At 71.4% G+C, this 56,134-nt stretch carries 51 protein-coding genes and 1 pseudogene (1 of these 52 cut by a window edge); 21 read left to right on the top strand and 31 right to left on the bottom strand.

All coding sequences use genetic code 11. The features are described 5' to 3' along the window. From ACIBJG_RS34565 to ACIBJG_RS34550, 4 genes are all read right to left on the bottom strand, one after another. On the bottom strand, positions 1-367 hold the beginning of the coding sequence (locus ACIBJG_RS34565; RefSeq protein WP_399313712.1) for a catalase. The gene continues 1,103 nt to the left of window position 1, outside the view; 367 of the gene's 1,470 nt are visible here — the first part of the coding sequence; its start codon is at positions 365-367; the stop codon falls past the left edge of the window. 123 nt (positions 368-490) lie between these two features. Then, on the bottom strand, positions 491-2,407 hold the full coding sequence (locus ACIBJG_RS34560) for a SpoIIE family protein phosphatase (RefSeq protein WP_399313710.1): 1,917 nt from the start codon (positions 2,405-2,407) through the stop codon (positions 491-493). 395 nt (positions 2,408-2,802) lie between these two features. Then, positions 2,803-3,501, bottom strand: a complete 699-nt coding sequence (locus ACIBJG_RS34555; protein ID WP_399313709.1) for a DUF402 domain-containing protein — start codon at positions 3,499-3,501, stop codon at positions 2,803-2,805. Positions 3,502-3,784: 283 nt separating this feature from the next. Then, positions 3,785-5,185 (bottom strand): class II fumarate hydratase, encoded by a 1,401-nt coding sequence (locus ACIBJG_RS34550; protein WP_399313707.1) that lies wholly within the window; start codon positions 5,183-5,185, stop codon positions 3,785-3,787. Between the two features lie 107 nt (positions 5,186-5,292). On the opposite strand from ACIBJG_RS34550, the gene ACIBJG_RS34545 reads away from it, so the two are divergent. Beyond that, on the top strand, positions 5,293-6,819 hold the full coding sequence (locus tag ACIBJG_RS34545) for a ricin-type beta-trefoil lectin domain protein (protein ID WP_399313706.1): 1,527 nt from the start codon (positions 5,293-5,295) through the stop codon (positions 6,817-6,819). A gap of 46 nt (positions 6,820-6,865) precedes the next feature. On the opposite strand, the gene ACIBJG_RS34540 is transcribed toward ACIBJG_RS34545, so the two are convergent. Both ACIBJG_RS34540 and ACIBJG_RS34535 read right to left on the bottom strand, forming a co-directional pair. Beyond that, a complete protein-coding gene (locus ACIBJG_RS34540) occupies positions 6,866-8,167 on the bottom strand; it encodes a M18 family aminopeptidase (protein WP_399313705.1) in 1,302 nt (433 codons plus the stop codon). Positions 8,168-8,393: 226 nt separating this feature from the next. Next, complete coding sequence (locus ACIBJG_RS34535; protein ID WP_399313703.1) at positions 8,394-9,596, bottom strand: MFS transporter; 1,203 nt, start codon at positions 9,594-9,596, stop codon at positions 8,394-8,396. Positions 9,597-9,754: 158 nt separating this feature from the next. Between ACIBJG_RS34535 and ACIBJG_RS34530 the strand changes: the two genes are divergently transcribed. Beyond that, positions 9,755-10,768, top strand: a complete 1,014-nt coding sequence (locus ACIBJG_RS34530; protein WP_399313702.1) for a LuxR C-terminal-related transcriptional regulator — start codon at positions 9,755-9,757, stop codon at positions 10,766-10,768. A gap of 75 nt (positions 10,769-10,843) precedes the next feature. Here ACIBJG_RS34530 and ACIBJG_RS34525 read toward each other — a convergent pair whose 3' ends face one another. Next, positions 10,844-12,511 carry a fumarate hydratase gene (locus ACIBJG_RS34525; protein WP_399313700.1) on the bottom strand — a complete coding sequence of 556 codons (1,668 nt, stop codon included), beginning with the start codon at positions 12,509-12,511 and terminating at the stop codon, positions 10,844-10,846. A gap of 218 nt (positions 12,512-12,729) precedes the next feature. Here ACIBJG_RS34525 and ACIBJG_RS34520 point away from each other — a divergent pair, with 218 nt between their 5' ends. Together ACIBJG_RS34520 and ACIBJG_RS34515 are read left to right on the top strand one after the other, a co-directional pair. Continuing rightward, positions 12,730-13,395, top strand: coding sequence for a DUF1707 domain-containing protein (locus tag ACIBJG_RS34520; protein ID WP_399313698.1), 666 nt, complete (start codon positions 12,730-12,732; stop codon positions 13,393-13,395). Between the two features lie 218 nt (positions 13,396-13,613). After that, the gene (locus ACIBJG_RS34515; RefSeq protein ID WP_219571593.1) at positions 13,614-13,985 is read left to right on the top strand and encodes a WhiB family transcriptional regulator; all 372 of its coding nucleotides are present in this window, start codon (positions 13,614-13,616) and stop codon (positions 13,983-13,985) included. A 133-nt stretch (positions 13,986-14,118) separates the two neighbouring features. Here the strand turns inward: ACIBJG_RS34515 and glpX are convergent, their stop codons facing one another. Next, positions 14,119-15,150, bottom strand: coding sequence for a class II fructose-bisphosphatase (gene glpX, locus ACIBJG_RS34510; RefSeq protein WP_359085246.1), 1,032 nt, complete (start codon positions 15,148-15,150; stop codon positions 14,119-14,121). A 154-nt stretch (positions 15,151-15,304) separates the two neighbouring features. Here glpX and ACIBJG_RS34505 point away from each other — a divergent pair, with 154 nt between their 5' ends. Then, complete coding sequence (locus tag ACIBJG_RS34505) at positions 15,305-15,823, top strand: DUF4245 domain-containing protein (RefSeq protein WP_399313696.1); 519 nt, start codon at positions 15,305-15,307, stop codon at positions 15,821-15,823. Between the two features lie 109 nt (positions 15,824-15,932). Here the strand turns inward: ACIBJG_RS34505 and ACIBJG_RS34500 are convergent, their stop codons facing one another. The 4 genes from ACIBJG_RS34500 to ACIBJG_RS34485 all read right to left on the bottom strand — a co-directional run bounded on the left by ACIBJG_RS34500 (position 15,933) and on the right by ACIBJG_RS34485 (position 19,643). Next, complete coding sequence (locus ACIBJG_RS34500; RefSeq protein ID WP_399313695.1) at positions 15,933-16,523, bottom strand: malonic semialdehyde reductase; 591 nt, start codon at positions 16,521-16,523, stop codon at positions 15,933-15,935. Positions 16,524-16,680: 157 nt separating this feature from the next. Next, positions 16,681-16,944: an exodeoxyribonuclease VII small subunit gene (locus ACIBJG_RS34495; RefSeq protein ID WP_399313694.1), complete on the bottom strand. Its 264-nt coding sequence runs from the start codon at positions 16,942-16,944 to the stop codon at positions 16,681-16,683. Positions 16,945-17,000: 56 nt separating this feature from the next. Continuing rightward, positions 17,001-18,212, bottom strand: coding sequence for an exodeoxyribonuclease VII large subunit (gene xseA / locus ACIBJG_RS34490; protein WP_399313693.1), 1,212 nt, complete (start codon positions 18,210-18,212; stop codon positions 17,001-17,003). 60 nt (positions 18,213-18,272) lie between these two features. Continuing rightward, a complete protein-coding gene (locus ACIBJG_RS34485) occupies positions 18,273-19,643 on the bottom strand; it encodes an APC family permease (protein WP_399313744.1) in 1,371 nt (456 codons plus the stop codon). A 118-nt stretch (positions 19,644-19,761) separates the two neighbouring features. Between ACIBJG_RS34485 and ACIBJG_RS34480 the strand changes: the two genes are divergently transcribed. Together ACIBJG_RS34480 and ppgK are read left to right on the top strand one after the other, a co-directional pair. Next, positions 19,762-20,751 (top strand): 4-hydroxy-3-methylbut-2-enyl diphosphate reductase, encoded by a 990-nt coding sequence (locus ACIBJG_RS34480; RefSeq protein ID WP_399313691.1) that lies wholly within the window; start codon positions 19,762-19,764, stop codon positions 20,749-20,751. Positions 20,752-20,826: 75 nt separating this feature from the next. Beyond that, complete coding sequence (gene ppgK, locus ACIBJG_RS34475; RefSeq protein ID WP_399313689.1) at positions 20,827-21,564, top strand: polyphosphate--glucose phosphotransferase; 738 nt, start codon at positions 20,827-20,829, stop codon at positions 21,562-21,564. Positions 21,565-21,567: 3 nt separating this feature from the next. Here ppgK and ACIBJG_RS34470 read toward each other — a convergent pair whose 3' ends face one another. Then, complete coding sequence (locus ACIBJG_RS34470) at positions 21,568-22,086, bottom strand: DUF6542 domain-containing protein (protein ID WP_399313742.1); 519 nt, start codon at positions 22,084-22,086, stop codon at positions 21,568-21,570. A 394-nt stretch (positions 22,087-22,480) separates the two neighbouring features. On the opposite strand from ACIBJG_RS34470, the gene ychF reads away from it, so the two are divergent. Then, entirely contained in the window at positions 22,481-23,569 is a 1,089-nt protein-coding gene (ychF, locus tag ACIBJG_RS34465; RefSeq protein ID WP_399313687.1) for a redox-regulated ATPase YchF, read from the top strand. A 105-nt stretch (positions 23,570-23,674) separates the two neighbouring features. Here the strand turns inward: ychF and ACIBJG_RS34460 are convergent. The 3 genes and pseudogenes from ACIBJG_RS34460 to ACIBJG_RS34450 all read right to left on the bottom strand — a co-directional run. Continuing rightward, positions 23,675-23,860, bottom strand: a pseudogene (locus tag ACIBJG_RS34460) (Uma2 family endonuclease); the annotation flags it as partial. Between the two features lie 121 nt (positions 23,861-23,981). Further along, complete coding sequence (locus ACIBJG_RS34455) at positions 23,982-24,143, bottom strand: hypothetical protein (RefSeq protein ID WP_399313686.1); 162 nt, start codon at positions 24,141-24,143, stop codon at positions 23,982-23,984. 109 nt (positions 24,144-24,252) lie between these two features. Further along, positions 24,253-24,495: a hypothetical protein gene (locus ACIBJG_RS34450; RefSeq protein ID WP_399313684.1), complete on the bottom strand. Its 243-nt coding sequence runs from the start codon at positions 24,493-24,495 to the stop codon at positions 24,253-24,255. A gap of 286 nt (positions 24,496-24,781) precedes the next feature. Here ACIBJG_RS34450 and ACIBJG_RS34445 point away from each other — a divergent pair, with 286 nt between their 5' ends. Beyond that, positions 24,782-28,138 (top strand): NACHT domain-containing protein, encoded by a 3,357-nt coding sequence (locus tag ACIBJG_RS34445; RefSeq protein WP_399313682.1) that lies wholly within the window; start codon positions 24,782-24,784, stop codon positions 28,136-28,138. 195 nt (positions 28,139-28,333) lie between these two features. On the opposite strand, the gene ACIBJG_RS34440 is transcribed toward ACIBJG_RS34445, so the two are convergent. From ACIBJG_RS34440 to ACIBJG_RS34430, 3 genes are all read right to left on the bottom strand, one after another. Continuing rightward, positions 28,334-29,152 (bottom strand): SAM-dependent methyltransferase, encoded by an 819-nt coding sequence (locus ACIBJG_RS34440; RefSeq protein ID WP_399313680.1) that lies wholly within the window; start codon positions 29,150-29,152, stop codon positions 28,334-28,336. Positions 29,153-29,234: 82 nt separating this feature from the next. Beyond that, complete coding sequence (locus ACIBJG_RS34435) at positions 29,235-29,486, bottom strand: DUF397 domain-containing protein (protein WP_399313678.1); 252 nt, start codon at positions 29,484-29,486, stop codon at positions 29,235-29,237. Then, positions 29,483-30,349 (bottom strand): helix-turn-helix domain-containing protein, encoded by an 867-nt coding sequence (locus tag ACIBJG_RS34430; RefSeq protein ID WP_399313676.1) that lies wholly within the window; start codon positions 30,347-30,349, stop codon positions 29,483-29,485. The genes ACIBJG_RS34435 and ACIBJG_RS34430 overlap by 4 nt, the downstream gene beginning before the upstream one ends. Positions 30,350-30,747: 398 nt before the next feature. On the opposite strand from ACIBJG_RS34430, the gene ACIBJG_RS34425 reads away from it, so the two are divergent. Both ACIBJG_RS34425 and ACIBJG_RS34420 read left to right on the top strand, forming a co-directional pair. Beyond that, complete coding sequence (locus tag ACIBJG_RS34425; RefSeq protein WP_399313741.1) at positions 30,748-31,125, top strand: ATP-binding protein; 378 nt, start codon at positions 30,748-30,750, stop codon at positions 31,123-31,125. Between the two features lie 125 nt (positions 31,126-31,250). After that, positions 31,251-31,619, top strand: a complete 369-nt coding sequence (locus tag ACIBJG_RS34420; protein WP_399313674.1) for a hypothetical protein — start codon at positions 31,251-31,253, stop codon at positions 31,617-31,619. A gap of 117 nt (positions 31,620-31,736) precedes the next feature. Here the strand turns inward: ACIBJG_RS34420 and ACIBJG_RS34415 are convergent, their stop codons facing one another. Then, positions 31,737-32,261: a MarR family winged helix-turn-helix transcriptional regulator gene (locus ACIBJG_RS34415; RefSeq protein ID WP_399313672.1), complete on the bottom strand. Its 525-nt coding sequence runs from the start codon at positions 32,259-32,261 to the stop codon at positions 31,737-31,739. A gap of 49 nt (positions 32,262-32,310) precedes the next feature. Between ACIBJG_RS34415 and ACIBJG_RS34410 the strand changes: the two genes are divergently transcribed. After that, the gene (locus tag ACIBJG_RS34410; protein ID WP_399313670.1) at positions 32,311-33,201 is read left to right on the top strand and encodes a DMT family transporter; all 891 of its coding nucleotides are present in this window, start codon (positions 32,311-32,313) and stop codon (positions 33,199-33,201) included. Here ACIBJG_RS34410 and ACIBJG_RS34405 read toward each other — a convergent pair. From ACIBJG_RS34405 to ACIBJG_RS34395, 3 genes are all read right to left on the bottom strand, one after another. Continuing rightward, on the bottom strand, positions 33,188-35,782 hold the full coding sequence (locus ACIBJG_RS34405; RefSeq protein ID WP_399313668.1) for a discoidin domain-containing protein: 2,595 nt from the start codon (positions 35,780-35,782) through the stop codon (positions 33,188-33,190). The genes ACIBJG_RS34410 and ACIBJG_RS34405 overlap by 14 nt on opposite strands. An 80-nt stretch (positions 35,783-35,862) precedes the next feature. After that, positions 35,863-36,981 (bottom strand): pyridoxal-phosphate dependent enzyme, encoded by a 1,119-nt coding sequence (locus tag ACIBJG_RS34400; RefSeq protein ID WP_399313667.1) that lies wholly within the window; start codon positions 36,979-36,981, stop codon positions 35,863-35,865. 68 nt (positions 36,982-37,049) lie between these two features. Beyond that, complete coding sequence (locus tag ACIBJG_RS34395; protein ID WP_399313665.1) at positions 37,050-38,447, bottom strand: glycoside hydrolase family 18 protein; 1,398 nt, start codon at positions 38,445-38,447, stop codon at positions 37,050-37,052. A 298-nt stretch (positions 38,448-38,745) separates the two neighbouring features. On the opposite strand from ACIBJG_RS34395, the gene ACIBJG_RS34390 reads away from it, so the two are divergent. From ACIBJG_RS34390 to ACIBJG_RS34370, 5 genes are all read left to right on the top strand, one after another. Further along, positions 38,746-39,498, top strand: coding sequence for a GntR family transcriptional regulator (locus ACIBJG_RS34390; protein WP_352121936.1), 753 nt, complete (start codon positions 38,746-38,748; stop codon positions 39,496-39,498). A gap of 270 nt (positions 39,499-39,768) precedes the next feature. Next, positions 39,769-39,951, top strand: coding sequence for an SPOR domain-containing protein (locus ACIBJG_RS34385; RefSeq protein WP_399313663.1), 183 nt, complete (start codon positions 39,769-39,771; stop codon positions 39,949-39,951). Positions 39,952-40,014: 63 nt separating this feature from the next. Continuing rightward, entirely contained in the window at positions 40,015-40,419 is a 405-nt protein-coding gene (locus tag ACIBJG_RS34380) for a (deoxy)nucleoside triphosphate pyrophosphohydrolase (RefSeq protein ID WP_399313661.1), read from the top strand. Positions 40,420-40,595: 176 nt separating this feature from the next. After that, positions 40,596-41,024 carry an ATP-binding protein gene (locus tag ACIBJG_RS34375; protein WP_399313659.1) on the top strand — a complete coding sequence of 143 codons (429 nt, stop codon included), beginning with the start codon at positions 40,596-40,598 and terminating at the stop codon, positions 41,022-41,024. 208 nt (positions 41,025-41,232) lie between these two features. Continuing rightward, entirely contained in the window at positions 41,233-43,797 is a 2,565-nt protein-coding gene (locus tag ACIBJG_RS34370) for a SpoIIE family protein phosphatase (RefSeq protein ID WP_399313740.1), read from the top strand. An 18-nt stretch (positions 43,798-43,815) separates the two neighbouring features. Here the strand turns inward: ACIBJG_RS34370 and ACIBJG_RS34365 are convergent, their stop codons facing one another. The 7 genes from ACIBJG_RS34365 to ACIBJG_RS34335 form a co-directional block, all read right to left on the bottom strand. Next, positions 43,816-44,526 carry a PspA/IM30 family protein gene (locus ACIBJG_RS34365; protein WP_399313658.1) on the bottom strand — a complete coding sequence of 237 codons (711 nt, stop codon included), beginning with the start codon at positions 44,524-44,526 and terminating at the stop codon, positions 43,816-43,818. Between the two features lie 86 nt (positions 44,527-44,612). Then, a complete protein-coding gene (locus ACIBJG_RS34360) occupies positions 44,613-46,739 on the bottom strand; it encodes a TPM domain-containing protein (protein ID WP_399313656.1) in 2,127 nt (708 codons plus the stop codon). Between the two features lie 111 nt (positions 46,740-46,850). Continuing rightward, positions 46,851-47,279: a hypothetical protein gene (locus tag ACIBJG_RS34355; RefSeq protein WP_399313654.1), complete on the bottom strand. Its 429-nt coding sequence runs from the start codon at positions 47,277-47,279 to the stop codon at positions 46,851-46,853. Positions 47,280-47,525: 246 nt separating this feature from the next. Continuing rightward, positions 47,526-48,728, bottom strand: coding sequence for a glycoside hydrolase family 1 protein (locus ACIBJG_RS34350; protein ID WP_399313653.1), 1,203 nt, complete (start codon positions 48,726-48,728; stop codon positions 47,526-47,528). Between the two features lie 96 nt (positions 48,729-48,824). Next, on the bottom strand, positions 48,825-49,736 hold the full coding sequence (locus ACIBJG_RS34345) for a carbohydrate ABC transporter permease (RefSeq protein ID WP_399313651.1): 912 nt from the start codon (positions 49,734-49,736) through the stop codon (positions 48,825-48,827). After that, entirely contained in the window at positions 49,733-50,725 is a 993-nt protein-coding gene (locus ACIBJG_RS34340) for a carbohydrate ABC transporter permease (RefSeq protein ID WP_399313649.1), read from the bottom strand. Before ACIBJG_RS34340 ends, ACIBJG_RS34345 begins: the two co-directional genes overlap by 4 nt. Positions 50,726-50,730: 5 nt before the next feature. Next, positions 50,731-51,981 (bottom strand): sugar ABC transporter substrate-binding protein, encoded by a 1,251-nt coding sequence (locus ACIBJG_RS34335; RefSeq protein ID WP_399313647.1) that lies wholly within the window; start codon positions 51,979-51,981, stop codon positions 50,731-50,733. Positions 51,982-52,258: 277 nt separating this feature from the next. Between ACIBJG_RS34335 and ACIBJG_RS34330 the strand changes: the two genes are divergently transcribed. Then, entirely contained in the window at positions 52,259-53,245 is a 987-nt protein-coding gene (locus ACIBJG_RS34330) for an acetylxylan esterase (RefSeq protein ID WP_399313645.1), read from the top strand. 73 nt (positions 53,246-53,318) lie between these two features. After that, positions 53,319-53,681, top strand: a complete 363-nt coding sequence (locus tag ACIBJG_RS34325) for a hypothetical protein (protein WP_399313644.1) — start codon at positions 53,319-53,321, stop codon at positions 53,679-53,681. A gap of 21 nt (positions 53,682-53,702) precedes the next feature. Here ACIBJG_RS34325 and ACIBJG_RS34320 read toward each other — a convergent pair whose 3' ends face one another. After that, positions 53,703-54,758 (bottom strand): LacI family DNA-binding transcriptional regulator, encoded by a 1,056-nt coding sequence (locus ACIBJG_RS34320; protein WP_399313642.1) that lies wholly within the window; start codon positions 54,756-54,758, stop codon positions 53,703-53,705. Between the two features lie 170 nt (positions 54,759-54,928). Between ACIBJG_RS34320 and ACIBJG_RS34315 the strand changes: the two genes are divergently transcribed. Continuing rightward, positions 54,929-55,384: a MarR family winged helix-turn-helix transcriptional regulator gene (locus ACIBJG_RS34315; RefSeq protein WP_399313640.1), complete on the top strand. Its 456-nt coding sequence runs from the start codon at positions 54,929-54,931 to the stop codon at positions 55,382-55,384. 80 nt (positions 55,385-55,464) lie between these two features. Further along, entirely contained in the window at positions 55,465-56,016 is a 552-nt protein-coding gene (locus ACIBJG_RS34310; RefSeq protein ID WP_399313637.1) for an isochorismatase family protein, read from the top strand. The last annotated feature ends 118 nt before the right edge of the window (positions 56,017-56,134 follow it).

Genomic DNA, 56,134 nt, shown 5'->3' with positions numbered 1-56,134 from the left:
TGTAGAACTTCAGCGCGAAGCCGCGGGGGTCGCGCCAGGTGTCGGGGGAGCCCTGTTCACCGGCGACCGTGGAGAAGCGGGCGAGCATGGCGGTCTGCTTGCCGGGCTGGAAGAGGTCGGCCTTGGTGAACTGACTGACGTCGTTGGTCACCTGGAAGACGCCGTAGGCGCCCGAACCCTTGGCGTGGACCACGCGTTCGGGAACCCGTTCACGGTTGAACTGGGCCATCTTCTCGATGAGGTAGTGGTCCTGCAGCAGGATCGGCCCGTCGGTGCCGACGGTGAGCGAGTGTTCGTCGCTCTCCACCGGGATCCCGGCGTTGTTCGTGGTGTAGGGGGCGTTCTTGGTCCTGGATTCCTCGGTCACGAGCGTCCTCCCGTCGGTGGGGGTTTCGGTCAGGTCGCGTCACACACGACTGAAGTCAACTCCGCACCGGGAAGGTCGGCAACATTTGCACACCCTCGGTGACCAGGGCCTCGGCGGCCCCGGTCACTGCCCCCGGGTGGGCATCTCGAACCAGACCACCTTGCCGGTCGACAGACGCGTCGCGCCCCACCGCCGGGCCAGCCGGTTCACCAGGAACAGGCCGCGGCCGCCCTCGTCCATGTCCCGGGCGCGGCGCTGCCGGGGCAGCTGCGGGGCGTCGTCGCCGACCTCGCAGCGCAGGATGTCGGTCCGCAGCAGCCGCAGGGTCACCGGCCGCTCCGCGTACCGCACCGCGTTGGTCACCACCTCGCTGACCAGGAGCTCCACCGAGTCCGCGATGTCGTCGAGCCCCCACCGGCTGAGCGCGCGGCGGGCCAGCCTGCGGGCCTTGCCCGGGGCGGAGTCCTCCGGTTCCAGGGTCCAGTACGCCACGTCGCTCGGCGCGATCCCGTCGAAGCGGGCGGCGAGCAGCGCGATGTCGTCGTCCCGGTCGCCCGGGCCGAGCATGTCGAGCACGTCGTCGCAGAGGGCCTCCAGCGGCGGCGAGTGGTCGGGGCCGGTCAGCCGGGCGGTGGCGGCGAGCCGCTCGCGCAGCTGCTCGATGCCCGTCCAGACGTCGCGCAGCCGCGACTCGACCAGTCCGTCGGTGTAGAGGAGCAGGGTGGCGCCCGCGGGTGCGTCCAGCTCGACGGCCTCGAAGTCCACCCCGCCGACGCCGATCGGGGCGCCGGGCGGCACCTTCAGGACCTCGGCCCGGCCGCCGAGGTGGAGCAGGACGGGTGGCGGGTGGCCGGCGTTGGCGATGGTGATGCGGTGCGCGACCGGGTCGTACACCGCGTAGAGGCAGGTCGCCATCCGGTCGCTGCCGAGCCGCTGGGCCTGTTCGTCCAGGTGGTGCAGGACCTCCTGGGGCGGCAGGTCGAGGCCGGCCAGGGTCTGGGCGGTGGTGCGCAGCTGGCCCATGATCGCCGCGGAGGTCATGGAGTGGCCCATGACGTCGCCGACGACCAGGGCGACCCGGCTGCCGGGCAGCGGGATCGCGTCGTACCAGTCGCCGCCGACCCGGGCCGTCTCGGCGGCGGGGAGGTAGCGGGAGGCGAGCCGGACCCCGGTGGGCTGGGGGAGCGAGTCGGGCAGCATGGTGCGCTGGAGCTCGTCGGCGATGTACGCCTCGCGGCCGTACAGCACGGCCTTGTCGATGCCGAGCGCGGTGTGCGTCGCCAGCTGGGCCGCGACCAGCAGGTCGTTGGCCTCGAAGGACGGGCGCTCGGTGCCGCGCAGGAACACCGCCGCGCCGATCACCCGGCGCCGGCCGCGCAGCGGGGCGAGGATCGCCCGGTGGCCGGACGGCACGACGCGGTCCGCGCCGAGCAGTTCGGGCAGCGCGACCCGGGCCGCGGCGGAGTCGCCGAAGACCGGCCGCACCCCGCGCAGCACCTCGGCCAGCGCGCCGCCGGCCAGGACCTCGCACAGTTCGGAGGCGGGCGTCAGATCGGCCTGCGGGTCGATGGTGGGCAGTCGCAGCCGCTCGGTCTCCGAGAGGTTCTCGGTGTCCTCGTCGCTCAGCCGCAGCCGGTCGGAGCGGCGCAGCCGCAGCACGAACGGGTTGACGGGCCGCTCGTCGCCGACCGGGAGCGGGTCGCGGAGGTAGACGAGTATGGCGTCGGAGAACGTCGGCACACTGGCCCGGCACAGCCCGAGCACGATCTCGTCCAGGTCTATCCCGCGGGCGATCCGCCGGGTCGCGGCCCCCACGAAGCGCAGCCGGTCGCCCTCACGGCGGGATGCTGCCTGCGGGTCGGGGCCGGTCGCGGGGCCCGTACCGGCAGCCGCCGGGTTCGGGCCCTTGGCCGGGGCCGGGATCGCCGCGGTGGCAGGGGCCGACGCCGACGCGGCGTCGCGCTGCCGAGGCCGGGTGCGTTCCTGCGACCGGGCGGCGAGAGGCTGCCGGCCTTCGTGGGAGGTGGGGTGCTCCGTCACGCGTGGGGTTCCGTCCGTCCGGGCCGGTTGTATGAGGCAATCACCTCGTGGAGCGCTACTGTGCCCCGGCATGAGCGGCAATCACAACGGCTGACATCTCGTGCCCCGGAACACGGGGCCGAAACCGGATGCCCGCGCAGGATGTCCGTGACAACGTTTCCGGCGCAGGGGCGGCGGACAGCGAGCACGTCTCCACCCCCTCGTCGTGGCTCATGCGGTGCGGACAACTCGTGCGACTCGCACGACTCGTACGACTGATGCGGTTCATGAAGTGTGCAACGTGTGCGATGACTCGGTGACTTACGGTCAGGTCGTGCGCCGCGCCCGTCGGTTGGGGCGGAGCTGATCTCCTCGGGACGATCCTACGTTTGCCCCCCTGGGGTGCATCAAGGGTCTCACGACGGCATGGGGGAGGGGGTGCGGTCCCAGTCATCCGGCAACCGGTCCCAGTCGGCCGGCAGTGCGGGGACCCGCCACTGCGGATCGGGCCGCCAGTCCTCCCAGCCGTCCCGGAACGGCGCCCCCCAGTCGCGGATCACCCCGACGGCCGCCCGGCCCGCCGCGAGCACCTGCCGGGCGGTGGCCGAGGTCATCAGGCCGACCCGCTGGGCCTGGGCGAACTCGTCCTCGTCGCGCCAGAGCCAGCTGTGGTCCGGGTAGACCGAGATGTCGAGGAAGTGGTCCTCGGAGTCGATGCCGCCCGCCCAGCGGGTCCGCGGTTCCTCCAGGTTCACGTACCAGCTGCGGAACTGCCAGCCCCGCTCCCAGAACAGCCAGACGGACCACGGCTCGCCGGGCCTCGCCAGCTTCAGCACCCCGTTGCCCAGCCAGGGCGAGCGGGCGGTGGTGCGCGGGGCGGTGTACCGGGTGGCGAGCGGTTCGGCGTGTACGTCGGTGCCGTTCGCCAGGACCGGCTTCACGCACTCGGTGCCGGGCGCGACCCAGACGGCGAGCAGCGCGTCGGTGTCCTGGACGACCGTGACGGGACGGCAGATGTGCACGGGGTTCCGGGCCTGCCCGGAACCGTTGCCGCGGTAGCGCCACAGGATCTGATCACCCGGCGCCCAGCGCCCGGTCTCTCCGGTACCTGTCATGGAGGGATCTTAGAGGGGCCGGCAATCGGGGGGCGGCGTCGCGGGGCTGGGCACGCGCTTCCCCAACTCTCGGCTTCGCTCGAGCCGGGAGGGGCCCCCTCCGGCGTTGTCGTCAATCACCATGTTCCCCGAGCTCTCGGCTGCGCTCGAGCAGGGGGAGGCCCCGTTCGCCATGGCTCAATCCTCCGCCTTGCAGCTGCACGCACCCAGCCCCGCTCCTTCTTCCACCCCCCGATTGCCGGCCCCTCTTAGTGAGCGCGCCCCGGTACCGCAGCGATGCACGTCACGGACGCGTCATACGCAACACGTCCAGCGCCTCGTCGAGCTGTTCCACGGTGAGGTCGCCCCGCTCGACGTAGCCCGAGGCCAGCACCACCTCGCGGATCGTCCGGCGCTCGGCCAGGGACTTCTTGGCGACCTTCGCTGCCTCCTCGTAGCCGATGTACTTGTTCAGCGGGGTGACGACGGACGGTGAGGACTCCGCGTACTCCCTGGCACGCTCGACGTTCGCCGTGATCCCGTCGACCGTACGGCCCGCGAGCAGCCGGGTGACGTTGGCGAGCAGCCGGACCGACTCCAGCAGGTTCTTCGCGATGACCGGGAGCATGACGTTCAGCTCGAAGTTACCGGCGGCGCCCGCGACGGCAACCGTGGCGTCGTTCCCCATGACCTGGGCGGCGACCATCAGTACGGCCTCGGGAATGACCGGATTCACCTTGCCCGGCATGATCGAGGACCCCGGCTGGAGGTCGGGCAGGCTGATCTCGGCCAGTCCGGTGCGCGGGCCGGAGGCCATCCAGCGCAGATCGTTGGAGATCTTGGTGAGGGAGACCGCGATCGTACGGAGCTGGCCGGACGTCTCGACGAGGCCGTCCCGCGCCCCCTGCGCCTCGAAGTGGTCCCGGGCCTCGGTGAGTGGCAGCCCGGTGACGCGGGCGACCTCGGCGATGACGGCGGCGGAGAAGCCGGGCGGGGTGTTGATGCCGGTGCCGACGGCCGTACCGCCCAGCGGCAGTTCGGCGAGGCGGGGGAGAGACGCGCGCAGTCGCTCGATGCCGTAGCGGATCTGTGCGGCGTACCCCCCGAACTCCTGGCCGAGGGTGACCGGAGTGGCGTCCATCAGGTGTGTACGTCCCGACTTCACCACGTCCGCGAACTCGGCCGACTTGAGCTCCAGCGCCACCGCCAGGTGGGCCAGGGCCGGGATCAGCTCGCGTGTCACCGCGTCGGTCGCCGCGATGTGGATCGAGGAGGGGAAGACGTCGTTCGAGGACTGCGAGGCGTTGACGTGGTCGTTGGGGTGGACCTCGCGGCCGAGGCGCTCGGTGGCGAGCGTGGCCAGGACCTCGTTGGTGTTCATGTTCGACGAGGTACCGGACCCCGTCTGGAAGACGTCGACCGGGAAGTGCGCGTCCCAGCGCCCCTCGGCGACCTCCGCAGCGGCCGCCTGGATCGCCTCGGCGATCTCCGGGTCGAGCACCTTCAGCTCGGCGTTCACCTTGGCGGCGGCGGCCTTGACGTGGGCCAGGGCCGCGATGTGGGCCCGCTCCAGGTGCTGCCCGGAGATCGGGAAGTTCTCCACGGCCCGCTGGGTCTGGGCCCGCCATTTCGCGTCGGCGGGTACCCGCACCTCGCCCATCGAGTCGTGCTCGATGCGGTAGTCCTCGTCCGTCTGCTCGGCCATCGTCGTTCAACCTCCTGAAAAAGATGAGCACTTGTCTTGTTCCATGTATTCCCAAGTTGTCTACCGACCAGTAAATACCGGGGGTAACCACAATCTCGGGAGGCGCAATGAGACGCACCGGATACCGACTCCGATGTACGGTCGCGGCCGTCGCGGCCATGGCAGCGGCGTTGGGCGGGATGACCGTCGCCGCCGGACCGGCAGGCGCTGCCCAGCCCGGTACCACCAGTACCGCATCCACCCCGCTGTCGCCCGAACTGGAGGCCGTCCGCGCCGCAGAGGCCACCCGGCTGTACGGCGACCCGGCCGAGCGCCCGCTCGCGGAACGCAAGACCGGGCTCATCTCGCTCGGCGACAGTGAGATCTCGGGCGAGGGCGTCGGCACGTACGAGGCGGGCACCAACGGCCCCGACAACTGGTGCCACCGCTCACCCGACTCCGCCATCCACCGCACCGGGATCCCGGCCGACGTCACGTACAACGTCTCCTGCTCCGGCGCGTACACCGGAAACATCGTCATCGGCGGTTCGAAGCAGTACGCCGACGAACTGGTGCAGAGCGACAACCTCGCCATCAAGGCGCGCAACACCCGCATCAAGATGGTCGTGCTGGTCGCGGGTGCCAACGACGACCTCCAGTTCGGCCCGGTCATGACGGACTGCGTCACGCGCTGGGTCCTCCTCCAGGGGACCTGTCAGCCGAAGTACGAGGGCGGCTGGCAGGCCCGCGTCGACGGACTCGTGCCCAAGGTCGAGAAGACCGTGCGCGACCTGCGGACGGTGATGACCGGCGCCGGTTACGCCGACGGCGACTACAAGCTCGTCGTCATGGGCTACCCGAGCCCCATCGGCCCGGACTTCTACGACAACCCCGACTTCCCCGGCAAGCTTCCCGGCGGCTGCGCCGGATACGACTCCGACGCCGCCTGGGGCCGCAACGCCGCCGTGCCCGCCTTCGAGCGGGGCATGCGCAGGGTCGCCGCCGACACCGGAGCCGTCTACCTGGACAACTCCCGGCTCTTCCACGGCCACGAGGTGTGCAGTGAGTCCACCTGGGCCCGCGGCCTGTTCATCGACCTCTCGCACTTCCCGCCGGACTCCAACTCCGTCCGGCAGTCCTTCCACCCCAACGCCGCCGGCCACGGCGCCTTCGCCTCCTGCCTCACCCAGATCTACAACTCGGGCCTGCGTGAGGCGAGCTGCGCCGACCCGGCGAGCACCGGAAAGCCCGTGCTCCAGGCCGCCGCCTGGGACGACGTCTACAAGCCCCTGCGGGGCGAGGCGACGGGCAGCTGCCTGGACGTCCCCGCGTCGGTCACCCGCAACAACACCGGGGTCACCGGCTGGGAGTGCCACGGCGGGCGCAACCAGGGCTGGTGGTACGACTCCGGCACGAAGACCCTCCGTACCGAGCTGAGCCACGACCGCTGCCTGGACGTACCGGGCGCGAAGTACACGGCGGATACGGCCCTCATCCTCTACAACTGCTCCGGCGCGGCCAACCAGCAGTTCGTCCGGCAGTCGGGCACCCTGCGCCCGGCTGCCTCGACCGGGCTGTGCGCGACCCTGGCGGGGGCCCATGACCCGCTGAGGCTCCAGCCCTGCGACGGAAGCGCGCAGCAGCGCTTCGCGTAGTCCGGCCGGTACGGGGCGGGGCCGGCCGCCCCGCCCCGTACCGCGGTCAGTCCGAGGTCACGAACGCGCGCAGGATCGCCGCCAGGTGCCCCGGGTCGTCCGCCCCGCACAACTCGCGCGCCGAGTGCATCGACAGACCCGGCACGCCCACGTCGACGGTCTGCACACCCAGCCGCGCCGCGGTGAGCGGGCCGATGGACGTACCGCACGGCATCGCGTTGTTGGAGACGAACGGCTGCCACGGAGCACCCGCCCGCTCGCACGCCGACGCGAACACCGCGAGCCCCGTCGAGTCGGTGGCGTAGCGCTGATTGACGTTGACCTTGACCGTGGGGCCGCCGTTGGGCAGCGGGCGGTGGTCGGGGTCGTGGCGCTCCGCGTAGTTGGGGTGGACGGCGTGCGCCATGTCGGCCGAGACGCAGAACGCGCCGGCCAGCGCCCGCGCCCAGTCCTCCGCGCTTCCGCCGCGAGCGGTCACCGACCGGCTCAGTACGCGCTCCAGCAGCGGGCTCTGCGCACCCGTGTCGGAACCGCTGCCGACCTCCTCGTGATCGAAGGCCGCCAGGACCGGGATGTACGCGGGCTCCTCGGCCGCCGTCGCCGCGCCGGCCAGCGCCGTGACACCCGCGTGCACCGACACCAGGTTGTCCAGCCGGGAGGAGACCACGAACTCCCGCTCCGCGCCCAGGTATCCGGGCGGCTGGATGTCGTGGAGCATCAGGTCCCAGCCGAGCACCTCGTCGGGATCGGCCTCCGCCGCCGCCGCGACCCGGCGCAGCAGCGCCCCCTCCTCGGCGGCGCCGAGCGACCAGACCGGGGCGATGTGCCGCTGCCGGTCCAGGGTGAGGCCGTCGTTGACGGTGCGGTCCAGGTGGATCGCCAACTGGGGCACGCGCAGCAGCGGTTCGTCGATCTGGACGAGCCGCGAGTCGGTCGTGCCGCCGGGACCGCGCAGGGCGAGGCGCCCCGAGATGCCCAGGTCGCGGTCGAGCCAGGTGTTGAGCGGGACCCCGCCGTAGATCTCGACGGCGATCTGCCGCCAGCCGGCGGAACCGGTGTCGGGGGTGGGCTTGATCCGCAGGTTCGGAGAGTCGGTGTGCGTGCCGATGATCCGGAACGGTGTGTGGCAGGGCGTGCCCTCGGGGGCGTACCAGGCGATCAGGGCTCCGCCGCGGACGACGAAACTGCCGCCCGTGGTGCCCGTCCAGTCGTCGGTGCCCCGCAGCTCACGGAAACCGGCCTTCTCCAGGCGCTGGGCCGCGCTCGCCACGGCGTGGTACGGGGAGGGGCTGGCCCTGATGAAGGAGAGCAGGTCGTCGGCGTGGCTGCGGTGAGGGACCGGCGTCATGCGGTGTCCGCCTTTCCGGAGTGGGACGTGAGGGTGTGCGGTCGTATGGGTTCGGCGGCGGAGTGCTCAGGCGTGGGGGACCGTGAGCCGGGTGCGGATGAGGGGCGCAGTTCTCCGGCAACGCGGACAACTCACCGCATCGGCGCGGTCGCCCGCAAGCCGCGTGGACGGTCCGGTGCGCGAGAATGGCTGAATTCCGACGTGCGCGGGCGGACCCCGCGGCCCGTCACGGCGCCGGCCGACCCGACGCCGCCCCGCGCGGCCCCGTCACCCGGATCAGGAACACCACCGCGACCAGCAGGGCCACGCCGTGGGACCAGCCGACGACGGTCAGCGGGCTGAAGCGGTCGAGGGCGGAGGCGACGGCGATCATCCCGACGCCGAAGCCGAGGTTCTCCACCGTCGCGGAGAGACCGAAGGCACGGGCCCGCGGACCGGCCGGCAGGGTCTGCAGATGAGAGGTGTACGAGACCTCGGTGAGCCCGTCGGCAGCCCCCGCGACCAAGGCGATCACGGCGGTGGCAACCGGCGGGAAACCCGCGAACGCCAGGATGAACGCCCCCGACATCAGACAGGTGCCGTACCCGAAACCCAGCGCCCCGACGGACCGGCCGGTGCGTCGCCCGTACCGCTGGACCACCTGCTGCGCCAGGATGCTGCCGAGCGCCCAGAGGCACCAGAAGGCGCTGACGAACACGGCTGGGTGCGAGGCGTCGAGCTCGCTGGAGTGCACGGGAAGTGCGGCGTTGTGCGAGGACGAGCCGAGGGCGTCCACGCCGCGCAGCACCACCATCAGCCCGAGACCGGGCACGGCGGCCAGAGCGGCCGGAGCGAAGGACATCCGCCGCCGGACCTGCCGGGGGGCCTGCGCCGGCTCCACCTCCGGCGTGCCCCTTCCGCCACCGGCGATCGGCAGCAGTGCCACCGTCACCGCGCAGACGGCGAACGTGGCCATGTCCACCACGAAGGCGGCGGTGTACCCCACGAGCGAGACGACGACACCCGCCGAGGCGAAACCGGCCACCATCGCCATCGAACGCCCGCTGATCGACAGGGAGTTCGCCCACGAACGCCGGTCCTCGCCCACCATCTCCGGAATCGAGGTGCGCAGCGACACCATGAACAGCGTCCCGCAGGAACCGACCACCACGGAGACGGCGAGCAGTGCCGCCGTACGCAGTCCGTCCGGCGCGAGAATCAGCAGCAGCATCACAGCCGCCTGTGCGATATTCGTCCGGAGCATGATGCTTTTCGCGGTGAACCGGGTGAGCAGGCCGCCCGCGGCGAGCCCGGCCGCGAATCCGGCCGCCAGTCGGACCGCCATGAACGCGCCCATGGCCAGGGCCCGGCCCGTCGTCTCGTAGACGAACAGGTTGAGCGCCACCGTATTGAGGAACGTGCCGTACGAAGAGATGGCGTAGCCGGTCACCAGGAATCGATAACGTCGCTCCCCACCCGGGGAGTCGGCCGATTCGCCGAGTGACCTGGCGGGGGAGTCGTCGGCGGCGGGTATCACTTCTTCATGGTCGCCGAGGTGCCGCGACTCTCCCCTGTCGGCCCGTATGCACAAAGGTAATCTGCATACTTGTGAAGGCCGATCATTCCAGCCCACCGGCATGTGATTGCCGCGAATCGTCGGCGGACGGCGCGCGGGAGCGCCCCGCGCCGGAGCAGCCGTGCGAGGCGGCGCTCGCGGCCTACCGGCGCGCGCTGGTGGCGGGAAGCCTTCCGACGGAGGCCGTGGCCGGCTGCCTGGTGGACCTCCATCTGATGGTCGCGGACCGCGAGTCACCGGGCTTGATGATCCCCGTACCGCCGGAGACGGCCTCGTACGCCGCGCTTGCCCCGCTCCAGGAGGCCATCCTCGAACGGCGTCGCACGCTGCGTTCCACCCGCGCCACGCTCTCGGTCTTCGAGGCGCTGTACGCGGACGTGCACCGGACCCGGCAGCCCGCGCTCACCCGGCTCTCCGGGGCGGCCGTCATCAGCCGGGCGCTGGACGCCGGGGTGGCCGGCTGCCGTGAGGAGGTCCGCACCGCCCACCCCGGGGGCGGACGTCCCGCGGACGTGCTCCAGGAGGCGCTGACCCGGGACCTGGGCAACCTGGGGCGGGGCGTCCGGCAGCGGACGGTCTACCAGCACACCGTCCGCTCCGACCGCGCCACCCTCGCGTACATCGAGCAGGTCACCGCCGCGGGGGCGGAGGTCAGGACACTCGCCGAGGTCGTCGACCGGGTGATCGTCTTCGACCGGGACCTCGCCCTCGTCCCGTTCTCCGACGAACGGCACGAGGCGCTGCGCATCCGGCACCCGTCGCTGGTGCGCTTCCTGGCCCGCGGCTTCGACGAGGCATGGGCGCGCGCGGTGCCGGTCCGGCCCGAGCGGGCGCCCCTGCGCACCCCCGTCATCACGTCCGACCTGCAACGCGCCATCCTGCTGGCGGTGGTCAACGGCGAGACGGACGCCGCGATCGCCCGGCGGATCGGGATGAGCCGCCGCAGCGTCGCCGAACACATGCGGAAGGTCTCCGAGCAGCTGGGCAGCACCAGCCGCGCCCAACTCGGCTATCTGGTCGCGACGTCGGGGCTGCTGGACGGCTGACCCCGGGGCCGGAGGACCGGGGGGCGTACCGGCCGAAGCCGGTACGCCCCCTCGGTGGGTGTGCGGGTCCGCCCGTCAGGCGAGGCCGGGACCGCGCACCGGAATGCTGGTGAACGTCGGTGCGGGGGCGGGCTCGGTGAAGAAGTCGTTGCCCTTGTCGTCGACGACGACGAACGCCGGGAAGTCCTCGACCTCGATCCTCCAGACCGCCTCCATGCCGAGCTCCTCGTACTCGACGACCTCGACCTTCTTGATGCAGTCCTGCGCGAGGCGGGCCGCCGGGCCGCCGATCGAACCGAGGTAGAAGCCGCCGTGCGTGTCGCACGCGTCGGTGACCTGCCTGGAGCGGTTGCCCTTCGCCAGCATCACCTTGGAGCCGCCCGCCGCCTGGAACTGCGCGACATAGCTGTCCATGCGGCCGGCCGTCGTCGGGCCGAAGGAACCGGAGGCGTAACCCTCGGGCGTCTTCGCCGGTCCCGCGTAGTACACCGGGTGGTCCTTCAGGTACTGCGGCATCTCCTCGCCCCCGTCCAGCCGCTCCTTGATCTTGGCGTGCGCGATGTCGCGCGCCACGACCAGCGGGCCGGTCAGCGAGAGCCGGGTCTTGACCGGGTACTTGGTCAGCTCGGCGAGGATGTCGTCCATCGGCCGGTTCAGGTCGATCCTGACGACGTCACTCGCCTCGTCGAGGTGCTCGTCCGTCGTGTCGGGGAGGAAGCGGGCCGGGTCCTTCTCCAGCTGCTCCAGGAAGACGCCCTCGGCGGTGATCTTCGCGGTCGCCTGGCGGTCGGCCGAGCAGGACACGGCGATGGCGACGGGCAGCGAGGCACCGTGCCGGGGGAGACGGACCACGCGCACGTCGTGGCAGAAGTACTTGCCGCCGAACTGCGCCCCGATGCCGATCTTCTGCGTCAGCTCGAAGACCTTCTCCTCCAGCTCCTTGTCCCGGAAACCGTGACCGGTGGGGGAGCCCTCGGCGGGCAGCTCGTCCAGGTAGTGCGCGGAGGCGTACTTCGCGGTCTTCAGCGCGAACTCGGCCGACGTACCGCCGACGACGATCGCCAGGTGGTATGGCGGGCAGGCCGCCGTACCCAGCGAACGGATCTTCTCCTCCAGGAACTTCATCATGGAGGCCTCGTTGAGGACCGCCTTGGTCTCCTGGAAGAGGAACGACTTGTTGGCCGAGCCGCCGCCCTTGGCCATGAAGAGGAACTTGTACGCGCCGCCGTCGGTCGCGTACAGCTCGATCTGCGCCGGGAGGTTCGAGCCGGTGTTCTTCTCGTCCCACATGTTCAGCGGGGCCATCTGCGAGTAACGCAGGTTGAGCTTGGTGTACGCGTCGAAGATGCCGTGCGACAGCGCCTCCTCGTCACCGCCCTCGGTCAGCACGTTCTGCCCGCGCTTGCCCATGACGATCGCGGTGCCGGTGTCCTGGCACATCGGCAGCACGCCGGCGGCGGCGATGTTCGCGTTCTTCAGCAGGTCGAGCGCGACGAACTTGTCGTTGGACGACGCCTCGGGGTCGTCGACGATCCGCCGCAGCTGCGCCAGGTGCGCGGGCCGCAGGTAGTGCGAGATGTCGTGCATGGCCTCGGCGGCCAGGGTGCGCAGCGCCTCCGGATCGACCTTGAGGAACGTCCGTCCGTCGGCCTCGAAGGTGGACACACCCTCGGCGGTGACCAGGCGGTACGGCGTGGTGTCCTCTCCCAGGGGGAGCAGATCGGAGTACGCAAACTCTGGCATTACGGCCATTCCTCACTCGGCAGACAGCGGCTGACCTCCCTTGGGCAGCGCATCCACCAGGGTAGGACCCCGCGGGCGCGGTGAGTCTGTGAGGTAGGGCTCACCGGATCCGGCCGCTCGCCATGGCCTGTCGGTCGCCACGGGCTGTCGCTTGCCACGGCCTGTCGCTTGGCGCCAGGCCCTAGTCGCGATCTATCGCGTTTGGGTACGCTGGGCCGGTGGACCTCGAAAAGCACCCCCAGCAGCCCACCGCGCGGGCGGAACCCGACGTCATCCGCGCCTCCGACGCGGACCGTGACCGGATCGCGGACATCCTGCGGGAGGCGATGGCCGAGGGCCGGCTGACCGCCGACGAGCATGCCGAGCGGGTCGACGCGGTCTACCGCGCCAAGACCGTCGGGGAACTCGAACCGCTGGTACGGGACCTGCCGGCGCCGGGCGGCACCCCCAGGGCCGTCGGTGCCTCGTACGACCGCACCCCCGAGGTGCCGACGGGCCCCGCCGACAACCTGGTGGCGATCTTCAGCAGTGCCACCCGCAAGGGGCGCTGGCGGGTCGGTGGGCGCACGAACGCGTTCTCGCTGTTCGGCAGCGTCGAAATCGATCTGACCGAGGCTCTTTTCAGTCAGCGGCTCACCGTGATCAACGCGACCTCCATCTTCGGGAGCGTGGACATCAAGGTCCCCGAGAACATCTCGCTGCGCGGCAGCGGGACGGGAATCTTCGGCAGTTTCGAAGTCGCCACGCTGGAATCGGCGGATCCCGAGGCGCCCGTGGTGGCCGTCAACGGATATTCGGTGTTCGGCAGCGTCGACGCGAAGCCCAAGCGCGGGAAGTTCATCGCGGATCTGCAGGACCGGCTGCGTAAACATCTCGGTCACTGACAACTGACACGATGGCGTGATCGCGCGTAGTGGTGTGCGGGGGCGGATTGGTGTGAGGGGGAGCGGATTCGGGTGCGGGGCGCGGAATCGCACGGAAATCCGCTCGACCGCAATTCCGTGGTCCGGAACTGGGTGCCACTCAGTGCATAGGCGCGCGCACAGCGGGTAGGGAGTGCTGCATCGCCTCTTGCTCGCGAAGCCGTCGTCAGGAGTGGACCGTGCTGCAACTGCCGCATCAGCCCCTGCAGGTCGCCGCCATCCCTCCCCAGCGGACCCCCGCTCGGGAGGATCAGGCAGGCCCCTGGCACTCGGAGGCGGTGTGCCGCCGGGATGAAGCCGGGCTGTTCTTCGCCCCGTCGAAGGAGCCGACTGCTGCCCGACTGTCGCGCGAGGAGTCCGCGAAGCGGGTCTGCGCGCGTTGTCCTGTGATGATCGAATGCCGGGAACACGCCTTGGTGCAACCGGAGCCCTACGGGGTGTGGGGCGGCCTCACGGCTGCCGAACGCCGCGTGGCGCTCGCCCGCCGCAGGCGGCGCGAGGCGGAGCTCAAGGCGTCCGGCGCCACCGGCCACATCGCCGCGGCCGGCTGACGCCGGCCCGGGACGGTACCCGCCTGCGCGAAGAGGCGCCCCCACCGCACATGGGGGGCGCCTATTCGCGCGGACGGTGCCTACATCGCGTTGCGGGTACGTACCCGCAACGCGTCGCGCGGACGTACCCGCATCACTTCGCGCGGTCGAAGTCGATCGCGCTGTAGGCACGCAGCTTCGACAGCCGGTGGGTGGAGTCGATCTTCCGGATGGTGCCCGACTTGGACCGCATGACGATCGACTCGGTGGTCGCCGTCTCCGCGCGGTAGCGCACGCCGCGCATCAGTTCGCCGTCCGTGATGCCGGTCGCCACGAAGAACACGTTGTCCCCGCTGACCAGGTCGTCCGTGGACAGCACCCGGTCCAGGTCGTGTCCGGCGTCCAGGGCGCGCTGCCGTTCGGCGTCGTCCTTCGGCCAGAGCTTGCCCTGGATGACGCCGCCGAGGCACTTTATGGCGCAGGCCGAGATGATGCCCTCGGGCGTGCCGCCGATCCCCATGAGCAGGTCGACGCCGGTGCCCTCGCGGGCGGCCATGATCGAGCCCGCGACGTCGCCGTCGGAGATGAACTTGATCCGGGCGCCGGTCTCCCGGATCTCCTTGACGATGCCCTCGTGGCGCGGGCGGTCCAGGATGACGACGGTGACGTCCTCGGGCATGGAGTTCTTCGCCTTCGCGACCCGGCGGATGTTCACCGAGACGGGGGCGTTGATGTCGACGAAGTCGGCGGCCTCGGGGCCGGTGACCAGCTTGTCCATGTAGAAGACGGCGGACGGGTCGAACATCGCGCCCCGGTCCGCCGCGGCCAGCACGGCGATCGCGTTCGGCATGCCCTTGGCGTTCAGGGTGGTGCCGTCGATCGGGTCGACGGCGATGTCGACCTCGGGGCCGGTGCCGTCTCCGACGCGCTCGCCGTTGAACAGCATGGGGGCTTCGTCCTTCTCGCCCTCACCGATGACGACGATGCCGTTCATCGACACGGTGGAGACGAGGGTCCGCATGGCCTTCACGGCGGCGCCGTCGGCGCCGATCTTGTCCCCGCGGCCGACCCAGCGCCCGGCGGCCATGGCGGCGGCCTCGGTGACCCGGACGAGCTCCAGAGCGAGGTTGCGGTCGGGGGCCTCCGGGGAGACCTCCAGCTGGGACGGCAGATGATGCTCGGACATCGGAGCGCACCTTTCTGTACGACGACGACCGGATGAGGGTGATGTGACTCTATCGTCAGGTCGATAAAATGAGCAGACCGGGTCACGAATGAGCGGCCACCCGCGATCCGGTCCCGCGATTCGGTCCCGCCGGGGCTGATGCGACGATGGACACGTGGCAAGCAAGCGAGGCAAGCAGACAGTGCGGGACATGTTCCTGTCCTTGGCGGTGATCGCCGCCGTGGCGGGGGTCGTCTACATCTTCGTTCCGCACGACGACAAGGCCGATCCGGTCAAGGCGGTCGACTACCGGGTCGAGCTCCTGACCGCGCGGCGCGCGGCCCCGTACCCGGTGGCCGCTCCGACCGGTCTGGCGGAGAACTGGAAGCCCACCTCGGTCGGTTACGACCGCGAGGCGGGCGACAGCTGGCATCTGGGCTTCCTCGATCCGGACGGCAAGTACGTCGCGGTGGAGCAGTCCACGTCCTCTGCGGACAAGTACGTCACCGAGGTCAGCCAGAAGGCGAAGGACACCGGGCGCACGCAGCAGGTGGCGGGGGAGGCCTGGCAGCACTGGGAGGGCCCGAAGTACGACGCCCTCGTGCGTCAGGAGAAGGGCGCGACCACGGTCGTGACCGGCTCCGCCTCGACGGAGCGGCTGGCCGAGATGGCGGCGTCGCTCAAGACGTCCTGACGGTCGCGGTCGGGCCTGCGGGCATGCGGACATGAGGAAGGCCCTGGAGCACGTGCTCCAGGGCCTTCCTCATGTCCGTGCGCCCCTGGGGGGTGGCGGGCGGCAGGGCTCAGACGGTCTTGATGACCTCGTCGAACGCCAGGCGCGGCAGACGCGGGAACCAGGCGTCCTCGCCCGGCTTGCCGATGTTGACGACCATCAGCACGTTGTGGTCGCCGTCGAGGAACTCCTTCTCGATGCCCGCGGCGTCGTAGCCGGTCATCGGGCCGGCGGCCAGGCCGGCGGCGCGGACGCCGATGATGAAGTAGGCGGCCTGCAGGGCGCCGTTCAGTGCGGCGGCGGACTCGCGGACCGGGCGCTCGGAGAAGAACGCGTCCTTGGCCTGCGGGAAGTGCGGCAGCAGGGCCGGGAGCTCCTCGTGGAACTCGTTGTCCGTGGCCAGGATCGCGACCAGCGGGGCGGTCGAGGTCTTCGGCTGGTTGCCCTCGGCCATGTGCGGGACCAGACGGGCGCGGGCCTCGTCCGAACGGACCAGGACGACGCGCAGCGGCGACTGGTTGAACGCGGTCGGGCCGTACTTGACCAGGTCGTAGATCGCCTGGACCTGCTCGTCGGTCACCGGCTCGTCGGTGAAGGTGTTGGCGGTGCGGGCCTCACGGAAGAGGAGGTCCTGGGCGGCGGGGTCAAGAACGAGGGACATCTTGCGTATTACCTTCCGGACGTACACGGGGGATCAAGCAACGTCGATCACGGTACGGGAGGGGTAGGTTAACTTTCAACTAAAACGGGAGGGGAGTGACTCACTCCACAACGCGGCCGTCTTGCGCCGTTTCGCCCCGTCTGTGCCGACGATGTCCTCAGACCGCGTCGGCGGCCGCGTCCCCGGTGCCCTCCGCGGGGGAGACCGGCCCCGCCAGTGCCGCGTCGAGACGGGCGCGCGCACCCTCCAGCCAGTGCCGGCACACCTTCGCCAGCTCCTCGCCGCGCTCCCACAGCGCGAGGGAGTCCTCCAGCGAGGTCCCGCCGGCCTCCAGCCGGCGCACCACCTCGATCAGCTCGTCGCGCGCCTGCTCGTAACCGAGCGTGCCCGTCGCCTCAGCCGTCGTCCCGTCGTCCGTCATGTGATCCACCCTATGCGTCGGCATGTCCGTTCCTTGCGGCCGCGGCCCGGGGCCGCTCACTCGGCGACCCGCACCACGAACTCGCCCCCCGAGACCCGGGCCCGCAACGCGTCCCCCGCGACGCCCGCGTCGGCCGGGTCCCGGACCACGTGCCCGTCCGCCCGCTGGAGCACCGCGTACCCACGCTCCAGCGTCGCCGCGGGCGACAGCGCGACCACCCGGGCGCGGGTGTGGGCGAGCTCCGAGTCCGCGCGGTCCAGCAGATGACCCAGCACCCGCCGGCCGCGTCCGATCAGCGCGTCGACCTCCGACGCCCGCTCGTCCACCATCCGCTGCGGATGCTCCATGGAGGGCCGCCCCAGCGCATGCGCCAGACCCCGCTCCTCCCGGTCGAGCAGCCCCCGTACCGTCCGCAGCGCCCGGTCCCGCAGCTGCTGCACCCGGTTCAGCTCCTCGCCCACATCGGGCACGATCCTCTTCGCCGCGTCCGTGGGCGTGGAGGCCCGCACGTCCGCGACCAGGTCGAGCAGCGGCGAGTCCGGCTCGTGCCCGATCGCCGAGACGACCGGGGTGCGGCAGGCGGCGACCGTACGGATCAGCTCCTCGTCCGAGAACGGCAGCAGGTCCTCCACGCTGCCGCCGCCGCGCGCCACGACGATCACGTCCACCTCGTCGAGGGCGTCGAGCTCCTTGACCGCGTGGACCACCTGGTTCACCGCGTGCACGCCCTGCACCGCGGTGTTGCGCACCTCGAAGCGGACGGCGGGCCACCGGCGGCGCGCGTTCTCCAGCACATCGCGCTCGGCCGCCGACGCGCGTCCGCAGACCAGCCCGATCAGCTGGGGCAGGAACGGCAGCGGCTTCTTGCGGTCGAGAGCGAAGAGGCCCTCGGAGGCCAGGGACTTCTTGAGCTGCTCCAGCCGGACCAGCAGCTCACCGATGCCCACCGGCCGGATCTCCGTGGCCCGCAGCGAGAGCTGGCCGCGCGGCGCGTACCACTCGGGCTTCGCGAGGACGACGACCCGGGCCCCCTCCGTCACCACGTCCGCGATCCGGTCGAAGGCCTGCCGGAAGCACGTCACGCTCACCGAGATGTCGTGCGACGGGTCGCGCAGCGTCAGGAACACCACGCCGGCGCCCGGCCGCCGTGACAGCTGAGTGATCTGCCCCTCGACCCAGACCGAGCCGAGCCGGTCGATCCAGCCGCCGATCAGCCGCGACACGTCACCGACGGGCAGCGGAGCTTCCGGGGAAGTCTGTAGAGCCATACGGGCGAGCGTATCGGCCGGCGCCGACAACGGGCCGGTGCCGCCGCGACAGCCGCGCCCTCACCTGGCCGCTCGACGCCCGCGCTGCACCAGGAGGACCACGAGCCCCACCGCCAGCCAGCACGCGCCCACCACCTGAGCGCTCGACGTCGCCTCGACGATCACCGCGATCAGCACCCCGGCACCCACCACCGGGATCAGGACGTGCCGCCACCAGCTCGGCGGCCCCTCCATCCGCCGCACCGCGAACCAGCCGACCACCGACGCGTGGAGCAGGACGAACGCGGTCAGCGCCCCGACGTCCACCACCGACACCAGATGATCCAGACCGTCGTCCCGCCGCGCCGCCCACACCGCCGCGACCATCGTCACGACCGCCGCGATCAGGATCGCGATCCGGGGTACCCCCGAGCCCGGGTCGACCTTGGACAGCAGCGCGGGCAGCCGGCGCTCCCGGGCCATCGCGAACAGCAGCCGCCCCGCGGCCGCCTGCCCGGCCAGCGCCGCGAACGCCGCCCCGATCGCCTTGCTGACCGCCACCAGATCGTGCAGCCAGGACCCGACCGCGGAGTCCACCGTGTCGTAGAACGCCGAGCCCTGCGCCACCGGATCGGCGGCCAGCTCCGCCGACGACACCGGCTCCAGCAACGCGGCCAGATACGCCTGCGCCACGAACAGCACCCCCGCCAGCACCAGACAGAACAGCACCGCCCGCGCCACCTTCGCCGAACCGCCCGTCACCTCCTCCGCGAACGAGGCGATGGCGTCGAAGCCCAGATACGAGAGCACCGCCACGGACACCGCGCCCAGCACCGCCGTCGCGGAGAAACCCGCATCCCCGGTGAGCGGCGTCAGCCAGCCGCGCTGCGCCCCGTCCTGTACGAGCACCACCACCGCCGACACCAGGAACACCAGCAGCACCACGATCTCCATCGCGAGCACCGCGAAGCCGACCCGGGCCGCCGCCCGTACGCCCCAGAGGTTCAGCAGCGTCGTGAGGACCACCGCCAGCGCCGTCCACACCCAGCGCGAGACGTCGGGGACCAGCGAGTTCATCGCGATCCCGGAGAAGAGATAGGCGACCGCGGGGATCAGCAGGTAGTCGAGCATCGCCATCCACCCAGCGATGAACCCCGGCCCTTCGCCGAGCCCCTTGCGGGCGTACGCGAAGACCGAACCCGCCAGCGGGGCCACCCGCACCATCTGGGCGTAACTGAAGGCGGTGAACGCCATGACGACGGTCGCGGCGATGTACACCAGCGCCACGGCCCCGTCGGACTTCGCGTCGAGGGTGCCGAAGACCCCGACGGGGGCCATCGGGGCGATGAAGAGCAGTCCGTAGACCACCAGGTCCCGGAAGCCGAGCGTGCGCCGCAGCCCCACCTGCTCCGTGGATCCGCCGGTGCCGGTTTCCGTGCCACTGCCGGCCATGAGCCCTCCGTCGTTCGCGTCGTCCATCGCGTGATGATCAGTCTCCCGACCCCGCCCTCCCCGCGCCTGTTCGGTACGGCCTAACGGCCTCCCCCGGGCAGGGAAGGAGGCCGTTACGATGGGACGCATGACTGCTCCGACACCCCGCCGCGTCCTGCTCGCCGCTCCCCGTGGCTACTGCGCGGGCGTGGACCGTGCCGTGATCGCCGTGGAGAAGGCCCTGGAGCAGTACGGCTCCCCGGTCTACGTACGCCACGAGATCGTCCACAACAAGTACGTCGTACAGACCCTGGAGAAGAAGGGCGCGATCTTCGTCGAGGAGACCGCGGAGGTCCCCGAGGGCTCGATCGTCATGTTCTCCGCGCACGGCGTCGCCCCGACCGTGCACGAGGAGGCGGCCGAGCGGAAGCTCGCCACGATCGACGCGACCTGCCCCCTCGTCACCAAGGTCCACAAGGAGGCCGTCCGCTTCGCGCAGGACGACTTCGACATCCTCCTGATCGGCCACGAGGGCCACGAGGAGGTCATCGGCACCTCCGGCGAGGCCCCCGACCACATCACCCTGGTCGACGGCCCCGAGGACGTCGCCAACGTCGAGGTACGCGACCCGTCCCGGGTCGTCTGGCTCTCCCAGACCACTCTCTCGGTCGACGAGACGATGGAGACCGTCGGCGCGCTCAAGGAGAAGTTCCCGCTCCTGATCTCGCCCCCCAGCGACGACATCTGCTACGCCACACAGAACCGCCAGATCGCGGTGAAGCAGATGGGGGCGGACGCCGACCTGGTGATCGTCGTCGGCTCGAAGAACTCCTCGAACTCGGTCCGCCTGGTCGAGGTCGCGCTCGGCGCGGGTGCGGGCGCCTCCCACCTCGTCGACGCCGCCGACGAGATCGACGAGGCCTGGCTGGAGGGCGTCTCCACGGTCGGGGTCACCTCCGGCGCGTCCGTCCCCGAGGTGCTGGTCGACGGCGTCCTGGCCTGGCTGTCCGAGCGGGGCTTCGAGGACGTCGAGATCGTGAAGGCGGCCGAGGAGTCGATCGTTTTCTCGCTGCCCAAGGAGCTCCGCCGCGACCTGCGCGCGGAGGCGGCGGCACTGTCGGCGGAATAGCACCCGTACCACCGGGCCCGTCCGGTTTCCCGTTCCAGGAAGTGAGCTGGGCCCGGTGCCCGTACCGTGGATCACATGGAGATCTTCGGCGTGGACATCGGCGGATCCGGGATCAAGGGTGCTCCCGTGGACCTGGACCGCGGAGACCTGGCGCAGGAACGTCACAAAGTACTCACCCCGCACCCGGCCACGCCTGAGGACGTGGCCGGGTGCGTGGCCGAAGTGGTCGGCCACTTCGACTGGAAGGGCCCGGTGGGCATCACCTTCCCGGGCGTCGTCACCGGCGGTCTCACCCGTACCGCCGCCAATGTCGACAAGGGCTGGATCGACCTGGACGCCCGCACCCTGCTCGGGGACAAGCTCGGCCTCCCGGTCACCGTCCTGAACGACGCGGACGCGGCCGGCATCGCCGAGATGACCTTCGGCGCGGGCCGGGGCCGCAAGGGCACGGTGATCGTGCTGACGCTCGGTACGGGGATCGGCAGCGCCCTCTTCATCGACGGCCGGCTCGTGCCCAACACCGAGCTCGGTCACCTGGAGCTGCACGGCCACGACGCCGAGAAGCACGCCTCCACCAAGGCCAAGGAGGACGAGGACCTGAGCTGGCACCACTGGGCGCACCGGGTGCAGAAGTACCTGGCCCATGTGGAGATGCTGTTCTCGCCCGAGCTGTTCATCATCGGCGGCGGAGTCAGCCGCAAGGCCGAGAAGTTCCTGCCGCTCATTGAGCACGTACGGGCCGAGATGGTGCCCGCGGAGCTGCAGAACAACGCGGGGATCGTGGGCGCGGCGATGGCGGCGGCGAGCCGCTGAGCCTCAGCGCCGGGAGGGCCGCCGCGGGGTCCGCGCCGCCGGTGACGGCTGCCCGGTCGGCCGCGAGGTCTGCGCCGCCAGCAGCATCCGCCGCTGCCGGGCCCGCATCAGGCGGACCTTCCGCACAGTCGCGATGAGCCCGGCGACGAGCGTGCCGCCGTACAGCCAGCCCGCGTGGACGGCGAGGGCGGTGACGACGGCCATGGCCTGTCCGCCGAAGCCGCCCGTGCCGCCGGAGATCGGGATGATGCCGACGGCGAACGCGATAGGCACACTGATCGGTGCGGTCACCAGGTCGGCGGGGCGCACCCAGAGCGCAGCCAGCGCGCTCACCGGCAGGAACAGCACACCGAACACGGCGGACGAGCCGTCGAACAGCAGCCAGTCCGCACAGCCGATGACGAACATGACGGCGGCGGCGAAGAGCCCGGCACCGATACCGGTCAGCCGGGGATTGGGCAGCCGCCGCAGGGCGAGCACGGCAGGCGGCACCGGGCGGCCCCGGCCTGCCGGCGTGCTCATCACCCGATAGACGGTCGCGCCGGCCGGGCCTTCGCCGCCGGACCCCTCGGCTGCCTTGGTCCCGAGCGGGGACAACGGGGCCGGCCGGGTCTGCCTGCGCTGCGGGGGACGTGTCCTGTGCTGCTCCACCGGGACAACGTAGGTCGCCGGGCGGGGGGAAGCGGGTGCGGGACACGCGCTTTGGCCGACCTTGGCGATGAGTTCGATGCCACACGGCCCAACGGGAACCGATTCCGCCCCGCTCCACCCCTGAACCGGCCCGGGTGGGGGCGGTGACCCCGCCCCCACCCCCGACCCGTGACAGGCCGCCCGCCCCCGCCCGTAAACTGGAGAATCGGCCCACCCGGGCCCGACGTCCATTCGAGCCCGTCCACCCCCTAGGGAAGTCGCCACCGTGTCGCTCACGATCGGAATCGTCGGTCTGCCGAATGTCGGCAAGTCGACCCTTTTCAACGCCCTGACCAAGAACGACGTGCTGGCGGCCAACTACCCGTTCGCCACGATCGAGCCGAACGTCGGCGTCGTCGGCGTCCCCGACCCGCGGCTGAACACACTCGCGAAGATCTTCGGCTCCCAGAAGCTGCTCCCCGCGACGGTCGACTTCGTCGACATCGCGGGCATCGTGCGCGGCGCGAGCGAGGGCGAGGGCCTGGGCAACAAGTTCCTCGCGAACATCCGTGAGTCGGACGCGATCTGCCAGGTCATCCGCGCCTTCAAGGACGAGAACGTCGTCCACGTCGACGGCAAGGTCTCGCCCAAGGACGACATCGAGACGATCAACACCGAGCTGATCCTCGCCGACCTCCAGTCCGTCGAGAAGGCCGTCCCCCGCCTCACGAAGGAGGCCCGCCTCCAGAAGGAGAAGGTCGCCGTCCTGGCGGCGGTCGAGGAGGCCCAGAAGATCCTGGAAGCCGGTGACACCCTCTTCCACGCGGGCATCACGGCCGGCACCGAGAAGGGCCGCCTGCTCCACGAGCTGCACCTCCTGACCACCAAGCCCTTCCTCTACGTCTTCAACGTCGACGAGGACGAGCTGGTCGACGAGGACTTCAAGAACGAGCAGCGCGCGCTGGTGGCCCCCGCCGAGGCCATCTTCCTGAACGCCAAGATCGAGTCCGAGCTGATCGAGCTCGACGACGACGAGGCCCTGGAACTGCTCCAGTCGATGGGCCAGGAGGAGCCCGGCCTGGCGACCCTCGGCCGCGTCGGCTTCGACATCCTCGGCCTGCAGACCTACCTCACGGCAGGCCCGAAGGAAGCCCGCGCCTGGACGATCAAGAAGGGCGCCACGGCCCCGGAGGCGGCCGGTGTGATCCACACCGACTTCCAGAAGGGCTTCATCAAGGCGGAGATCATCTCCTTCGACGACCTGGTCGAGACGGGCTCGGTCGCCGAGGCCCGCGCCAAGGGCAAGGCGCGCATGGAGGGCAAGGACTACGTCATGCAGGACGGGGACGTGGTGGAGTTCCGCTTCAACGTGTAGCGGTTGGTTGCTGCAAGCCGGCCATTTCGTCAAGAATGCTGGTCAGAGGGGTCGGACTTGGTGAGTCCGGCCCCTACCGCGTTTACGTACTGGCTTGGTGCCGACTCAGCCGCGGCGGGGTGGAGCGAGCTTCTCCAGGTCGAGGTTGATCTCGAAGGGCACCGGACGGTTGAGCGGGCCCCTGAAGATGCCAACGGGTACATAGGTGGCGGTTGGCTCGTCAAGTTCGTAGACGTGGACGACGGGTGCTCCGTCCTCGTCCTCGATGCGCCAGTAGTGCGGGATGCCGGCGACGAGGGCTCCGTCGATCAGCTCGGCGAGGTCCGGGCCACGAGGTCGACGACGGCTGAAACGAGAACCACCCTTGTCACCCACACGCGGGCCGTCTGCCCGCGCCTGCGCTGGACGCTCATCAAGGGCTCACCTCGTCCGAGAACATCGGGAGCGGCGAATCGGGCGAGTAGTCGACCGGCACGTGGGCGGGCCGGTCGGGGTGGCGCCTCGTGCCCCGCGCGGCCCCCCGGCGGCGCTCCGACTGGGCCTCGGGCCGGAAGGTGGTGCGGTGATCAGGCATCGCGCGCCAGTATCAGCAGGGCGTTTGCGGTGGGACACGAAGACCTCCGTGCGGTGGAGTTCCTGGACAGTTCCCGCCGCACCGGAGGTCTTCGTCGTCACGCTTGTGATCAGTACACCTGGCGCGTCAGGCCGACGCAGGCGGCGACAACCTCGGCACGGTGGCGGGACTCCGTGCCGGCCACGGCTGCCTCGACCCTCCGGGTGTACTCCTGCTCACGCTCACGTTCCCGGCGTTCCTGCGTGCGGTGGTGCACCCACCGCCGCACCAGCCCGGCGAGCACCACGAGGACCATGAGCAGCCACGCGTACTCGCCTGCCGAGCCCGCAGCCGTATTCACCGTACCGACCATTGCGACCGTTCTCCTTGTGTCGTCGAGCCGACGAGGCCCTCCCGGCAGGTGAGCCGGTGCTCCCAACTCTTCGCGTCTGCCCGGGTTTCCCTCTAGCGTGGGGAAACTCAGGGGAAACCGATCACCCGGCGAGGGGGAGTACATGGGCGGTGGAAGGCCCGTCACGACCGGTGGCGAGAGTCGTCCCGAACTCCGGGAGCTGGCTGAGTGGTTCCGTGCGGCCCTGCGGGCCGCTGGACACGAGACCGCTCACGCCTTTCTCTCCGCCCGCCGTTCGGAACTCTCGGTGCCGCCGCTTCACAAGAAGGCGGTCTACGACATCATCGGTGCCCGTCGGCTTCCCGAGCTGGCCACCGCCGAGAAGTTGGCCGAGGCTCTGGGGCTGCCTCGGCAGGCGGTCGCCGATGTGTGGGGCCGGGCGCGGTTCGCGCTGGAGCGCAGGCAACTCGCCGCCCGGCGGGCGGAGCGCGGCCTCGCTTCCGCTCCTGCGGTCTGGCCCGAGATTCCACTGCCCGACGCTTGGCTCGAGGATCTGCTGGCCAGCCAGGGCGACGCTGCTGAGCAGTTCCCGTACGACCTGCTGGGCGTGCGCAAGCCTCCGCTGTCCCACATCCATATCGAGCAGGATCTCCAGCCGCTCTCCCGCAACGCGGCGGGGCACGCGCCGCGCGCCACGGGGTCGGTACCGACCGTGGCTGCCGCGCTTTCCTCCCACGACCATCTGTTCGTCACCGGCGGTCCCGGGGCAGGTAAGACCACCCTCGGCCGCCATCTGGTCCGGCAGATCGCCCGGTACTGGCTCCGCGAGAAAGGGGCGGATGACCCGTGGTGCCGGGAGGTCGTCGTCCCGCTACGGGTCACGGCAACCGACCTGCGGACACGCCGCCCCTTCCACCAGCAGCTCAGCGATGCCGTCGGCCGCACCGGCACCCTGCGCAGCGCCGTGCCCGCGGACCGGTTCGCCGTGCGGCCGTACGGGGCGCGGTGGCTGGTGATCGTCGACGGCCTCGACGAGGTCGCTTCGCCGGACGATCGTCAGACGATTCTGAAGAGCCTGGCTCGTGAGGTCCGGCCGCACGGCGCCTTCCGGCTCCTGATCACGTCCCGGCCGCTTCCCCAGGACGAGCTGACGCCCTTCCTGGACCTGCCGGGTATGGGCTTCTACACACTCACGGGCTTCGACTCCGCGCAGCAACTGGCCTTCGCGGAGCGTTGGTTCGCCAGCCAGGGAGCCGAAGGCCCGGCCGCCGAGGCCCGCGCCTTCCTGGAGGAGGTCGGGCAGGCCGGGCTCGGAGAGGTGCTTCAGGTGCCGCTGCTCACGACCATCGCCGCCGCCCACCGCAGCCGGAACCCCGGCGCACCGTTGCCGCGCGGGCGGGTCGCGCTGTACGAGCAGTTCCTCGTCGATGTCGCCACCGCCCGCGAGAGCGCGGACGAGGTGGACAAGGGGTTCCAGGCCCGCTGGGAGCGGCGCGGGCAGGGGCGGCTCGCCGACTGGCTGCTCGACCACCGGGATCGCCTGGTCACCCATCTGGCGCGGATCCGTACGGCGCGCGCCTCCGCTTCTCTGCTCGAGGCAGCCGTGCGGTGGCTGGCCACGACCCTGCCCGCTGACCTGGTCTGGCCGGACGAGGCCCGCGATGAACTGGGCCAGTTCCTCACGCAGAGCGGTGCCCTCGTTCACGACCACGGTGAGCTGTCCTTCCTGCATCTGTCGTTCGCGGAGTTCCTGGCCGCGCGGGACGAGGCGGCTCGTATCCCTGCCGATTTCCCGGGCCTCGACGACTGGGCCGTCGACATCCGCAGTCCGTCCTCCCGGAACCGGGTGCTGTTCACCTTCGCCCTCTGGGCCCGGCGCCCGGGCCACGACGTGACCCTGGTGGTACGACACCTGCTGGCCGGCGACCTCGATCACCGGATCATGGCGCTGCGGCTGATCACCTCCGGGGTGCGGCTGGGGGAGGAGCTGGAGCAGGCGGTGATCGAGCGGGTGGTGGACCTCAGCCACGATGCGGACCGCCTCGACCGGTACCAGGGCCGTGGCCGGCAGGTGCTGCGGGAACTGTCCCAGCTCAGGGGAAACCGCCGCCTCGCGGCCAGGCTGCGGAGGATCGCGGAGACCGACGGGCTCGACGCCTCCCTGCGGATCGGTGCGGCTGCGGCGTACGCGGAGGTCGCTTCGCTTCCCGACGGGGTCGCTCTGCTTCAGGAACTCGGACGGGGGCTCCCGGCGGCAGGCGCCCTGGGGTGCTGCCGGGAACTGGCCGCGCTCGCCCCGACCGGCACGGACTTCAGAGCACGCCTGCTGTCGAACGTACTTGCCTCGCCGGCTGCTTCCGCCTGGAGCCGCCTGACGGCCGCGGAGGAGCTCGTCGCGCTGGGGCAAACCGAAGGAGTGGCCGATCTCGCGTGCTCCCTCGTGGCCGGCAGGGAGGAGAACGGCGCAGTCCTGAAGCGGGCCGGGCAACTCTGGTACGAGCTGGAAGGGTCGTCGGCCGCGCCACGCGTCAAGGCGGCCGTGGCCGGACGCACCTGTGCCCGGGACTGGGCCAAGGCCGCCTTGGCGCAGGTGCTGCTCCTCTTCGGCCTTGTCGACGAGGCACTTCCGTTCCTGGCGTACACCATCGAGAACAGCACGGACAGCGACTCGATCGACGAGGTGGTGCGCGGCTGGCTCGACCAGGAGGGAGAGAAGGCTGCCAACGACCTGGTCGAGCTGCTGCGCGGACACCAGGTGTGGAACTCGGACGAGCGTCCGAGTATCGCCATGGAGCTCGCCGGGGCCGGGTTCCGGCGACAGGCGGCGGAAGTGGTCCGGTTCAGCCTCCACGATCCCGACCCCGACACTCCGCACAACCTCGCGCTGGAGTCCATGGCGCTCGTCCGCGCCGGCGGCGCGGAGAGCGCGGAGGAGGTTCTCGGCTGGATGGAGCGGCGCAGGGCGACGGCTGATTCCTACGCCTCCGCGCTGCGGGACCTGGCGGAGGCCGGCGCCGGAGCGGGTGGCCTGCTGCCGCTGGCGCGACGCCTGCTCTGCCATCCGGGCGGTGGACACGGCGAGTTCACCTCGGCTGCCCGGGTCCTGTTCCGGTTCGCCCCCGAGGGCGCCTGCGCCGAGGTGCTCGCGGCCCTGGGCGACCGCCCGTACGGGGGACCCGCCCTTCGGGCCGCGCTGCTGCCGCTGCTGGCCGAGTACGGGGAGGCAACGGCTGTACGAGCGCTGGGCCAGGAGCTTTTGGTCGACCCCGGACTGGTCGGCCGCGAACTGGAAGCCGTGGTTTCGGCCTGGCTGGCCGTGGAAGGGAGGGAGGCGGCGGCCGACGTCGTGGACCGGGTCCGGGCGGCCGTGCGCCTGACGGCAGACCAGTGCGTGTCCCTGGCCACGCTGCTGACCGCCGAAGGGTGGCCGGACGCGGCGACCTCCCTCTGGTGCCAGGTGGCCACGGCTCCCGAGGCCGGTGCCGAGACCCGCTGGCGGGCAGTGCAGGAGCTGCTCGGCTCCGGTGCCGCCGCGCAGATCGAGCAGACCCTGCGCACCGCGCTGGTGACCCCGCGAGACGCCGACGAGGCCTTGCTGCTGCGCCGCCTGTTGGCCTGGGTGCGCCCGCCTGCCGACCGGGACCAGGACGGCACCACGTGGTGATCGAGTGCACCTGGCGTGGCTGAGCGGCCCGCGGCAGGGGACGGTCGGCGGGGCCCGAGCCGCGTGGTGCCGGGACGAAGCTCCCGTCCGGGACCGTGCGGACCGTACGGGACCGTGCAGGGACGCCCCTACCGTACGGCGATGTCGCCCTACGGAGGAGCCCGGCGCTACTCGGAACTGCCGTCCGGGCTCCGGCTAGCGCTTTATGCCCACGCCCGCCAGCAGGCTGATCTGGGCGTCCGTGATCTCCGGCTCGCCCTTGACGGGCTCGGCGGCCCGCCAGCGGTGGCAGCAGCAGATGCCGGGGTCTACCAGGTCGAGTCCGTCGAAGAAGCGGCGGACGTCGCTGTGCGAACGGAACTGCACCGGGGACCCGGACTTCGTGTAGACCTCCGCGACCTTGTTCCAGGTGACGGGGTCGAAGTCGGGCGTGCAGTGGGTCATGGCGAGGGCGCTGCCCGCCGGGAGCGGGTCGAGCAGCCGGCGGACGATGGCGTACGGGTCGTGCGGGTCGGTGATGAAGTGCATGAGTGCGTTGAGGGAGAGGGCGATGGGCCGGCTGAAGTCCAGGACCCCCGAGTCCTCCACGGCGCTCATCAGCGCATCGGCGTCGGTGGCGTCGGCCTGGACGTAGGCCGTGCGGCCCTGCGTCGTGCTGCGCATGAGGCGTTCGGCGTACTTGAGGACAAGCGGGTCGTTGTCCGCGTAGACGACGCGGGCGTCGCCCGCGACGGACTGGGCGACCTGGTGCAGGTTGGGCTCGGTCGGGATGCCCGTGCCGATGTCGAGCCACTGGCGGATGCCGTGCTCCTGCGCCAGGACGCGGGTGGCCCGGTGCATGAAGGCCCGGTTCTCGCGCGCGGTCACGTAGATGCCGGGGTGGGCCTGGGCGGCGACGAGGGCCGCCTCCTTGTCTATCTCGAAGTGGTCCTTGCCGCCGAGGAAGTAGTCGTACATCCGGGCGGAGTGCGCCTTGCTCGTGTCGAGGTCGTGGCCGGCCTGCCTGGTGGTCATGTGCTCCCCTTCATGCGTGTGTCGGTCGGCCCGCAGGCCAGGGACGGGACCGGTGTCGTCGTCCCTTCTGCTCGTCGTCGGATCACCCGGCGGCCAGGTGATCGGCCAGGCCCTCTTTGACCCCGCGGACGAACGCGGCGATCTCCTCCGGTGTGTAGATCAGCGCCGGCCCTGCAGGGTCGGTGGACTGCCGTACGGCCACGCGGCCGTCGGCGAGCTGCTTCGTCTCGACGCACTGGCCGCCGTTCGGCCCGCTCCAGGGGCGCTCCCAGCCGTGTTCCCCGAGGTTGTGGGCCGGCATGCCGTTGTAGACGCTCTCGTCGGTCATCGTCATGAGTACTCCTTGCGCATGCGGTTCAAGAGCGCCCTGCTGTCCTCGGACGACGTCAGCAGCGCCATGCGGGAATGTGCCTCGAGATGGGAGACGACGTCTGCGCGCTGGTCCAGATAGACCGAGGCGGACAGGAGTTCGCTGTAGACGACGTCGGGCAGTTCGGGTTCCTCGAACCGGAAATACGTGAACGGGGCGCAGGCGCCGACGTGCGCGCCCGCGGTGAAGGGCACGATGTCGAGGCTGACGTGCGGGAGCTCGAGGAGGTCCAGGAGCCGTTCGAGCTGTTCCCGCATCACGTGCGGGCCGCCGACCACCCGGTGCAGTACGGCCTCCTCCATGACCACCCACAACGTGGGGGCGTCCTCCCGCTCCAGCAGGCTCTGGCGACGCAGCCGCAGTTCCACACGGCGTGCCAGCTCCTCCTCGCTGCCGTGCGGCAACCCGCCGCGCAGCACCGCGTGCGCGTAGTCGGGGGTCTGCAGAAGCCCGGTGACGTACTGGGGTTCATACGTACGGAGGGTCTTGGCTCCGGCCTCCAGGCTGACGTAGGCCGTGAACCAGCTGGGGACGGCATCGCGATAGGAGTGCCACCAGCCGGGTTTGTTGGCCTGCTCGGCCAGGTCGACGAACTCGTCGATCTCCTGGCGGTCCGCGCCGAAGGTCTCCAGGAGCTTCTCCACGTAGAGAGGCTTCAGCGCGACCTCGGCCTTCTCCAGCCGACGGATCGTCAGGGGCGTCACCCGCAGTGCCTTTGCCGCGTTCTCCAGCGAGGCACCGGCGCCGAGCCGCATCTCCTGCAGCCGACGGCCGAGGATCATGCGCAGGACTGTCGGCGCGCTGGCGCCGGAACGGGCCTCGCTCACGCCCAACCTCCTGAGAAACCGTCAACAATGCCATTCTTACAGCCATTTGATGTTGACGCCAGGGTGATACCCGCGCTGCTGAAATTATCAGGGAGTCGGTTGCAGCGTGAGCCCTATCACGCGCATAGTGGACGTGTGAGCGGTCAAGTCACAGCAATGACGCAGCATCCGGCCCGGAGAGGGCGCGCGATGCCGATGTCGTCGTCGGCACCCCGCCGCCGGGTGCTCGTCCCGGCGTACGGCTCTCTCCGCTCGAGTTGCAGTCCCGCATCCCCTCACCGCGCCTTGCCCCCGGAAGGCGCTGGAAGGCGACATCCGTGACTCTGTCCACGCCATCGGCTCCGGCCGCGCCCCCCGTCTTAACCGGGACCGGGCCGCGCCGGGAGCACTGGTTCGGCCTGCCCGCCCTGCGTACCAGCGCCAGATCCGCCCGCGACACCGTGCGCGAGCGGCTCCGTGCCTGGAAGCTGCCTGGCGACACCTGCTGCGACGCGGTGCTGCTGGTCTCCGAGCTGACCACGAACGCCGTACTCCACACCGGCAGCGGTCATCTCCTGTGCGGCCTCACGCTGAGCGGCGACGAGCGGCGCCTGCGCATCGAACTCCACGACGAGGGCAGCACCCCCGTCCGCCCGCCCGAGCACCGCGCGGGCGCAGGCGAGGAGGGCGGGCGAGGGCTGTTCATCGTTCGGCAGATCGCGGACAGCTGGGGCTCCGCACGCTCGACGCGAGCCGAAGGCAAGGTCGTCTGGGCGGAGTTGACGGCCCACCCTTGACGCCGTGGGAACCGGGCGAGGCCGACCACGGAGCCGGGCCCGGCAGCGACCGTACGGCCCCGCCGCTTCCCCTTCGCGTGGCGGCCCCCCTCCCCTCCTCCTCGATCCATCCGCGGAAGGCGCCCATGACCCCCCACGAGGAAACCGTTTCTCCCGTCGTGCTGTACGTGTGCGCCGACCGGGCCCGGGGCGTGCCCGGGGAGGCCGCGCAGCGCGCGCAGACGGAGGGCCGCACGTTCGCCGAGGAGCGCGGCCTGACGATCGCCGAGGTCGTCACCGACACGTACGGCGAGCCCGACCCGGCCCAGCGCCGAGGGTGGCGGCGCGTGAGGCAGCTGGCACAGACGGGCCACGTCACCGCGGTACTCGTCCGCTGGCCCAACGCCATCGCCCCGGAGTGCGCCCGCGACCTCCGGCACCGCGAGGCAGCCTGGCTCCAGGACCAGGGCGTGCGCGTCCGGTACACCTGGGCGCCGTTGTCCTCGCGGGGCTGAGGGGGACGAAGGGGTCTCCTGTCCGTAGCGGCGGCGACCGGCGTTGACGGCGCCGAACGCGACGGCGTTCTCCAGCATGATGAGGCCGGCGTCGGGCTGACGCCGGCCGGTACGCGCTCAGCCCTCCTGCGGCGGCTCCAGCCGCTCCAGCCACGTCGTCAGGAGCGGCTCCAGTGCTGCCGCCTCGGCCCCGGTCAGGGTGTCCAGGAGACGGCGTTCGTTGCGCATGTGCTCGGTGAAGGCCCGGTCGATCAGGTCCCGGCCGGCGTGGGTGAGGGCGACCACGCGGGCGCGTCCGTCCTCGGCCGCCCGGCGGCGGGTGACCAGGCCGGCGCGCTCCAGCCGGTCGATGCGCTTCGTCATCGCGCCGGTGGTGACCATGGTGTGCGCCGCCAGCTCGCCGGGGGCCCGTTCGAACGGCCCCCCGGCCCGGCGCAGCGTGGCCAGTACGTCGAACTCGCCCTCACTGAGGCCGAATCGGCGGTACACCACGCAGAGTTCCTCCGTGAGCAGCCCGCCCAGTCGGTGCAGGCGGCCGATCACACCCTGGGGGCGCACATCGAGATCCGGGCGCTCGCGGGCCCATTCGGCCTGGATGCGGGCCACGTGGTCCAGCGGCTCGGGGCTGGTGGAATCCGGCATGACCCCATTGTAGCTTCCATGGAAGGCATCTCCGGGTATAGTAGCTTCCATGGAAGCTACCTTGCGCTGGGTGCTCATCACGGCGATCGCCCCGGTGGCCTGGGGGACGAACTACTACGTCACCCACGCCTACCTGCCCGCCGAGACCCCGCTGTACGGCGCCGCCATCAGGGCCCTGCCCGCCGGACTGCTGCTCCTGGCCGTCCGGCGCGAACGGCCCCGCGGCTCCTGGTGGTGGAAGGCGGTCGTCCTCGGCATCCTGAACATGGGCGGGTTCTTCGCCCTCGTGTACGTCGCCGCGCAGCTGCTCCCCACCAGCACCGCCTCGACGATCATGGCGGCCTCGCCGGTGGCCATGATGCTGATCGCCTGGGCGCTCGTCGCCGAACGGCCGGGACGGCTCCCCGTGCTGGGCGCCGCCGCCGGTATCGGCGGGGTGTGCCTCATGCTGCTGACCGGGACCGTCTCGGCCGACATCCGAGGCGTGCTGGCCTCGGTCGCCGCCCTGCTGATGTCGTCCCTCGGGTACATCCTCACCAAGCGCTGGGGCGCCGGGACCGACGTCCTCGCCTCGACCTCCTGGCAGCTGATCGCCGGTGGCCTGCTCCTGCTGCCCCTCGCCGCAGCCGTGGAGGGCGCGCCGCCCGCGCTCGACGGGGCGGCCGTCCTCGGATTCGGTTACGTCACCGTGGTGGCGACCGCCCTCGCCTTCGCCGCCTGGTTCGCGGGCCTGCGCCATCTGCCCGCCGCGACCGTCGGCCTGGTCGGGCTGCTCAACCCGGTGACCGGAGTGCTCCTGGGCACCGTGATCGCCGGGGAGTCCCTCACCCTCCGGCAGATCTGCGGGCTCGTCCTCGTACTGGGCGGCATTCTGCTCGGCCGGCCGACAACACGCCGACGGCGGGCCGAGCACCGCCCCGCCCGTCCTAAGGCTGCGTGACCCTCAGTTCCCGTACGCCCGCCGGCCCGGCCGCGTCCGTCGAGCTGACGGTCACCCGCACCTCGCGGGCCACCGTCCCTGCCCGGAACGGCTGCCAGTTCCTGCCGTCGGCCGAGGTCTCCAGGCGGTGCGAGGCGGGGGCCACGTCCGTCCACTCGGGGGCGATCCCCGTCACCGGGGCCGCCCGTCCCAGGTCCACCGTCAGCGTGCCCGTCGCTCCGTCGGGGGACCAGGCCGTCGCCGTACTGCCGTCGACGGCGGCGGCCGCGTACAGGCCGGGTGTCTCGGAGGTCGCCGTCGCCGGGCGGCAGCGGGCCGCGTCGGTGGTCGCGGTCAGGTCCGGGCGGCGCGTGGGGAGGGTGAGGGTGCTGGACAGGGTGCGCGGACCGGACGGGGTGTGGAGGGTGAAGGGGGTGCCCGAGGTGAGGCGGACCTCCGTCGTCCGGGGGCCGATCGTGATGTCGTACGTACGCCCCTGGTACCGCAGGCCCGTCAGGCTCACGCCGTCGCGCAGTTGCGGCGGCAGCATCGGGTCCAGGCGTACCCCGTCCTCGCGCAGCCGCAGACCCGTCAGCCCGTGCGTGAACACCTGGAGGAAGCCGCCCTTGCCGGTGAGGAAGTCCTCGGCGGGGAAGCCGGACAGCGGATCCTGCGCGCCCGCCTTCGCGCCGCGCGCCTCGCTGAAGAGGGCGTACGGGCCGCGCATGAAGGGGCGCACCGCACGCTGGAGATACGTGTACGTGGCACAGCCCGGCTCCCCGATCGCGGCCGCGTCGATCGCGTGCACCGAGTCCGTCATGGCCGGGCCGTCCGGATCGGTGTGCGCCGCGTAGTAGTCGAGGGTCGCGGCCGCCGCACCCGGCTCCATCGGCCACTCCAGCGGATAGATCAGCAGGACCGTGTCGGCCTGTTTGATCGTCGAGCCGTCGTATCCCGCGTACTGGAGATACAGCTTGCGCTCGGCGTCGTACGGGATGCGCAGGCCGTCAGCGACCTCGGTCCACTCCGCCGGTGCCGGGTGACCGAGGAGCTGCGCCGCGCGGGTGGCGTTGCGCAGGGCGGTGGCCGCGACGGCGTTGGTGAACACCCCGTCCGTGACGCCGTTGCTGTACTCGTCCGGGCCCGCCACCTCCTTCACCGAGTAGCTGCCGTCGTCGTTCGCGGTGGCGCGCGAGGCCCAGAAGTCGGCGATGCCCTGGAGCATCTGCCAGCCGTGGCCGGCCAGCCAGTCGCGGTCACCGGTGGCGAGGTAGTACTGCCAGACGGCCAGCGACACATCGCCCTGGAGGTGGTTCTGGGTCACGCAGTGCGGCGGGTTCCAGCTCTGGCACTCCGACCAGAGATTGCCCTTGCTCGCGCTCGTCCACGGGTAGAACAGGCCCTTGTACCCCAGCTTCTCGGCGTTCGTCCGGGCTTCGTCGCGCGTCCGGTAGCGGTACTCGACCACCGAGCGGGCCAGTTCGGGACGGGTGGCGAGCAGCCCCGGGTACATCCAGGTCTCCGCGTCCCAGAACACCATGCCCGCGTAGTTGTCGCTGGTCAGCCCGGCCGGGGCGATGCTGTCGCGGGAGCCGGTACGGGTGGAGGCGAGGAGGCCGTACTGGGCCGAGCGCAGCCACTTCTGCAGATCGGGGCTGCCCGGCACCGACACGTCGGCGGACCAGTCGCGGCGCCAGACGGCGGCGTTCTGGGCGAGGACGGCGGACCAGCCGCGCCGCGCCCCGCGCCGTGACGCCTCGCGCGCGGTGGTGCGCGGGGCGCGCGAGGTGAGCGCGGTGTCCACCCCGACGTACTTCAGATACGTGTACGTACGCCCGGCGGTCACCCGGGACGCCTGTCCGTTCACGCCCGCCGGGTGCATCGTCTGCACGATCGCGCCCGCCGTCCCCGTGCCCCGGGTGCGGAACGTCCCGTCGTCCTCCAGCGCGATCCGGCGTGCGCCGCGCGGGTCGAGCCGGCCGGTGACCGTCGCGGTGCCGGTCCAGTGCGGGGTCATCCGCAGCCGCACGGCACCGGTGTGCACGTCGGAGCGGTCGGCCAGCACCTCGTACGTCAGGTCGGTCGCGCGCCCGTCGGCCATGGTCCAGCGCAGCGAGGTGCGCACCAGCCCGCAGCGCAGGAACACCGTCTGGCGGTACCGGGAGATCCGGCCCGCCGGGGTGGCGGAGCCGTACGTCTCCCCGCCCACCCGCACATCGAGGTTCGTCCAGCTCGGCAGCGCGGCGGCCACCTCGCGGCCCGCCGCCAGGTCCTCCTCGCGGCCGAACAGCCCGGAGACGAAGGCCCCGTCGTAGCGCGGGGTGAACAGCGGCCAGCCGGTCTTCTCGTCGCGTTCGGCGTACCCGGCGCCGGCCGCCGGTACGCGGTGCCCGAGGTACCCGTTGCCGACGTACGGGTCGTAGCCGGCGGCCTCGCCGTACGTGGTGGACGTCGGCGCCCAGGCGGGATCCGTGTCCCGGCCGCAGGCCACCGTCGCCGGGGCGGGCGAGGGACGGTCCGCGGCGGACGCGACGGGCGGCAGCGGCGCGATCAGGGCGCACGCGACGAGGGACGTGAGGAGAGACGTACGCGAAAGGCTCACCGTACGAACGTAGGGAAGCGGGTGCGGTGCGGCGGGGCACGGCGCGCGGGTGAACGGCTGACGCGCGGGAACACGCGGGATCACACCGCCGCGAGCCCCGTCTTGAGGCCCGCGCCGCACAGCGGGACGACGACGCTGCGGTCCGTCCAGCCGCCCACCGCCGCCCAGCAGGCCACGCCCGTCGTCTCCACGTAGAAGCCGCGGGCGGCCAGATCCAGCTGCGCCGCGCGGATCTGATCCTCGGTCACCGTCAGGAAGGTGCCGCCCGACTCCCGCACCGCCGCCAGGATCGCGCGGGCACGCGGCGGGCGCGGGATGGCGATGCCCTCGGCGAGGGTGGGGGAGGCGGTGGCACCGGCCGGGGTGCCGAGGAGGTCGTCCGCCCCCGCGTGGAAGGCGGCGGCCAGCGGGGACACCGTCTCGGCCTGGACGGCGACCAGCGCGGGGCGGGTGTCGATCAGGCCCTGTGCGAGGAGTTCCGCGGTGGCCAGGGCCGCGCCGAGGAGCAGGGTGCCGTTGCCGACCGGTACGGCGATGGCATCCGGGAGCCGGCCGCCGAGGTCCTCCCAGAGCTCGTACACGTACGTTTTCGTGCCGTGCAGGAAGTACGGGTTGAAGACGTGCGAGGCGTAGAAGGTGCCGGGTGCGTCGGCGGCGGTGCGGGCCGCCCGTGCGGTCGCCTCGCGGTCCCCGGGGACGATCTCCAGCAGGGCTCCGTGGGCCCGGATCTGCTCGGTCTTCTTGGGCGACGTGCCCTCGGGGACGTACACCGTGCACGGCAGTGCGGCGCGGGCGCAGTACGCGGCGACGGCCGTGCCCGCGTTGCCGCTGCTGTCCGCTACGACGCGTTCGGGGGCGAGGTGGCGGGCCAGTTCGGCGAGCATCACCGCGCCGCGGTCCTTGAAGGAGAGCGTCGGCATCAGGAAGTCGAGCTTGGCCGAGACCGTGCCGGTGAGCGGCACGAGCGGGGTGCGGCCCTCGCCGAGGGTGGTCGCGGGGGAGGAGAGCGGCAGCACCTCCTCGTAACGCCACAGGGAGTTGACCCGGCCGGGCAGATCGCCGGGACGCAGCGGTCCCGCGCTCTCGAAGTCCAGGTCCCACGGGCCGCGGCAGACCGGGCAGCACCAGGCGAGCGAGGTGACGTCGGCACGGGTGCCGTCCTGCGGGCAGCGGTAGGTGGTGGCCATGGCGGCCAGCATGCCAGCCGGGGCGCCGGGGCGGAGTCCGGGGCGGCCGAGGTGTCGCGGCCGCCCCGGAAGGGCCGTTCCTACCGCCGGGAGAGTCCGCGGTCGACGGCGGTCATCAGCTCGCCGTCCTCCGTGTCCCCGTCCAGCGACCAGAACATCGCGCCGCCGAGCCGGTGGTCGCGGATGTACGCGGTCTTGGTGCGCAGCACCTGCGGGTCGTCGTACGTCCACAGCGTGGTGCCGTCGAACAGCCAGGCGCTGCCGTCGCGGACGTTGCGGTGGACCTTGTACGTACCGGATTCGGCCAGCTTCTTCAGGGCCTTGTAGTCCTCGTAACCGGCCGCCCAGGTGGCGGGGGCGGGGGCCGTCGCGGGTTGGCCGAGGCCGTCGCCGCCCCCGGTCACACCGGTCCAGCCCTGGCCGTAGAACGGCATCCCCATCACGAGCTTGCGGGCCGGGGCGCCGCGTTCCAGCCAGGCGCGCACGGTCTGGTCGACGCTGAAGTCGTCCTTCGCGTACAGCGCGGACTGCTGTGCGGTGGTCTTCTCGCCCGAGACGTGGAAGTCGTAGCCCTGGAGGTTCACGAAGTCGAAGTCCCGCATGATGCGCGGGACGTCGAAGCCGGCGTCGATCTTCTCGGGGGACGTGGGCACGAACGCCGAGAGGTCGTAGTGCTTGGGCTTCGAGCCGTGGTGGCCGCCCTTGCGTGACGCGGCGCTGCTCTTCGCGTACGCGTCGAGCTGGGTACGGAACTCGTGGACCAGAGCCGTGAAGTTCCGCTTGTCCTCGGGGCGGTACACCGTGTCGGAGTCACCGGCGGATCCCGGCCATTCCCAGTCGATGTCCACTCCGTCGAAGAGACCGGCCGCCGCCCCCTCGCCGCCGCGCGTCCCGTCCACCGGCAGGTTGCCCTTGATGTACAGGTCGATGCAGGAGGAGACGAAGGCCTTGCGGGAGGCGGCGGTGCGGGCCGCGTCCGAGAAGTGCGTGGACCAGCTCCAGCCGCCGAGCGAGATCATCACCTTGAGGCCGGGGTGCTCGGCCTTGAGCTCGCGCAGCTGGTTGAAGTTGCCCGCCAGAGCCTGGTCGTCGGTGTCGGCGACACCGTCCACCGAGCCCGCGGCGTCCAGCGGGCGCACGTAGTCGGCCCAGGCGTCGGCCTCGCCGGGCACGTTGCCCGTGAAGCACGTGCCGTCGGCGCTGACGTTGCCGAACGAGTAGTTGATGTGGGTGAGCTTGGCCGCGGTGCCGCTCGTCTCCAGGTCCTTGACCTGGAAGTCACGTCCGTAGACGCCCCATTGCGTGAAATAGCCGACGCGCTTGTAGGCGGGCGCGGAGCCGTGGTGGCCACCCTTCCCGCGGTCGGCGCGGTGGTTGTCGCCGTGACCCGCGGTGGCGTTGGCGGCGGGGGCGAGGGTGGCGGCCAGCGAGAAGGCGCAGGCGGCAATGGCCAGTCCGGACAGGGTTCTTCGACGCATGAGACCCGTTCCTGTGCGTGTGCGGAGGCATGTGCGTATGCGGAGGCATGTGCGTATGCGAGGCATGTGCGGGGAGGTGCGTGACTGTGCTGTGTGGAGAGGAAGCTATTGGTCTGGACCAAACGGGGTCAAGGGGTGCGGCGTGCCGGAACGGCCGAGCAGGCAGGGGCGGCAGGGACGGGGTATGCGCACGCCGACGTCAAATCATCACTTCGAGTGAAACTCTGGCCTGTGCTTGCGGTCTGGAACCGACGGTTGCCACGCTGTTGCAGTCTGTCAACCTCTTGGGGAGTGGCCTGTGACTTTCGGTGAGCAGCCCGCCTATCTGCGCGTTGCGAGCGATCTGCGAGAGAAGATCGTCAACGGTTCGCTGCCGCCGCATACGCGCCTGCCGTCGCAGGCCCGTATCCGCGAGGAGTACGGGGTCTCGGACACCGTCGCGCTGGAGGCGCGCAAGGTGCTGATGGCCGAGGGGCTGGTCGAGGGCCGCTCCGGCTCCGGCACCTATGTGCGTGAGCGCCCGGTCCCGCGCCGGATCGCCCGTTCCGGCTTCCGTTCGGAGGCCGGGGCCAGCCCGTTCCGGCAGGAGCAGACGGCGGAGGGTGCCCGGGGGACCTGGGAGTCCCGGAGTGAACAGGAGGGCGCGAGCCCGGAGATCGCCGAGCGGCTCGGGATCGAGCCGGGCGACCGTGTGATGCGTACGCGCTACGTGTTCCGGGACGGCGGTGAGCCGATGATGCTCTCCACCTCGTGGGAGACCCTCGCCGTCACAGGGCGCACACCGGTGATGCTGCCGGAGGAGGGCCCGTTGGGCGGCTGCGGGGTGGTCGAGCGGATGGCCGCGATCGATGTCGTCGTGGACAACGTGGCCGAACAGGTCGGCGCGCGCCCGGGGCTGGCGGAGGAGCTCCTGGCGCTCGGCGGGGTGCCGGGCCACGTGGTGATGGTGATCGAGCGGACGTACTACGCGTCGGGCCGCCCGGTCGAGACCGCCGACGTGGTGGTGCCGGCCGACCGCTACCGGGTCGCCTACCACCTTCCGGTCCGGTGAACCGCTGCGCGTGACGGCTTGTCATGTCCCGCGCCTGGCCGCCTTTTGGGGTCCGGGAGGGCGGTGAGGGAGACTGGGGGCGCATCCACACGGATGCGCCCCCAGTCCGTTGGTCCGCTCCTGGCCGAATCGGTATCTCTTTGTGCAATTGCGCCTGCGGTGAGTGAAGGTCAGGCGTAGGCTCGGGCATATGCGTACTGCGGTTTCCTGGGGATCCTTAGAGACGTGCACGCCGTTCAGGGGAGGGGCGCAATGCTCGGGAGGGGCACGATGAGCGACAGCGGTGCCGTGCTCCCTTGGCTGGTGATACGGCAGGACGACAACGGCAACCGCTACCGCGTGGGCAGGTATGCCACGCAGGACGAGGCGCAGCGGACCGCTGACAAGCTCCAGGACCGCGGCCACAAGCAGCTCTACTGGGTCGAGCGCGTCGGGCAGACCGCCCGGCCGTAGTGCGCCCCCCTGCGGCGCTTTTCCGGGCACGGGCGTCCGTGACGGGGCGTTACGCTCCGCACCATGACTGAACGTGTGGTGGTGGCCGGGGCCGTCTACGACCGGGGGCGGCTGCTGGCCGCGCGCCGCAGTGCCCCGCCGGAGCTCGCCGGACGCTGGGAACTCCCCGGCGGCAAGGTGGAGCCGGGGGAGAGCGGCGAGCAGGCGCTCGTCCGTGAACTGCGCGAGGAGCTCGGCATCGAGGCAGAGCCGCTGGAGCGGATTCCCGGTGAGTGGCCCCTCAAGCCCGGCTATGTGCTTCACGTGTGGACGGCCCGGCTGGTGTCCGGGGTGCCCGCGCCGCTCCAGGACCATGACGAGCTGCGCTGGCTCGGACCGGGTGAGACCGACACGGTGGACTGGCTGGAACAGGACCTGCCCGCAGTGGCCGAAGCCGTACGCCGGCAGCCCGGCGGCGCACACCGTTGAGCGGAGCGCCCGGCCCTGGGCCTGTGCGCCCCCTTCTCTACACGTACAGCCGTTCGTGCGCGCGCCGCTACACCCGTACGCCCCACGTGTCGACACCGGCGGTATTTCGTCCTGAATTCCGGGTATGTGGTGTTTAGCCCCCGCCCACAGGACGTTCCCGTTGCTGGCCCTGGGAAGTGATCGGCGTGATCGAGACCGAAGGCGACAGCGCAGAGTGGAGCTTTCCCGCTGTTCCCGGCGCCGTACGCTCGGCCCGGCACGCCGTCCACGAGGCCCTGCGCTGCTGGGGGCTCGACGTGGCCGTCGGTGATGTGGCGGTCCTGCTGGTCAGCGAGCTGGTGACCAACTCGACGCGGTACACGACGGGCCCCATCGGGGTGCGGCTGGTGCGCCCCCATCCTGACGGTGAAGGCCCCGCGGCACACCCCGGCCTGCTCGTGGAAGTCTCCGATCCGCTTCCGGATCCGCCCACCGAACGTACGGCTGGACCCGACGACGAAGGCGGCAGAGGACTGCAGCTCGTGGCCTGTTCGGCCCGGCGTTGGGGAACCCGGCGCGGAAAGAGCGGCAAGACGGTGTGGTTCGAGCTGGCCCTGCCTGGTTAGGAGTGAGGTGGGACGAACGGCGATCACGGAAGACAGGTCAGAATCGGCCGGTCAGAATCCTGGCCGAAACGGACTGAGACCGTGCTGTGATCGTGAACGCCGTGTCGGTAGGGGCCGTAGTGCTGAATACTGCGGGCAGGACCGGTCCGGTGTGTGAGCTGGAGGGGACGGTCGCGTGAGCGAAATACCTGGGACAGCGGGCGACGTCGTGTGGCAGAGCAGTCCGCCTGGCTCGATCTACGACTACATCAAGGTCGCCTCCTTCTCGATCGGCCCCGATGGCCTGATCGAGCAGTGGAGCCGCCGGGCCGCCGGCCTCTTCGGCGTTGCCGCTCACGAGGCCGTGGGCAAGGACCCGGTCGAGGCATTCATGCCCGACGAGCTGCGCGGGGACGGCCACCGCCGGATCGGCGAGGTGCTCGACGGCAAGGAGTGGACGGGGCTGGTCCCCTTCCGGATGCCGGGCGAGGACGCCGTGCACGGGCTCGCCGAGATCTATGTGATGCCGAGCCAGACGGCGACGGGCGAGCGGGCCGCGGTCTGCATCGTCGTGGATGTCCGCGCACTGCGCCTCATCGAGACGGACCTCGCAGCCTCGCAGGCTATTTTCGGCCAATCACCGTTCGGCTTCGTCCTGTTCGGCACCGACCTCACCGTCGTGCGGTCCAACGAGCGGTTCGCCACCGTCTTCGGCGGCCGTGCGGACGACCACCGAGGCCGCACGGTCCACGACTACCTCTCCGGCGCGGAGGCGGACCGGCTGACGGCCACGCTCGAACGCGTCCTGGCCACCGGCGACTCCGTCACCGACCTCCAGCTCGTCGGCACCGCCCCCGGCGACACCGAGCGCCGCCACTGGTCGATGAACCTCTACCGGGTGCACAGCGGCTCGGGCCGCCCCATCGGCATCGCCGGACTGGCCACCGATGTGACCCGGCGCCACATCGCCGCCCGGGAGGCCGCCAGCGCCCGGCGCAACCTCGCCCTGCTCAACCAGGCGAGCGCCCGCATCGGCAACTCCCTCGACCTGGAGACGACGGCCCGCGAACTCCTCGACGTCGCCGTCCCCGGCTTCTGCGACCTCGCCTCCGTCGACCTCTACCAGGCCCTGCTCACCGGTGAGGAGACGCCGCCGGGCAGCGGGGGCTCCCCGCACCGGGAAGCGGTCGGCGGCTCCGCCGAACTGCGCCGCGTCGCCTTCGCCAGCGCCGTCTCGGACACCCTGCCCGACCTTCCGGGCCCCGCGTCCGACACCGGACCCCGCACGGCCGACCGCCCGCCCGAACTCGGCGCCGTGCACCGCTACTCCTTCGGCTCGCCCTGCGCCATCGCCCTGCGCACCGGCCACGTGGAGGACGTGCCCGGCGACGACCGCGGCTTCGTCCAGTCCACGCTCGCCGTGCCACTGGTCGCCCACGACACCGTCGTCGGCCTCGTGCGGTTCTCCCGTACGAAGGGCAGCGAACCCTTCGGTGAACGGGACCGCGCCCTGGCCACCGAACTCGCCGCACGCGCCGCCGTCTGCATCGACAACGCCCGCCTCTACCGCCGCGAGCACGAACGCGCGCTGATACTCCAGCGCAGCCTCCTGCCGCCCGGCGACCCCGAGGCCGCCGGCCTCGACATCGCCTGCCGGTACCTGCCCGGCAACACGGCGACCGAGGTGGGCGGCGACTGGTTCGACGTGATCGAACTCCCCGGTCACCGCACCGCCCTCGTCGTCGGCGACGTCATGGGCCGCGGGCTGCGCGCCGCCGTCGCGATGGGCGAGCTGCGCACCGCCGTACGCACGCTGGCCCTCCTCGACCTGGAACCCGCCGAAGTGCTCTCCGCGCTCGACGAGGTCGCCCGGGGCCTCGGCACACCCGGCGCCGGCACCTCCGCCGACGCGGGCGGCGGCGCCCAGTGGCCCTCGCGGGCCGCCCACAAGTCGCGCGAGGCGGACCTCTCCGAGGTCTACCTGGCGACCTGCGTCTACGCCGTCTACGACCCGGTCACCCGGCGCTGCACCTTCGCCAACGCCGGGCACCTTCCCCCCGTCGTCGTCGAGCCGGGCGAAGCCGCGCTGCTCCTCGACGTACCGCCCGGCATGCCGCTCGGCGTCGGCGGTGAACCCTTCGAAGAGGTCGAGGTGGAGCTCAAGGAGGGCGCCCTCCTGGCCCTCTACACCGACGGTCTCGTCGAGTCCCGCGACCATCCCCTGGACGAGGGCCTCGAAGCGTTGCGCGCAGCCCTCGTCGAACCCGCCCGGCCCCTCGAGGACGTCTGCGACCACGTGCTGAGCTCGCTCGACACCCGGCACGGCGAGGACGACATCGCCCTGCTGATGGCCCGCATCCAGGGGCTGCCCGCCGAGGCCGTCGGCGACTGGCGGCTGCCTCGCGAGCCCCGCTCGGTCGGCCGCGCCCGCGAACTGGCCCGCGGCCAGCTGCTCGCCTGGGACCTCGACGACCTGGTGGACACGACCGAACTGCTGGTCAGCGAACTGGTCACCAACGCCCTGCGGTACGGCGAGGGCGAGATCCGGCTGAGACTGCTGCGCGACCGCACCCTCGTGTGCGAGGTGTGGGACGCGGGCCTCGTCCAGCCGCGGCGCCGGCGCGCACGCGACACGGACGAGGGCGGCCGCGGACTCCAGCTGGTCGGGCTGCTGAGCGCGGCCTGGGGGTCGCGCCGGACACCACGGGGCAAGACGGTCTGGTTCGAACTCCCGCTGCCCGACGGCGGACCGGCCGCCGAGCGCACGGTGGAGGAACTGCTCAGCATGTTCTGAGGACGGCACCCGAAGAGGTCAGGTCGTCTTCAGCGCGGCGAGGCGGGCCTCCACCTCGGCGCTGTCGCCCAGCGTGTCCAGCTGCTCGAACTGGGCGTCCAGCGACGAGGCGGCGAGCTCCTGCTTGCCCAGCGCCTTCGCCTCCTCGCGCCGCACCTTGTCCTCGAACCGGCCGATCTCGCTGGTCGGGTCGAGCACGTTGATGCTCTTGACGGAGTCCATCATCTGGTTCTGGGCCTGGGCGGACTTGGCGCGGGCGACCAGCTCGTCACGCTTGGACTTCAGCTGCGTCAGCTTCTCCTTCATCTGGTCCAGGCCGGACTTCAGCTTGTCCACCACCTCGGTCTGGGCGGCGATGGTGGGCTCCGCCGTCCTCGCCTCCTTCTCCGACTGGAGCTGGCGGCCGAGCGCGACCTTGGCCAGGTTGTCGAACTTGTCGGCGTCGGGGCCCGATCCGCCCGCCCGCAACTCATCGGCCTTCCGGCTGGCGGCGAGCGCCTTCTCGCCCCACTCCTTGGCCGCCGCGACGTCCTCGCGGTGGTCCTGCTCCATGAGGCGCAGATTGCCGATGGTGGCGGCCACGGCCTGTTCGGCCTCCGAGATGTTGGACGTGTAGTCGCGGATCAACTGGTCCAGCATCTTCTGCGGGTCCTCGGCCTGGTCGAGCAGGGAGTTGATGTTGGCCTTCGCCAGCTGGGTGACGCGTCCGAGGATGGTCTGCTTGGTCATGGCACCTCTCCTGTGTGTCCGGTCCTGCTCTGCAACGTGATGTGTACGAGTACGAGTACGCGCATGGGTACGGGTACGGGCCCCGGTCAGAAGCGGCCGCCGCCGCCCCGCCGGCCGCGCGTTCCCCCGCCGCCGAAGCTGCCCGGCCCGCCGCCTCCGAAGCCGCCCCCGCCGCCGAACCCGCCCCCGAAGCCGCCGCCCCCGAAGCCACCGCCCCGGCCGCCGCCCATGAGCCCGCCGAGGAGGATGCCGCCGAGCACCGCGCCGCCCATGCCGCCGCCCGCCCCGCCTCCTGACACCCCGCCACCCGGACCGCCCCCGTACGCGCGCACGTCCTGCTCCGCGAGGCTCCGCGCCTCACCGGCCAGCGCGTCGGCCCGCTGCGCCTCGGCCAGCGCGGCCTGCGGATCGTTCGCCCCGGCCAGTTCGCCGGCCCGCTCCAGGCGCCGCTGGGCCTCCGCCAGCCGGGTCCGGGCCTGACTGCCGACCGCACCCCGGTTGGTGGAGACGTAGTCCGCGGCGGCGCCGATCGCCGACCGTGCGGTGAGCATCGTCTGGTCCAGCAGGGAGCGGGCCCGCCGGTTGCCCTGCTCCTGCTCGCGCGCACCGGCCAGTGCCTCGTCCAGCACCGCGTCCGCCTCCTCCACCCGGCGCAGGGCGTCGATCGGGTCGTACGCACCCGCGCCCAGCTCCTCCCGGACATCACGGACCACGGCCTGCGCGCGGGCGATCCGGCCGCGGAGGTCCGCGGTGGACACGCCCTCCGCCGTACCCTCCAGCAGCCCGCCCGCGTCCGCCAGGTCCGTCTCCGTCTCCGTGAGCGCGGCCGGGAGCCCGGCCGCCGCCTCCTCCAGTTCCCGCGCGCGCCGGTCGACGGCGTCGACGAGCGTGGTCGCCTGGCCGACCGCGCCCTCGGTGGCCCGTACGTACACCGCCGCCGTGGCATGGTCGCCGCCGTCCACGGCCTGCCGCGCCTGGTTGAGCGACGACGTCGCGAAGACGAGCCGGTCCTTGGCCTGCTCGATGTCGCCCGCGGCGGGGGCCGACGCCGACTCCGCGTAACGGCCCTGCAGGGTGGCGAGCGTGGCCTGCGCGGCGGAGACCCGGCCGGTCAGCGAACGGAACGCCCTCTCGGCCGCCGCCAGCGCCTGCGGGGCGTCGCGTTCCAGTTCGCGCAGCCGGTCGAAGTCCTCGGAGACCTCGTCCAGCCGGGCGTTCGCGTCCGCGCAACGGCTGATGATCTCGTCCAGCATCCGCCGGCGCGTGTCGTCGTCCTCCGGGAAGGCGTCGTCGAGCTGCTGGCGCAGGCGGAACGCGGCCGTCAGCTCACCCTTGGCATGGGTGACCGCCTCGGTGAAGGGTGCGGCGGCCTCCTCGCCGAACTGGGCGGTGGCGAATCCGAGTTCCTCCTCGCTCGTGCGGACCGCGTCATCCGTGTCGACGAGCGTCTCCTTGGCCTGTGCGTCGAGTTCGGGGAGCGGAGTGGGCGGCGGCGCGGGCTCGCCCTGTCCGGCTCCGGCCGGCCCCCAGCCCGTCGCGCCGGGTGTCGTACGGGTGGTGGCGCGCCGCCTGCGCCGGGTGAACGCGTACGCGGCGACCGCTCCGACACCGCCGACGAGGACGATCGGCAGCACCAGGTCCCCGGCACTCGTCCCGCCGGAACTGCCCGCGCCGGGGTCGTCGGGCCCCGGGGTGATCGTCGGGGTGGGCACGGCCGCACCGGCCAGGACGGCGGAGTACCCGTTGGCGGCCCCGATCGCGGCGCCCGCCCAGTCGTTCTCCTTGAGCGCCGGCTCGATGGCGGTGCTCGCCACGTCCTGGAGCTGTGCGTCGGTGAGCCGGGAGTCCTGGTCGACGGAGTACGCGTACTGCCGGTCGTGGGTGGCGACGGCCAGCAGCACGTCGTCGCGGCCGAGCCCGTTGCGGTTCGCCGTCTCGTCGGCCCAGTCCTGCGCGGAGCGTCCGGAGAAGTCACGGACGTAGGCCACGAAGAGCTGGACGCGGCGCTGGTCGTAGAGGTGGTCGAGCGCGGTGACCACCTGGGCCTTGCGGTCCCCGAGCGCGCCCACCTTGTCGGTGATCTGTCCGTCGCGCGACAGCGTGATCGGCCCGTCGGCGCGAGCGGTCGGCGCGGGGGCCAGGGCCAGCCAGCACACCGTCAACAGCACGGCGAGCAGGGCCCGGCCCGGTATGAGGATCCGGGTTCGGCTCATGGGCGGCATCACGTTCGTGAGGCTATGTCCGGCCCAGGTGGCCCGCGACCCGACGAGGGGCCGCACCGCACGTCACGGCGGATCCACCTCCCCGTCGTACAGACGCATGCGTCACCACGCCCGGCTCCGCCACGGATGTGCTTCGGCGTGCGGGGAGTGAAGGGTGCGGCGCAGCAGCCCGCGGTCCAGTCGGGTGACGAGGCGGGACAGTTCGGCCCGGGGCCGGGCCGGCAGCAGGGCGAGGACCTCGGCCAGGAGGTCCCGCACGTGTGTCACGTCGTCGAGTGAGCAGCCGCGGCAGGTGCACTGGGCAAGGCTCGGATACAGGATGCGTCCGGGGCGGGCGAGGAAGCGGCGGTAGCGGAGCAGGGCGACCTCGGTGGCGCCGGGGTGGACCTCGTAGAACTCGTGCTCGTACTCCACACGCCGGATGGCGGCGCTGGTGGCGAGCGACAGCGAGCTGATCCTTCCCGGCTCGCACAGCCATACGGGCGTGCGGTCGGGGGCGGCGCGCAGTGCGCCGGGCCGCTTACGCGGCATGTGCCTTTCGGCAGGGCGATGTCATGCCGGTCATCCTGCCACGGCACACCGGCGAACAGGAGGCCCGCGGACGCGCGGATACGAACAGGGCGCGCGGCGGCGGCCGTACGGAAGAGCGGGCGGGCCCGGGGGCCGTAGGGGAGCGGACGGCCCGGCCGTGGTGCCGTACGGGAACCGGCGGAGGTCAGGTTTCGCCGGTTCCCGTACGGGAGGGAGCCGTCAGGAGCTCCCGGTCAGGGGTCGGTCTCAGCCGGCGTCGCGCGGCAGGGTGCGGGTGCGGCCCATCTCGCCCAGCCAGACGGCGGACGGCTTCGGCAGCCGCTCGAACGTCTCCGGGTCCCAGCCGATGAGGCCGAAGGTGGGCGCGTAGGAGCCCCACTCGTAGTTGTCGAGCGCGCTCCAGGCCAGGTAGCCCCGGATGTTGAGGCCGTCCTCCAGCGCGGAGGCGACCTCGTTCAGCGCACCGGTGTAGTAGTCGACGCGGCGGCTGTCGACGTCGGTGGCGATGCCGTTCTCGGTGACGATCAGCGGTACGTCGTGGCCCACGACGTCGGCGGTGTGGCGCAGCGCGTAGCCGACGGCGGAGGGGTAGTACTCCCACTGCGTGAGGGTGCGCTCGACGTCGTCCGCGGTGGGGATCGGGCCGTCGGTGCCGATCATGGTCCGGGTGTAGGACTGCACACCGATCCAGTCGTCGCCGCGGGCCGCCTCGATGAAGACGTCCTCGCGGGGGTGACGGTAGGCCGCGGTGACCTCCTCGGCGCCGGGGAGGGCCTGGTAGACCTGGTTGGCGACGGTCCAGCCGACCTGGATGCCGGCGTTGATCGCCTTGACCTCCTTGACGGCCGCGTGGTGGGCGGCGATCACGGCCACGGTGGTCTCGTCGTCCGGGGTCGGCAGACCGGCGGGCGGGAAGCCGATGTCGCCGCGCTTGGCCTGGCCCGCCATGACGGCGATCATGTTCGGCTCGTTGATGGTGCAGACGTGGCTGACGCCTTCGGCGATGACCGGTGCGCAGGCCGCGACGTACCGGGCGAACAGCTCGGTCGCGCCCTCGGAGGTGAAGCCGCCGCGGGCCTCGAACCACTGGGGGACGGTGAAGTGGTGCAGGGTGACCATGGGGCGCAGGCCGCGCTCGATGGCGCCCTCGACCATCCGGCGGTAGTGGGCGAGCTCGGCGCGGGAGAACCGCCCCTCGGCGGGCTCGATGCGGGCCCACTCGATGGAGAACCGGTAGTCGGTGAAGCCCAGGCCGGCCAGCACGTCCATGTCCTCGTGCCAGCGGTGGTAGCTGTCGCAGGCGTCCAGGCTGGGCTCCTGGATGTGGGTGCCCGCGGTGTGCTCCTTGACCCACCAGTCGCTGTTGGTGTTGTTGCCCTCGATCTGGTGGGCGGCCGTGGAGGCGCCCCACAGGAAGCCTTCCGGGAACGGGACCTGGGTGTGAGTCATCGCAAACTGTCTTTCTGGTGCGTGAGGGGTGCGGCCGGCGCGGTGCTGTGCGGGGTGCGCGGCCTCGTACGTGTTCGGTGGGGCGGCCGGGGCGGGCTACTTCATGCCCGCCGTGGCGATGCCCTGGGTGAAGTGCCGCTGGAGCGCGATGAACACGACCAGGACCGGCAGCACGATCAGGAAGGACCCGGCCATCAGCATGCCGTTGGAGCCGCCCGCCTTGTTGGGGTCGGTCGCGAACGTCGCCAGGGCGACCGGGAGGGTGTACTTGTCGGGGTCGTTGGTCGCGATGAGCGGCCAGACGAAGTTGTTCCAGGACCCCAGGAACGTGAAGATCGACAGCGTCGCCAGGGCGGGCTTCACCAGCGGCATCACGATCCGCCAGAAGATGTACCACTCGCCGGCGCCGTCCATCCGGGCCGCTTCCAGCAGCTCGTCCGGGATCGACTGCATGAACTGCCGCATCAGGAAGACCCCGAAGGCGCCCGCCGCGAACGGCAGCACCAGACCGGCGTACGAGTCGATCAGGCCCATCTTGCTCATCAGGACGAACAGCGGCAGCAGCATCAGGTTGCCGGGCACCATGAGGGCGCCGAGCACCAGACCGAAGATCTTGTTGCGGCCGGCGAACCTCAGCTTGGCCAGGGCGTACCCGAGCATCGAGCAGAACACCAGGTTCGAGACGGTGACCAGCACCGCCACGATCACCGAGTTCATGAAGTACAGCGGCAGGTCGAGCTTGTCGAGCAGGTCCCGGAAGTTGGCCAGGGTCCACTCGGTCGGGATCCAGACGGGCGGGCTCGCGGTCAGCTCGTTCGTCGTCTTGAACGCGGACAGGGCCATCCACAGGAACGGCGCCGACATGATCAGCAGGCCGAGCGACAGCAGGACGTAGACGAGGACCCGCTTCAGGGACCGCGGCCGCTTCTGCCCGCCCGGCTGCCCGGCGTCCCCGGGCTTCTTCGACGGCGCCGTCGGGACGGCGCCCGGTGCACTGGTGGCGCTCATTTCGTGTTGTCCTTCAGCAGTCGGAGCTGCAGCACCGTGATGCCCATGATCACTACGAAGAGGACATACGCCATGGCGCTCGCATAGCCCATGTGGAAGAAGTTGAAGCCCTCGCGGTACATGTTCAGCGAGACGGTGAGCGTCGAGTCCGAGGGCCCGCCCTGCGTCATCACGAACGGCTCCTCGAAGACGTTGAGGTAGCCGATGGTGGTGATCACGGTGGCGTAGAGCAGCGTGGGTCGCAGCAGCGGGACGGTGATGCCCCTGAACTCCTGCCAGATGTTGGCGCCGTCCAGCCGCGCGGCCTCCCGCACCTCGGTGGGGATGGCCTGCAGACCGGCGATGAAGAGCACCATGACCGTGCCCACGTTGCGCCAGACGGCCATCGCGATCATCGAGGGCATGGCGAGCTTCTCGGAGCCGAGGAAGTCCGGTGCGGTGAGTCCCACTTCGGAGAAGAGGCCCGCGACGAGACCGTCGCTCGGATCGAGGACGAAGCGCCAGACGACGGCGACCGCGACGATGGTGGTGACGACCGGGGCGTAGAAGCCGACGCGGAAGAAGGTCCGGGCCCGGTCGATGCCGTTGTTCAGCAGGACGGCGACGACGAGTCCGAGGAGGATCGTCAGCGGGACGCCGACGACCACGAAGTACGCCGTGTTGAACAGCGACTTGAGGAACTTCTCGTCGCTGAACAGCTTGGTGTAGTTCTCGAATCCGATGAAGTTCGCGTCCAGCGGGTGCGTCACGTTGCGCAGCCCGAAGTCCGTGAAGCTCATCACCAGCGTGGCGATGATCGGGACGGCCATGAAGACGAGGAAGAGCACGAGGAAGGGGGTGGAGAACAGCCAGCCGGCCATGTTCTGCACGCCCATCGCGGGCTTCCTGCGGCTTCGCGAACCCTTCGGCCCGGCGGCCGGGGACGCGGTGGTCCCCGGCCCGGCCTGCACCTTGGCCGGCTGTGCGGCCTTTCCGGTCGTGGTGCTCATGGCTCCTACTTCACGAGGCCTTCGATCTCGGACTGCGCGGTCTTCAGCGCGTCCTCGGCGGAAGCCTTGCCCTGGGTCACCTTCGCTATGGCCTGGTCGACCTTGTCGGTGATCTCGCTCAGGTTGGGCAGCGAGGGGGAGGACTTGGCGGTGTCCATCTGCTTCTTGAAGATCTGCAGATCGGCGTCGTCGGCGAGGTCACCGGAGGTCCAGGCGGCGGTGTTCGCCGGCAGGTCCTTGGTGCGCTCGTACCAGTCGGCCTGGCCCTTGGTGTCCGTCAGGTACTTGATGAACTCGGTGGCCGCGGCCTTGTGCTCGCTGTCCTTGGAGATCACCAGGGAGGAGCCGCCGGCCATGGAGGTGGAGGACTTGTCGGCGGGGACGGCGGCCACCGCCCACTTGCCCTTGATCTGCGGCTGGCCCTCGTTCAGCAGGGTGACGTGCCAGGGGCCGCCGAAGAACATCGGGACGCGGCCGTTGCCGAAGTCCTTCACGACGTCGTAGCCGGGCTGCACGGACTTGTTGGAGAGCCCCTTGTCGAAGTACGAGCCGTACTCCTTGAGCGCCCTGACGGCCTCGGGGCTGTCGATGACGGCCTCGCCCTTGTCGTTGACGATCTCGCCGCCGGCCGAGTACAGGAAGGAGTAGAAGTTCTGCACCGTGTCCAGGCCGCTGGGCTGGATGGACAGGCCCCACTTGGTGTCCGCCTTCTTCTGGTAGGCGGTCGCGAGGGCCTGCATCTCCTTCCAGTCGGTCGGAGCCTTGGTGATGCCGGCCTTCTCGGCCAGGTCGGTGCGGTAGTAGAGGACGCGGGTGTCGACGTACCACGGCACGCCGTACGCCTGGCCGTCGACCTCGCCCTGCTTCCAGCCGGCCGGGAAGAAGTCCTTCTCCTGGAAGGTCTTGGTGTCGACCGGCTCCAGCACGCCGAGCTCGGAGAACTCGCCCATGTAGCTTCCGCCCATCTGCGCCACGTCCGGCATGGTGCCGGCGGCGGCCGCGGAGACGAGCTTCTGGTGGGCGACGTCCCAGCCGACCGGGGTCACCTTGACGGTGATGTTCGGGTTGGCCTTCTCGTACACCTTGGCCACGTCCGCGAGCTTCTCGCCCTCGGCCCCCATGGCCCAGACGGTGAGTGTCTGCTTGCCGTCCGCGGCGACGTCCTCGCCACCGGAGCTGCCGCACGCGGTGAGGCCGAGGGAGAGCACGACAGCGATTCCGATGCCGGTGGAGGCGGTTCTGGCGGTGCGGGACATGGAGGGCTCCTCCTTGAGCAATCCGGATGTATGCGCTGCCTGTAAGCGCATACATCACTCTGCGGCAGAGATTCGGGAATCCGCAAGAGGGTGCTTGGTCACACTCGTGCAACGTGGTGGACATCTGAATGTTCAACTTCGAACGGTAAGCGTGGCGTTTGCGGAAAAGGTGAGGGTGTGACCGATTCCGCACAGTTGGTTCCGGTGCTGGTTCCGGTGCTGGTTCCGCTGCCGGCGGGGGCCGGGCCGGGTGAGGGGCGGCGATAGTGTCGTGATCATGACTTCGTTCGGGCACGACTTCCCTTTTGACCCGGCCTACGGGCACACCCTCGACGAGCTGACGGCCGTGCCCGCGCCGCCCGCCCCCGACGGCTTCGCGGACTTCTGGCGGGCGCGGTACGACGCGGCCCGCGAGGTGGCGACGGACCCGGAGATCGGGCCGGTCGAGGAGGAGCGCGACGGTGTACGCGTCCACGGCGTGACGTACACCTCGGTCGGCGGGGTGCGCCTGGGCGGCTGGCTGGCGCTGCCGGTCGAGGGCGCGGCGGCGGAGGTGCGCCACGGGTTCGTCATGGGGCACGGATACGGGGGCCGGCAGGAGCCGGGGCCCGCCGTGCCGCTGCCGCTGCCGTCGTCGGCCGCGATCCTGCCGTGCGTACGGGGGATGGGGGCGCGCGGTCTCGTGCCGGGCATCCCCGAGGTCCCGGACGGGCATGTGCTGCACGGCATCGAGTCCCGCGACACCTATGTCATCGGCGACTGCGTGGCGGACCTGTGGTGCGCGGCGTCCGCGCTCGGGGAGCTGGTGCCGGAGCTCGCGGGGCCGGGCCGGCTGGGCTACCTCGGGGAGAGCTTCGGCGGCGGGCTCGGTGCGCTGGCCCTGCCGTGGGACGACCGTTTCGGGGCGGCGCAGCTGACGGTGCCCACGTTCGGCAACCATCCGCTGCGGCTGACGCTGCGGTGCGCGGGCAGTGGGGAGTCCGTGCGCGGGTACCACCGCGAGCACCCCGAGGTCGTGGAGGTGCTGCGGTACTTCGATGCGGCGACGGCCGCGGGGTTCGTGGAGCTGCCGACGCTGGTGGCCGCGGCGCTGTTCGACCCGTCCGTTCCGCCGCCGGGCCAGTTCGCCGTGCACAACGCGCTGGCGGGGGAGCGGGAGTTGCTGGTGCTGCCGGCGGGGCACTTCGCGTACGAGGAGCTGGCGCGGGACGTGGCGGGGCTGGTGGCGGCGCGGCGCGCGTTCTTCGGGAAGTGGCTGGGATAGCGGGCGCGGGCGGCCGGGGAAATCTGGGCAACTTTGGTTGTCGAATCGGGGCTCGGTAACTAAAGTTGTCGGCATGGCGCCGCCCGAGATCACCCCTGAGGAACAGATCGCGCTCGACAAGGCCCTCTACGAGGCTCTCGAACCGCTGGCCGCCGCCGTGCGCGCCCGCGAGACCGGACTTCCCGAGGAGCGCATGTGGGACGCCGACCCCGCCCAGGTGGCCCTGTCGGTCCTGGCCACCTGGAAGGCCGTCGACGCGGAGGTCAAGCGGCTGACGGCGATCGCGGCGAGGACGGCCGGCTCCTACGGGGCGAACTACGAGCAGTTGGGCGCCGCCTGGGGGATCACTCGCCAGGGCGCCCGCAAGAAGTGGCCCGAGGCCGTCGACAGGCCCGCCCCGGCGGAAGCGGGGGACGGCGTGGACGGCCGGGCCTGAAGGGCTGCCTCGTCCGCCCGGTCAGCCGCAGCCGCAGCTGGCCCGGCGGATCACCGAGACGGGGAGGGTGAGCGACACCGGTTCGCGGCCGCTGTTGTTCAGTCGCTCGACCAGCAGCTCGACCGCCTGCTCGCCCAGCCGGCGGATCGGCTGGCGCACCGTCGTCAGCGGCGGCTGGACGATCCGGCCGAGCGGGATCCCGTCGAACCCCGTCACCGCCATGTCCTGGGGCACCCGCACACCGCGCCGGGCCAGGGCGCGCAGGGCGCCCACCGCCATCTGGTCGTTGGCGAACAGCACCGCCTCGGGCCGGTCCCCGCCCCGGTCCAGCAGGGTCTCGGCCGCCAGCGCGCCCTCGGCCTGCTTCATCATCGTGGTGCGCAGGGCCGGCTCGTCCGGCACCGGAAGTCCGGCGTCCCGGCACGCCTCCTGGAAACCGCGGAACCGGGCCTCCGCGTCCGGCGAATCGGTGTCGCCCCCGACGAAGGCCAGCCGTCGCAGGCCGTGGTCCTCGATCAGGTGGCGGGTCAGCTCACGTTCACCCTCGGCGTTGGCGACGACGATGTGGTCGAGGTGGTCGATCTCGCGCGGTCCCGCGAGCATCACCACCGGCAGCCGGCGCGATATCACTTCGAGGTCCTCGGTCGGCACGGTCTGCGCCAGCACGGCGAAACCGTCGACCCGCCCCGCGACCTTCGCGACCAGGCTCTCCGGGCCGCCCTCCAGCGACGCCGCGATCAGCAGCGCGTACCCGTGCCGCCGGGCCGCGCGCTCCATGCCGCGGATGATCTGGTCGGAGTAGAGCATCACCGCGTCGTCGGCGTCGCTGTCCGCCTCGGCGTCGGCCTCGGCGTCCGGGTCGGCGTAGTCCGGGAAGCAGAGGCCGAGCACACCGGTGGTGCGGCTCGCCAGCCCCCGCGCGTTGCCGCTCGGTACGTAACCGAGCACGCGGGCCGCCTCCAGGACCCGCTCGCGGGTCTGGGCGCGCACGGATTCCGGGGTGCGGTAGACCCGCGAAACCGTGGCGATGGAGACGCCGGACCGCTCCGCGACGTCGTACACCGTTGGGGCGCTCACTCGACCGACCGTCCGCTTCTTCTTCCGTACCGACGCGTATCGGCACAACCATCGACGTACACGTTATGAAAGCGCATTCACCCTAGATCGCGGGCCGGGCGCGGGCAAGGCCATCCAGGAGTCGACAGGCAACCTTGCAAGATGCCCTGTGCATCTTCTACGGTGAAGCCATGACGCAACCGTCCGGAACCACGCCTGCCGACCCGACCCCCCAGGAGGTGGCGGACCATCTCGCCTCCGTGGTCGGCAGGCTGCTGCGACGGCTGCGCTCCTCGTCGTCGGAGAACCTGCTGACCCCGACCCAGCGCTCGGTCCTGGCCCGGCTGGAGGACGCCGGTCCGGCCACCACGGCCGATCTGGCCCGCGCCGAATTCGTGCGCCCCCAGTCCATGCGGCTGACACTGGGCGCTCTGGCGGAGCAGGGGCTCGTCGGGCGGGCACCGGATCCGGTCGACGGCCGCAAGTCGGTCGTGTCGGTCACGGATGCCGGCCGCACGACCCTCGCCCAGGTCAGGGCCGCCAAGCGCAACTGGCTCGCCGAGGCCGTCGCCGCCGAACTGGACGGGGCCGAGCGGCGCACCGTCGCCGAGGCCGCCGGCCTCATCGAGCGCCTCGTCGGTTCATGACCGACGGGCGCGGGCGCGTCTCCCCGGCGCCCGTCCCCGCACCCCATTCCCCGAGCACCGCCCAGGCAAGGAGCACCACCATGAGCGCCACCACCCTCGACCCGAAGGCCGCGTTGATCGTCGTCGACCTCCAGAAGGGCATCGTCGGCCTGCCGACCGCGCATCCCGCCACCGAGGTCGTCGCCCGTGCCGCGACCCTCGCCGAAGCCTTCCGGGCCAAGGGTCTCCCGGTCGTCCTGGTCCGCGTCACCGGCGGAGCCCCCGGCCGCACCGAGGGGCCCGCCCGGTCCGGGCAACCGGCCGCCGACTGGGCCGAGATCGTCCCCGAACTCGGCCCGGCCGAGGGCGACATCGTCGTCACCAAGCAGCAGTGGGGCGCCTACTACGGCACCGACCTCGACCTCCAGCTGCGCCGCCGCGGCATCACGCAGGTCGTGGTGGCCGGGATCGCGACCAGCATCGGCGTCGAGTCCACCGCCCGCTCGGCCCACGAGCACGGCTACCACGTCACCGTCGCCACGGACGCGGTGACCGACATGAGCGCGGAGGCCCACGACAACAGCGTCGAGCGGATCTTCCCCCGCCTCGGCGAGACGGACACGACGGACGCGATCATCAAGCTGCTGCGCTGAAGGCCTCAGGGGGCTAGGGAGTGTTCTAGGGCGTGTTTCGAAAGTCCCGCCTGCCGGGCGGCGTCTGGCACTTCCCCGAGCTCTCGGCTTCGCTCGAGCAGGGGAGACCCCATTGCTC

The sequence above is a fragment of the Streptomyces sp. NPDC050422 genome, from assembly GCF_044458665.1.
Classification (GTDB): Bacteria; Actinomycetota; Actinomycetes; order Streptomycetales; family Streptomycetaceae; genus Streptomyces.
This window is presented reverse-complemented; position numbering and strand designations above follow the sequence as displayed.

Bases quoted from the DNA above. Each gene is read 5' to 3' on its own strand.
- ACIBJG_RS34480 (WP_399313691.1), top strand. From the start codon at position 19,762: ATGGGACGCATGACTGCTCCGACACCCCGCCGCGTCCTGCTCGCCGCT.
- ACIBJG_RS34340 (WP_399313649.1), bottom strand. From the start codon at position 50,725: ATGAGCACCACGACCGGAAAGGCCGCACAGCCGGCCAAGGTGCAGGCC.
- ACIBJG_RS34365 (WP_399313658.1), bottom strand. From the start codon at position 44,526: ATGACCAAGCAGACCATCCTCGGACGCGTCACCCAGCTGGCGAAGGCC.
- ppgK (WP_399313689.1), top strand. From the start codon at position 20,827: ATGGAGATCTTCGGCGTGGACATCGGCGGATCCGGGATCAAGGGTGCT.
- glpX (WP_359085246.1), bottom strand. From the start codon at position 15,150: ATGTCCGAGCATCATCTGCCGTCCCAGCTGGAGGTCTCCCCGGAGGCC.
- ACIBJG_RS34350 (WP_399313653.1), bottom strand. From the start codon at position 48,728: ATGACTCACACCCAGGTCCCGTTCCCGGAAGGCTTCCTGTGGGGCGCC.
- ACIBJG_RS34385 (WP_399313663.1), top strand. From the start codon at position 39,769: ATGAGCGACAGCGGTGCCGTGCTCCCTTGGCTGGTGATACGGCAGGAC.
- ACIBJG_RS34470 (WP_399313742.1), bottom strand. From the start codon at position 22,086: ATGAGCACGCCGGCAGGCCGGGGCCGCCCGGTGCCGCCTGCCGTGCTC.
- ACIBJG_RS34525 (WP_399313700.1), bottom strand. From the start codon at position 12,511: ATGCCAGAGTTTGCGTACTCCGATCTGCTCCCCCTGGGAGAGGACACC.
- ACIBJG_RS34345 (WP_399313651.1), bottom strand. From the start codon at position 49,736: ATGAGCGCCACCAGTGCACCGGGCGCCGTCCCGACGGCGCCGTCGAAG.
- ACIBJG_RS34325 (WP_399313644.1), top strand. From the start codon at position 53,319: ATGGCGCCGCCCGAGATCACCCCTGAGGAACAGATCGCGCTCGACAAG.
- ACIBJG_RS34500 (WP_399313695.1), bottom strand. From the start codon at position 16,523: ATGTCCCTCGTTCTTGACCCCGCCGCCCAGGACCTCCTCTTCCGTGAG.
- ACIBJG_RS34335 (WP_399313647.1), bottom strand. From the start codon at position 51,981: ATGTCCCGCACCGCCAGAACCGCCTCCACCGGCATCGGAATCGCTGTC.
- ACIBJG_RS34355 (WP_399313654.1), bottom strand. From the start codon at position 47,279: ATGCCGCGTAAGCGGCCCGGCGCACTGCGCGCCGCCCCCGACCGCACG.
- ACIBJG_RS34410 (WP_399313670.1), top strand. From the start codon at position 32,311: ATGGAAGCTACCTTGCGCTGGGTGCTCATCACGGCGATCGCCCCGGTG.
- ACIBJG_RS34420 (WP_399313674.1), top strand. From the start codon at position 31,251: ATGACCCCCCACGAGGAAACCGTTTCTCCCGTCGTGCTGTACGTGTGC.
- ACIBJG_RS34315 (WP_399313640.1), top strand. From the start codon at position 54,929: ATGACGCAACCGTCCGGAACCACGCCTGCCGACCCGACCCCCCAGGAG.
- ACIBJG_RS34440 (WP_399313680.1), bottom strand. From the start codon at position 29,152: ATGACCACCAGGCAGGCCGGCCACGACCTCGACACGAGCAAGGCGCAC.
- ACIBJG_RS34415 (WP_399313672.1), bottom strand. From the start codon at position 32,261: ATGCCGGATTCCACCAGCCCCGAGCCGCTGGACCACGTGGCCCGCATC.
- ACIBJG_RS34545 (WP_399313706.1), top strand. From the start codon at position 5,293: ATGAGACGCACCGGATACCGACTCCGATGTACGGTCGCGGCCGTCGCG.
- ACIBJG_RS34450 (WP_399313684.1), bottom strand. From the start codon at position 24,495: ATGGTCGGTACGGTGAATACGGCTGCGGGCTCGGCAGGCGAGTACGCG.
- ACIBJG_RS34310 (WP_399313637.1), top strand. From the start codon at position 55,465: ATGAGCGCCACCACCCTCGACCCGAAGGCCGCGTTGATCGTCGTCGAC.
- ACIBJG_RS34485 (WP_399313744.1), bottom strand. From the start codon at position 19,643: ATGGCCGGCAGTGGCACGGAAACCGGCACCGGCGGATCCACGGAGCAG.
- xseA (WP_399313693.1), bottom strand. From the start codon at position 18,212: ATGGCTCTACAGACTTCCCCGGAAGCTCCGCTGCCCGTCGGTGACGTG.
- ACIBJG_RS34330 (WP_399313645.1), top strand. From the start codon at position 52,259: ATGACTTCGTTCGGGCACGACTTCCCTTTTGACCCGGCCTACGGGCAC.
- ACIBJG_RS34380 (WP_399313661.1), top strand. From the start codon at position 40,015: ATGACTGAACGTGTGGTGGTGGCCGGGGCCGTCTACGACCGGGGGCGG.
- ACIBJG_RS34435 (WP_399313678.1), bottom strand. From the start codon at position 29,486: ATGACGATGACCGACGAGAGCGTCTACAACGGCATGCCGGCCCACAAC.
- ACIBJG_RS34360 (WP_399313656.1), bottom strand. From the start codon at position 46,739: ATGAGCCGAACCCGGATCCTCATACCGGGCCGGGCCCTGCTCGCCGTG.
- ACIBJG_RS34540 (WP_399313705.1), bottom strand. From the start codon at position 8,167: ATGACGCCGGTCCCTCACCGCAGCCACGCCGACGACCTGCTCTCCTTC.
- ACIBJG_RS34495 (WP_399313694.1), bottom strand. From the start codon at position 16,944: ATGACGGACGACGGGACGACGGCTGAGGCGACGGGCACGCTCGGTTAC.
- ACIBJG_RS34555 (WP_399313709.1), bottom strand. From the start codon at position 3,501: ATGACAGGTACCGGAGAGACCGGGCGCTGGGCGCCGGGTGATCAGATC.
- ACIBJG_RS34455 (WP_399313686.1), bottom strand. From the start codon at position 24,143: ATGCCTGATCACCGCACCACCTTCCGGCCCGAGGCCCAGTCGGAGCGC.
- ACIBJG_RS34400 (WP_399313667.1), bottom strand. From the start codon at position 36,981: ATGCTGGCCGCCATGGCCACCACCTACCGCTGCCCGCAGGACGGCACC.
- ACIBJG_RS34395 (WP_399313665.1), bottom strand. From the start codon at position 38,447: ATGCGTCGAAGAACCCTGTCCGGACTGGCCATTGCCGCCTGCGCCTTC.
- ACIBJG_RS34550 (WP_399313707.1), bottom strand. From the start codon at position 5,185: ATGGCCGAGCAGACGGACGAGGACTACCGCATCGAGCACGACTCGATG.